Consider the following 54,581-nt stretch of genomic DNA (forward strand, 5'->3'; position numbering starts at 1 on the left):
ACAAATAGCAATGTAAAAATGAATAGTAAGTATGTTTTCAATAGTACTTTATTAGTTAATTTGTTCACTTGTTTTCCCAAACCGTCGTTCTCTTTTTTGATATTCAATAATTGCTTCATATAAATGTTCCTTTGTAAAATCTGGCCAAAGTACATTTGTAAAATACAATTCAGCATAAGCAATTTGCCATAATAGGAAGTTGCTTATTCGTTGTTCTCCGCTTGTTCGAATAAGCAAATCCACGTCATGTAAATTTTGCGTGTAAAGATGCTTATTAATAACCGATTCATCAATATTTTCGGGCGAAATTATATTATTTTTAACTTTAATGCTTATTTTTTTTATGGTATTTATTAATTCTTCCCTCGAACCATAACTTAAAGCCAAAGTTAAAATCATCCGATGATTGTCTTTGGTCTTGTCTATTACCTCGCTAAGTTCTTTAAATGCTTTTTTAGGGAGCTCATCTAAATTTCCAATGGCCATAAGCCTGATATCGTTGTCTTGAAGCGTTTTTATTTCCTTTTTTAAAGAGGACACCAAGAGCTTCATAAGGGTTTGCACCTCTAATTTTGGCCTGTTCCAGTTTTCTGTGGAAAAGGCGTAAAGTGTTAGGTTTTCTATACCTAGTTCGGCAGAAGCTTCAACAACTTTTCTTACGGCTTTGGAGCCATTTTCATGACCAAAAGCACGTAGCATGCCTTTTTGTTTTGCCCATCGACCGTTGCCATCCATTATAATAGCTAGATGTTTAGGGAGTTTACTGGTATTTATTTGCGATTTTAAGTCCATTTAAAAAACACAGTAGCAAGGTTTTCTACCAAAGGTATAAGTTAACGTAAGCCCAGTAAACATGTACCAGTCGTTATTGTTTTTATTTCCAAATGCCGTCGAGGCGTCGTTGTCGTAATCGGGAGCACTTCCATCAATCTCATCGCTAAATGTGTATCTAGCTCCAATCTCGGCCGCTAGAACAAAACTCTCCATAAACTTGGCTTTCACCCCAAAAACCATAGGAATACCGTAAGCAAAACTTGATGTGTTTTCTGATGTTAGTTGTCCATTTGGAAAAAAGTAATTGTCGTGATATGCAACAGTTATGCCCGAATAAAGGTATGGTGTGGCTTTGTTTTTGCCATCGTGTAAATTAAAATCGAAAAATGTAAATTCTAGGCCTACTGAGGCTTCTACAATGCTATTGTTAAGTTTATAGCCTCTTTCTTGACGCCTAGGGTCATCCGATTTTAAATCGTTCATTTCCAAATCGGTGTACATTAACGACGCTCTAAAGGAGTGTCTGGAACTTCTATTCCATTTATAAATTCCACCAATGGCTAGTTGGTTTGGAGCAATATAATCTGTTGCACCAACATCGCCTATAAAATTACTTCCGCCAAGAAAAACCCCGATTTCATGGGTTTGAGATTGGCTTAATTGAATAGTTAGTATGAAAAAAAATATAGTGGTTAAATACCTCATAAATGTTCAAAAGTTTGCAAATATAATAAATAAGATTTCCCTATAACAATTTGAATGGAATAGTATTAGGATTAAAACAGCTTTTCTTAAAAATTATTGTCTAATTGCGTCGATCTTCACCCCAAAGTAGTTTTTTCCTAAGGGTATCTATAAAGCTTTCTTGTAGTAATTCGATCATTTTTATTTTAAATGGCGCTTTTTTTATGGTCACAACCGTGTTGTTGCTAATGGTAGCAATTCTAGAATCCAAGGATATTAAATAATTATCTTCACGGCCGCTTACTTTTATTTGTATTTCGGTAGAATCTGGAATAATTAGAGGTCTGGCGCTTAAATTATGGGGAGCAATAGGAGTTAAAACAAAACTATTGGTATCTGGAGTTATAACAGGGCCACCGCAACTTAAAGAATATCCTGTAGAACCAGTTGGAGTGGCAATTATTAATCCATCGCTCCAATAAGATGTTAGGTATTCGCCATTTAGTCTTGTTTCCACGGTAATCATGGAGGTGGTGTTTTTTCTGCTTACGGCTATTTCGTTTAAAGCAAAATTTAAATCGTGAAAGTCGTCTTGTTCAGGATCTGTTTTTATAGTAAGCAAGCTGCGTTCGGAAATTTTATAATTCCCACATAAAATATCGTCTATGGCAGTTATTATGTGCTCATTTTGTATGGTAGCCAAAAACCCAAGTCTGCCTGTATTTATACCAACTATTGGAATATCTAAATCTTTCACTAAAGTGGCGCTTCTTAGCATGGTTCCATCGCCGCCAATACTTATCAATAAATCGAAACTTTTATCTAGGTGATGGAAGGTTTTAAAAACATTATAGTTTTTGTGATTTGTAAGCTGAAGGTTTATAGTCTTGTAAAACTGCTCTTCAATATAAACATTTGTATTTTTTTCGTAAAGATGATCTAAAAGTATCTCTACAGCTTCTTCAGCATTTTTATGATAGAATTGTCCGAAAATTGCGATTTTCACAGGTAATATTTTTAAAATTAACTATTGATAATTTAAAAGTAAATTTAAAATAAATTCCAAAAAAACTTTTATGAATGTTCTATTAAGTAGAGTGATTTACGAAAATCCATTTAAACCAATTCTTTATTTGAACTTTTTTAAGCTTAAATATCCAAATATTTTTTTAGATAGTCTGAACGTTCCTTTAGGTTTTCCATATAACTGTCTTCTTCGTGTCCAGAAATAACCTTGTAGCTGTATCGTCTAAATGTTTGCATGATGTCGTTTATTCCCGTGTTGCCAATTTTTAAGGTAATTTGAACCAAATCACTATCCATTTTCGATATAAAAGCACCAAGTAATTTTCCGTTATTGGATTCTACTATTTGGCTAAGCTCGCTAAAAGAGTAGTCCAACAGCCCTTTTTCTACAATTAAAATGCTTCCAGCTTCGGCAAAGAAAGGCGTTTCATTGAAAAGACCAATAACATCGTTTAGTTCGTAATAACCCAAATAGGTGTTTTGTTCGTTTAAAACAGGCATAATATTAGTGGAATTTTGCGCAAAAGCTTCCAGCACATCTAGCCAAACGCTTGTGTCTCTCACAAAAAAACCTTCAATAGCATGACTATATTCAGAGAGATTTTTTTTGCTGTCAAAACAATGTGCATCGGTTTCAGACATGCAGCCTAAATAAATATTGTCATTGTTTTTAATAGGAATATGTGAATAAGTTAACTGATTAAACAAAAGTTGGATGTCTCCAACCTTGTCATCTTTGTCAAGAGGATTAATATCGTTTATTATATAATCTGAAAGATTCATTGTTTCTATTAAAGTTACTGCAAATTAATCAAAAATTACTACAATAACCTTGATTGACTTCGTATTTTTGTAGGATTAAAAGCGAAAAAATGACAAAATTAAGTGTTAATATCAATAAGATTGCTACTCTAAGAAACTCTAGAGGAGGCGATTTTCCAAATGTGGTACAATTTGCTAAAGATGTTCAACGTGTTGGAGCACAAGGGGTCACCATTCATCCTAGACCAGATGAAAGACATATTAGATATCAAGATGCCTACGATTTAAAGTCGGAAGTCTACACGGAATATAATATTGAAGGTAATCCTGTTGATAGATTTATTAACATGGTTTTAGAATTAAAACCAACCCAAGTAACCTTAGTGCCCGATGCCGAAGATGCCATTACCAGTAATGCTGGCTGGGATACCATTAAACACAAAAACTTTTTAATAGAGGTTATTAAGGAGTTTAAAGACCATGGCATTAGAACAGCTATTTTTGTCGATCCGGATTTAAAACAAATAGAAGGGGCCAAAGCTACTGGAACCGATAGAATTGAGCTTTATACCGAAGCTTTTGCACATGAATTTGGTTTGGGAAACAAATTGGCTATTAAGCCATATACAGCTTGCGCCGAATTGGCAAATTCTATAGGTTTGGGCGTTAATGCTGGGCACGATTTGTCTTTAGATAATATTGCGTATTTTAAACAACATGTTCCAGAATTATTGGAAGTATCTATTGGACATGCCCTAATTTCAGAAAGTTTGTATTTAGGGATTGAGAATGTCATTCAAATGTATTTACAGAGACTAAAATAAACATCTGGTCTTTATCTGCAGAAACATTAGAAATATTTATAAATTTTTAGAAAATAAGGACAGACTATGGCGAAAACAGAAAAATTACATTCAAATATTATAGGTGAAGGACATCCCTTTGTTATTCTTCATGGCTTTTTAGGCATGGGCGATAATTGGAAAACCCTTGGCACCAAGTTTAGCAAGAAAAACTACGAAATGCATTTATTGGATCAGCGTAACCATGGAAGAAGTTTTCATAGCGATGATTTTAATTATGAATTGCTCGTTGAAGATTTAAAAACCTATTGTCAAACCCATAACTTAAAAAACATAGTTTTACTTGGACACTCCATGGGAGGAAAGGTGGCCATGCTTTTTGCTGCTACCTATCCCGAACTAGTTTCAAAACTAATGGTTGCCGATATTTCCCCAAGATATTATCCAGTACATCACGAGCTTATTTTGAATGGGTTAAGCAGTCTGGATTTTGATGTGTTGAAAAGTAGAGGAGAAGCAGACGATCAATTGGCAAAATATATTTCAAATTTAGGAATTCGTCAATTTCTGTTAAAAAACCTCTATTGGACAAAAAGTAAAAACCTGGCACTAAGAATTAATTTGGAAAGTCTAAAAAATAATATTGAAGAAATTGGCGAAGCACTTCCCATGCATGAACAATATCAAGGAGAGACGCTTTTTTTACGTGGAGATCGATCGGAATATATAGGAGCACAAGACGAAGCCCTGATTAAAAACCATTTTCCAAATTCTACAATTGTAACCATACCAAAGTCTGGGCATTGGATGCATGCCGAGAACCCAAAAGCATTTTACAACGAAGTCATGAAATTTTTAGGTTAGTAAAAGCCGGTTTCCTATCTTTAAATCTAACTAAAATAAAATTTATGAACTTAATTATTCGCATCTTATTAACAGCAGTAGCGGTTGTTTTGTTAGCTTACATCTTGCCAGGAGTTGATGTCTCCGGTTTTGGCGCTGCCATAATTGTAGCCGTTGTGCTGGGCCTGCTCAATATTTTTGTCAAGCCTATTTTGGTAATCTTAACCTTGCCAATAACGGTGGTAACCTTAGGTTTGTTTTTATTGGTTATTAATGCTTTAATCATTTTAATAGCAAATAGTTTTATTACTGGTTTTTCAGTAGATGGCTTCTGGATTGCCCTGTTATTTAGCTTGTTATTATCGGTTCTTCAGTCCATCTTGTTTTCTGTGTTGAAAGGAGATTAAAATAGACTGACATACAATACGTTAAAAACTTTGTTGGGTTGTAAAAAATATGTATTTTTGCAACCCAATTTTTATGTCAATATACAATGAATATTACAAGAGAAAACATCGATGCATTAAATGCTGTAGTAAGAGTAGATATCGCAAAAGACGATTATAGCGAGAAGGTTGATAAAATCTTAGCCGACTACAGGAAAACAGCTAACATTCCAGGTTTTAGAAAAGGTCATGTGCCTATGGGAATGGTTAAAAAGCAATACGGGAAAGCTGTATTGGTTGATGAGGTAAACAAATTATTACAAGAAGCTTTAAATAAGTATTTAACCGAAGAAAAGTTAGATGTTCTTGGACATCCAATCCCAAAACCACAAGACGACTTAGATTGGGACTCAGATAAATTATCGTTTGAATTCGAACTTGGTCTTGCTCCAGAATTTGAAGTAGATTTAAAAAGCAAAAAAACCATTACTCAATACCATATTGTTGCTGGAGATGAGATGATTAATGAGCAGATTGATAACATCCAAAAACAATACGGAAAATTAAAGCCGCAAACCGAAATCACGAAAGACAGTGAGGTTAGTGGAATTTACACTAACGAGGAAAAAGAAATTGAAAATTCAGTGACTTTAACTTTGGATAAGTTTAAAGCAAAAGCTACCGAAAAGAAGTTTATTGGCGCTAAAGTTGGAGATGTTATTACCTTAAAAACGAAAGGACTTTATAGCGACGATCACGAATTGATGCATGCCTTAAAATTAGGTCACGACGAGATTCACGATTTAGACATAGAAGTAACTTTTACTGTAACAGAAATTAACGAACGCGAATTAGCAGATTTAGACCAGGATTTATTCGATAAATTATTTGGTAAAGATGTGGTAAAATCGGTTACAGAATTAAAAGATAAAATTAAAGAAGATGCTGAAAAGCAATTCAAACAGCAAGCAGAACAGAAGTTGTTAAACGATGTTACCGAGCATCTTGTTGAAAACACCAAATTCGATTTACCATCAGAATTCTTGACGAAATGGATGCAGACAGCTGGTGAAAATCAGTTAACTGAAGATCAAGCGAAGGACGAATACGAGAAATCTGAAAAAAGCTTGCGTTACCAATTAATTGAAGGAAAATTAATTACAGACCATAAGATCCAGGTAACTTTAGATGATATTAAAGGTCACGCCAAACAAATGATTAAAGCTCAAATGGCACAGTTTGGTCAATTAAACCCTTCAGATAAAGAATTGGAAGATATTGCTGCACGTGTATTGTCTAACCAAGATGAAGCCCGTAGAATTTCAGAGCAAATTATCAGTCAAAAATTATTAGAGGTTTATAAAGAAAAAGCCAATCTTAAAATTAAAGAACTTACTTACGAAGCTTTTGTAAAAGAAGTTTACGGCGATAAGTAATTTTTAAATGAATGCTTCCGACTTCTGTCGATAGATTAGTATTTATTTAACTAAATAATCCTTATATTTAGGCGTTAAAATTGTATTTTTAACGCCTTTTTAATTCACTTTTAATAGACAAAATAAGACCTATGAATTACGCAAATGAATTTGAAAAATTCGCTATAAAAGACCAAGGAATAAGCAGTACATATTATGATAAAATTATCAGCCATATGTACCCATCTAGTTTAACACCAAACATTATTGAGGAGCGCCAAATGAATATAGCGATCTTCGACGTGTTTTCACGTTTAATGATGGATCGTATCATATTTTTGGGCACGGCTATTAACGACCAAGTGGCCAATATTATTCAAGCACAATTATTGTTTTTAGAGAGTACAGATTCTGCTAAGGACATTCAAATATATATCAACTCTCCAGGTGGAGGTGTTTATGCGGGCTTGGGTATTTACGATACCATGCAGTTTATTAAACCAGACGTAGCTACTATCTGTACAGGAATGGCTGCTTCTATGGGGGCTGTTTTATTGTGTGCAGGAGCAAAAGGAAAACGTAGTGGTTTAACCCACTCTCGTGTAATGATCCACCAACCTTTAGGTGGAGCTCAAGGACAAGCGAGTGATATAGAAATTACAGCTAGGGAAATTTTAACCCTAAAAGAAGAGCTTTATAAAATAATCAGTAAGCATTCTGGTCAGGATTACGACAAAGTATATGCAGATAGTGATAGAGATTATTGGATGAAATCCGATAAAGCTAAAGACTACGGAATGATCGATGAGATTTTAGTACGTGGATAATTTAAATGATGAATTGTTGGAGTGATTTTTTTAACTCATAACTCTTAACTCATAACTGAAAGATGGCAAAGGAAGATTTAGAATGTTCGTTTTGTGGTAGGAAAAAGCCAGAAACAAATTTATTAATAGCAGGATTGGATGCGCATATTTGCGATAGATGTATCGAGCAAGCTCATGGCATTGTTTTAGAAGAATCTAAACAAGGCGATAAAAACGAGCTTTCTGCAGAGCTTATGTTGCGAAAACCACAACAAATTAAGGACTTTCTTGACGAATACATTATTGGTCAAGATAGTACTAAGAAAGTAATGTCTGTGGCTGTTTACAACCATTACAAACGACTATTGCAACCTCCAAGTGATGATGATATTGAAATTCAAAAATCAAATATTATCATGGTTGGACAAACTGGAACAGGTAAAACCCTCATGGCAAAAACCATTGCTAAAATGCTGAATGTGCCTTTAGCTATTGTGGATGCCACAGTTTTAACCGAAGCTGGTTATGTAGGTGAAGATGTGGAAAGTATTTTAACCCGTTTGTTACAAGCAGCCGATTACCAATTGGATAAAGCTGAAAAAGGGATTGTATTTATTGACGAAATCGATAAAATTGCCCGTAAAAGCGACAATCCTTCCATTACTCGCGATGTGTCGGGTGAAGGTGTGCAACAAGCTTTATTGAAATTGCTGGAAGGAACCATTGTAAATGTTCCACCAAAAGGGGGACGTAAACATCCAGATCAAAAATTTATTGAAGTAGATACCGAAAACATTCTTTTTATTGCAGGAGGAGCTTTCGATGGTATTGATAAGGTTATCTCTAAACGTCTGAACATGCAGGCTGTTGGTTATGCCGCTTCCATGTCGGAAGAACGTATCGACCACAGTAACTTATTGCAATATATTATTCCAAAGGATTTAAAGGATTTTGGTCTGATTCCAGAAATTATCGGTCGTCTTCCTGTATTAACTTACATGGATCCGTTAGATGCCGAAACCTTAAGAGCTATTTTAACAGAGCCTAAAAACGCCATCATTAAACAATACAAAAAATTGTTTGCTATGGACGAAATTGACTTTAGTATTACTGATGGCGCTTTGGATTTTATTGTGGGTAAAGCTATAGAATACAAACTTGGAGCTCGTGGGTTACGTTCACTTTGTGAAGAAATCTTAACCGATGCCATGTTCGAGATGCCTAGTACCGATGAAAAGACCATTAGAGTAACTAAAGCATATGCTGAAGAGAAATTAACTAAAACAACTATTAAGAAACTGAAAGCTGTTTCTTAATTAAATAAAATTTTATTATAATTAAAAAGGTCATTTGTATTGTTTACGAATGACTTTTTTGTTTTTGGTGGAAAGTGAAATTTATCTTAAACAGAATTTTTTCCAGTTTGATGGTTCGTTTTTAAGCAGAATTTATAAAAAGTACGGAAAAACCGTAACAGCAACTATGCATTTCATTGAAAAGCGAGAAAATAGCGTAGTACTACGTATATAATACTTTGCTTTTTTATGTAGGTTTATAATTATTAATTCAGGCTATAAAAAAATATGCATAAAAAAGACAACATAAGTTTGTTCGGTCAAAAAAAATCAAGAAAGCCTAATTTAAGAAAAATAGCCTTGTTATTTTTCATGTCGTTAACATTAGGTAGTTGCAGTAATGATGACGATAACAACAGTAGCCAAAGCCTGCCACCAGAGACACAAACTGGAGCCAATACCGTAGGATGCCTAGTTAATGGAAAAGTGTTTTTGCCACACAAAGAGGGCATAAATGCACCTGTAAATTGCTTTTATCAATTTGTTGATGATGAATTTTACTTTACTATGGCTTTTTCTGACTTAAGAAATGGAGGTATAGAAACAGTAAATATCTTTACTACTGCAACTGAACTAGAACAGGACCAAACATATATTTTAAATCAAGGATATACTCCCATTTTAGGAGGAGGAGCAGAATATTACCTAAAATTATCTAACAAGTTTAGTACAAATACTACACAAACAGGAGAACTAACCATAACAAGAAACGACTTGTCAAACTCTATTATTTCTGGCATATTTTGGTTTGATGCCATCAATGAAGCTGGAGAGGTGGTTAAAATTAGAGAAGGTCGTTTTGACTGGAATTATTAACTTAAAACAAACATAGATGACCATATAAATTCTAAAAAAAGAAGGATTACTATTAGATAGCAACCCTTCACAGTTAACATAACTATCGCCAAATAATTAATAATTAACGAAACAAAAATATGAAATTTTTATACTACAATTTTTTAATTGCACTTATTTTTACAAGTTCAATATATGCACAACAGGTAAACAATACCCAGTTTAAAACCAAAACGTTACAAGTTTATCAAAATTTAGATAAAAACAAAGTACCACATGGTGTTTTACTCGATTTTGGTATGGAGTTTACTAATCTACAAGCGTTTAATGGCGCACTTACAGATAGTATCCATGTTGGCTCGCAAACACTTTCTGATATTTATAAAACTTTATTAATGAGTCGGGTTAGGCAAGTCAATACAGGTTTTATAACACCTGAAGAATATGCCACCGTTGGTAAATACAACGAAACCAAGGCACTATAACTTTAAGTGGCGCATACTTTAAATACAGTAAGTTTGCTGATAATGCCTACCCTTCAAAATTAAATTAAAGCAATAATCAGTTTTCAGATAAATATATAAACGGTGTTTGGCAAAACCCCTATCAAGAAAAAAAGCTATTTGCTATGGACGAAATAGACTTTAGTATTACAGATGACGCTTTAAATTTTATAGTAGAAAAAGCTGTAGAATACAAGCTTGGTGCTCGAGGACTTTGTTCTTTATGCGAAGAGATCTTAACAGATGCTAGGTTTGAGATGCCTGGGACAGACGATAAAGAAATTAGAGTAAACTAAAGCGTATGCTGAAGAAAAGCTGACTAAAACAACTATTAAAAAATTAAAAGCTGTTTCTTAAATAGATGATATTTTTATAATAATGAAACCATTTGCAAATCTCTAGCTAATGGCTTTTTTATGCTTTTTGTTTAAAGTAATTATAGAATTCTATATTCATAAAGATCATGAGCAAGCCATAAACAGAATCTTCAATTGGAATATTACTTATTCTAAGACCTAAGTTTTCAGAATCGTTGTACCAAACAATAGGTTCCACCAAAAAACTCCCTGTTAACACGCCATTACTTAAAATAAAGAAAGGCATTACAAAAAAATAGCTTAGGTAATGCAAGGATAAATCCACCTTTTTATAAACTAGAAAAATCAAATATAAACTGGTAGCAAAAAAAGTAACTGTAGTATATAATTTGTCGTAATTAAAAATGGCTGCAATTAAAAGAATAGAAATAAGCACATAAGATATGATCGCTTGCAATTTCTGTAATAGATTCGTTTTAAAAAAATACTGAAATGCAAAATAGCTAAACACACAGGCATAAGGAATACAGATAAAAAACAGGACTTCCTCCAACGGTAAATTGATGATATTAATACCAGTTAAATAAGTGTCGTTAAAACCCCAAATGCCAATTTCAGTAAATATGGAATCCCAAATCACAAATAATAAAGTGACAATAATATTGGCTTTAAAAAATGGTTTCCAATCCTTATAGAAAGCATGTTTCGGATAAAAACTAGCTATAAAAGGAATGGATAAACAAGCTAAATTAACCAATAAATAAGTGTAAGTTTCCATATGTTATTTATATTGTTTGTGGTATTTATTTGGAACAAACAGCATTCCAAAACACTCTCCTTCTTGTTTGTCCAAATGCTTATGGTGTACTTTATGCGCTTTACGTAAACCTAATAGAAATTTATTTTTTGTGTTTTTAAACCACTTAAAACGTTGATGTATCAAGACATCGTGAATTAAAAAATAGGTAAGTCCGTAGAAGAAAATTCCCAGCCCAATAAAAAACATAAAGTTTAGTTTTGGGATGGTTCCAAAATAAAACAACAAGATACTTGGAATAGCAAAAATGATAAAGAAAGCATCGTTCTTTTCAAATACATGTGGGTATTTAGGTTGATGATGATCTTCGTGTAAAACCCACAAAAATCCATGCATCACATATTTGTGCGTGAGCCAGGTAACTAATTCCATTAAGGAAAAAGTGCCAAGGGTTATAAAAATATATAATAGAATGCTCATAATAACAATTATTGATTTATAGATTAAAGAAAGTTCAACTTATATCGTAAATACGACTTGGTAAGAATAAAAACCTTTAAAGAGTTTGAGATTCTAATCCGTCCACTTAGAATTTTTTCTGAATCTGCTATTCGTAATTTTTTCAGTAATTTTAAATAATATCTATAGGCAATATATACTCCTAATTTGCTTTCTAATGGCAATTGAATGATGCCTTTATAAGCAGCTTCCATATCTTTGTCTATATCTTCAATAATCTCTTTTTTACTAAGATTGTTTAGGGCATTAAGAGATAAATTTGGAAAATACGATCGGCCCAAGTGTTCTACATCATCTTTAATGTCTCGTAGAAAATTTACTTTTTGAAAAGCAGAACCCAAATGTTTTGCCGATTCTTTTAGTTCGTTGAATTTAGTTTCATCATTGTTTACAAATACACGTAAACACATCAAGCCCACAACATCTGCCGAGCCATAGATATAGTTTTCGTAAGCTTCTTTTGTGGTATAATCTGACACATATAAATCGGCTTCCATACGTTTTAAAAAATCGTCTGCATAACGATGTAATTGGTATTTATGAACCACTTCTTGAAAGGCATTTATTATAGGGTTTAGACTAATCTTTCTTTCTAGGGCTTTTTTATAATCTTCAACAAAATCATTAAATAAGTCTTGTTGGTTGTATCCTTCAAAAGAATCTACAATTTCGTCTGCATAACGCACAAATCCGTAAATAGCATAAATATGTGGTCTTACAGAAGGCGCAAATAATTTAATGCCTAATGAAAAAGATGTGCTATACGCGTTGGTAACAATTTTACTGCACTTGAGGCTGGAGGAGTCAAATAACTGTTTCATTTTAATGGTATTTTGAAATTAGTTCACTCACAATTTTTCCGGAAATTAAGGAAGGAGGAACTCCAGGACCTGGAACGGTAAGTTGTCCACAGAAATAGAGATTGCTCACTTTTTTGCTTTTAAGTTTTGGTCTTAGCACATGAGTTTGCGTGAGTGTGTTTGCTAAGCCATACGCATTGCCTTTATAGGAATGATAGTCGTCTTTAAAATTATTTACGCAATAAGATTCTTGGAATAGAATGTGGTCTTTTATGGATGTTCCTGTTATACCTTCAACCCGATCAATAAGCTGCTTAAAATAATGTTCTCTAATTTCTGGAGTGTCTTCCACATCTGGTGCAATCGGGATTAAAAAAATGGCAGCTTCCTTTCCTTCTGGAGCAGTGGAAGCATCTGTTATACTTGGAAAACTTGCATAAAATAATGGTTTTTCGGCCCATTCTTTGGTATCGTAAATGGTTTTTGCATGAGCCTCAAAATCGGTGTCAAAAAATAAGGTGTGATGGGAAACGTTTTCAAGTTTTTTATCAAATCCCACATAAAACAAGAGAGCGGAAGGAGCAAATACTTTTTTGTCCCAATAGGCTTCAGAATATTGTCTTAATTCTTGAGGTAATAAAGTTTCTGTATGGTGGTAATCTGCACCACTCAATAAGATATCACATGGAAAGTAACCGGTATTTGTGCAAACTCCTGTAACTTTCTTGTTTTTTATTTCTATACTTTCAACTTCATTTTCAGACTTAATATTTACACCCCAACTTTGGGCTAACGTGGTCATGGCTTTTACAACTTCATACATACCACCTTCTGGATGCCAGGTGCCCAATTTGAAATCGGCATAATTCATGAAATTATAAAAAGAAGGTGTGTTGCTTGGTTTTGCTCCAAGAAACAGCACGGGAAATTCTAATATTTTTTGAAGCTTTTCGTTTTTAACATAACCTGACACTTGATTTTTTATGGTTAAAATAAATTCGTAAAGTTTTAGAAAAGTTTTATGGTTTATAATTTCAAAAACATGTTCTCCAGGTTTATAAACCAAATCTTTAATAGCAATGTTGTAGTTTATATGAGCTTTATCTATAAATTTCTGAAGCTTTTTACCACTGCCTTTTTCAATGCTTTCGAAAGTGTCTTTAATATCCTTAAAATTATCTGATATCGATACTGATTCTTTGGGTCCAAAATAAATCTGATACGCTGGATTAAGCTTGTTTAAAGTGTAATAGTTGGATGCCGATGTATTAAAGTCTTTAAAAAATCGTTCGAAAACATCAGGCATCCAATAGAATGTAGGGCCAATATCGAAAGTAAATCCATCTCTTTTTAATTGCCTAGCGCGTCCTCCAACAGTTTTGTTTTTTTCTAAAACGGTTACATCATATCCTTGACTAGCTAAGTAGCAAGAAGCAGAAAGGGATGAGAATCCAGAACCAATTATTACGATTTTTTTTGTTTTCATTTGTGTTTTTTAAAAAGCAAACCGACAACCAAAGGAGTTGCCGGCTTGCTACTAACTAACTAAAACCTATTCTTTTTCAAAGAAATTTTAACCAACAATCTAATTTTATAAACCTGGGATCATCACTTTGTTAATCACGTGAATCACGCCATTTCCAGCTTGCACATCTACGGCTATAATTCCAATATCTGTAGCGCCAGAACCGTCAGTAACATTAGCAATGTTGCCGTTAGTTCCAGGTAGAGTAATAGTTATATTAGTACCTTGTAAAGTAGCTGCAGTGGTGTTGCCAGGATTATTTAAATCTCCAGAAGTTACATTGGCTCCAGCAATAACATGGTATAATAATACTTGTGTCAACACGGCTTCAGCAGGTACAGATCCTAAATCGGCGAAGGCGTCGTTTGTTGGTGCAAAAACAGTGAAATCTGGATTTATACCATCGGCATTACCTCCTTCAGTACGTGATAAAATCGCTGCGAAATCGGTTGCAGGAGTTAAGGTTGTCAATGCTGAAACTAAAGTTGAGAAATTAGGATCTGCCGTTGCAAACGTAACAACTGTAGGAATGCCAATTACCGCATCTACAGCATGGATAATTCCGTTTGTTCCAACAACGTCTGCTTTGGCAACTGTCGAAATTCCATTGAATTTAACTCCATTGCTTGTATTGAAGTACAAACTCATAGCGTTTCCACCAGCTCCAATTGCTCCTGTGTTTGTATAGCCAGAACCAGCATCTATTAAAGTGCTAGAAACCACTGCTGAACCAACAATAACATGGTTTAATAATATTTGAGACAATGCTCCAGTATCTACATTTCCTAGAGGTGTTCCGTCTAAAAATGCGGCAAAGGCATTATTGTCTGGTGCTAAAACTGTAAATGGTCCATCACCTTTAAGTACATTTACTAAATTTCCATCTGCTGCTCCTAAGGCTGCTACTAAACTTGTAAAAGAAGGATTTGCTAAAGCGTGATCTACCACATCTGGTAATCCTAAAACACCATCAATTATATGAATGGTGCCATTAGAAGCATTTACATCTGCAGTTATAACAGAACCAGCATCATTAAATCTTACACCATTTGATGTATTGAAATAGATACTAATTTTTTGTCCTCCTGCTCCGGTAGCGCTTCCTGAAGCATATCCAGAACCTGCAGAGGTTAAATCGCCAGCCTTAACATCGGCCATAATAACATGGTTTAAAAGAATTTGCGATAACACATCGGTAGGAACTTGCTCTAAAGAACTAAAGCCATTTGCTGATAGAAACGCAGTAAAAGCGTCATTAGTTGGAGCAAGTACTGTAAATGGTCCAGTTCCACTTAATACGTTTACTAAATTTCCGTCTGCTCTGGAAAGAGCTGCTACTAAAGAACTCAATTCCGGAGTTCCTAAAGCTATCTCCACAATATTTTGTTCTTGAGGTTGAGGTACGGCACTATCATCATCATTACTACATGAAGTTATAACTAATGAGAGGCTAAATAATACGAGGTAAAAGATTTTTGTTTTCATTTTGTCTAATAGTTTTAATTAAATCTTAGACAAATATATATAAATATTTTTATTTGTCAAGCTTATTTTATAAAAAGTTAGACAAAAATATAATTGTTTTTTCTGCTCTTGCTTAATTTTTGTTTAACTTTGCTCAGTAAAACATTAGACATGAGTACATATTCAATGGCGCAAATAGTAGCCTTAACTGGCATTAAAGCTCATACCTTGCGTAAGTGGGAGACCAGATATAATTTTTTGGAACCTGAAAGAACAGATACCAATATTAGATACTATTCAGATACACAATTAAAAAAATTGATGAATATTGGGATACTTACCAGAAAGGGCTATCGGATTTCCAAGATTGATAAAATGTCTGATGAAGAAATCCATGAGCAAATTTCCAAAAGCTTATTGGATAGTTCAACAGAAGACGAAATCGGAGCCTTAATAATTAGTACACTCGAAATGGATGAAGTTACTTTTGATGAGGTTCTTAATGCTCATATTAAAAGTAAAGGCTTATTTGAAACAACAGCGCAACTTATTTATCCATTTTTAAATCAAGTGGGTGTCCTTTGGGGAATAAATAAAGTCATGCCAGCCCAAGAGCATTTTGTTTCCAATTTAATTAAGAAGAAAATGTTTGCTGCCATTGATGCCTTACCTAATCCTGAAAAAGATGCGCCTGTAATTTTAATGTTTTTAACTGAAAATGAACATCACGAAATAGGCTTGTTGCTTGCTTATTATCTGGCTAGAGACATGGGGTGGAAAGTATATTATTTGGGACAGAATGTGCCAATTGGAAATATTAAACAAGTAATTGCTGTTGTAAAACCTAAAATTATGTTGTCCATGTTTATTACACCAACCCAGGAGTCTATTCCGTTGAAAATAGATGCTATTTTTAAGCAAACAGATGTGCCTTTGTTGGTGTCAGGTAGCTCAGAAATTATACAAGACTTTATGGATGATAAACGAATAACTTATTTGTCGCATCCAGACGATTTAATAAAAGAGCTGAAACTTTTAGCTTAATGTCTCCAAATACAATTTAAAATTAGTTTCAAAAACTGCCATTTATAACAGTTTTCTTCAAAAATTATGGAAAAACTGTATACTGGCGAAACCATACAAATTCGTGATGGTAGATTCGATACTTTATTTACACAATAAAAAATAAGACGCGTTTTGCTGTAACAAAACAAGTCTATTAATTAAACACTAAAAATAATATTTAACCTTTCAATTTTACAGAATTTGAGAATAAAACAACTAAAAAGATATTGATAGAATAGGCTGTTAAGTTTATCACAAAAACAAAAAACCACTCAACTCGAGTGGTTTTTTGTTTAGGGTGTATGGATGTTAATTAATAATTTGACACTACATTTTTAAATACGCCTAAATACTGTAAGGAATATTGCTTTTGAATAACGACACCTATCTGGCATTTACTTGGTAGTTATAAACACCAGACAAATGATATCGTTTATAATTAATAGCAGAGTAAAACTAACATTTATATTGTAAGAAAAAAATGACTACTTCTATTTTTAGATAAAAATCAAAAAAAAATCGATGTACGTATTCTTTTTACTTTCTTTTTCGATAAAAGGCAGGCTATTTGTTTAACTCCAATAAAGCGTCCAAATAATCTCGAGAGTTAGAAAGTCTCGGAACCTTATGCTGTCCGCCAAGTTTGTTATTTTGTTTTAACCAATCGTAAAACAAGCGTTCTCTAGCTATATGTATGGTTGGTTTATTAAGGGTCATATTGTTGTATCGCTTAGCTTCGTAATCGGAATTTAAGGCTTTTAAAGCGTTGTCAAACAATTCGTTAAAATAGTCGATGTCTGCTGGAGGGGTTTTAAATTCTATCAGCCATTCGTGCGCACCTTTTTCTTTGCCTTGCATAAAAATAGGAGCAGCTGTATAATCAACAATTTCCGCTTTGGTTCTTTTGCATACCTTTTTTAAAGCATCTTCGGCATTTTCTATAATGAGTTCTTCGCCAAACGCATTCAAATGGTGTTTGGTTCTTCCAGAAACTTTAATCCTATAAGGATCTATAGAAGTAAATCTAACGGTATCCCCAATTTTATAACGCCAAAGCCCCGCATTTGTGGTAATGATTACCGCGTAATTTTTATCGATTTCCACTTCACTTAATGGAATGACTTTTTCGTTTTTTGTACCATAGCTGTCCATAGGAATAAATTCGTAGAAAATTCCATAATCCAACATAAGCAGTAATTCGCTTGAATTATTCTGATCTTGAATGGCGAAAAATCCTTCCGAAGCATTGTAAATTTCATAATATCTGAAATCTTTTTTGGGTAAAATGTTTTTGTATTGTTCTTTATAAGGCAGAAAACTCACGCCTCCATGAAAATAGACTTCTAGGTTGGGCCAAACATCAAATAAATTATTCTTTCCGGTAGTCTCTAAAACATTATTTAATAAAACCAACATCCATGATGGAACACCAGCCAAACTAGTCACATTTTCCTGAATGGTTTCGTCTACAATCGCCTGCATTTTTTCTTCCCAATTGCTCATTAAGGAAACTTTGCTGCTTGGCGTGCTGCTATATTCGGCCCAAAAAGGCATGTTGTCTATTAATATAGCCGAAAGATCGCCAAAAGAGGTTCCATTTTCCCTGTAAAGCTCTTTGCTGCCACCAAGGCGTAAACTTTTTCCGGTGAATAATTGCGAATTCTCATTGTTGTTTAAATACATGCAAAGCAAATCTTTACTGGCAGCATAGTGGCAATCTTCTAACGAGTCTTCACTAACAGGAATAAACTTACTTTTAGCATTTGTTGTTCCGCTCGATTTTGCAAACCATTTAATAGGCTGTGGCCAGAAAATATTATTTTCTCCTAAGCGAGAGCGTTCAATGTTGTTTTGGTATTCTTCATAAGTTGAAATAGGAACACGTTCAACAAATGTTTTATAATCCTTAATGGATTCAAAACCATATTGTTTCCCTATTTCCGTGTCTTTTGCTTTATTGGTAAGTTGTAAAAGCAATTCCTGTTGTACTTCATTTGGGTATTTTAAAAACAAATCTATTTGATGAAATCGTTTTTTTAAAAACCAGGAAGCAATAGAATTTACTATAGGAATTGACATATTTGCGTTATATTTAAAGAATAAAAATAATCTTTTTTTTTTGAAATGTGTGCCAAAATTTAGCAATTAGACGTTTCCCAAGAAATGCTTTAGGTGTTGCTTCAAAATCATACAATCGAAGGTTCTCGAATTCAAAGAATTAATAGATAATAATACAGACAAGTATAAAATTTTAAACAAATGACTTACCAAGGTGTTTTAAGAAAAATGACTACGGAGCTTTCCGATCCCATTCAATATTATCTTTTATTTGAAACGGATTTTATTCATATGAATCAGTTGTTGGAGAAGACCATTAACATCAAATTTGTAGGATATGAATGTTTAAATTGTGGGTTGAATAAAACAATTTTTAGACAAGGGTTTTGTAAGAGCTGTTTTTTCGATATTCCCCAGGCAGCCGACTGGATTATGAAACCAGAGTTAAGTACAGCACATTTGGACAAGGAGGATCGGGATTTGGAATATGAAAAACGCGTGCAATTACAACCACATATTGTGTATTTGGCCAATTCCAGTAATGTCAAGGTTGGAGTTACCAGAAAAAGTCAGGTGCCAACACGTTGGATTGATCAAGGTGCGCATGAAGCTATAGAGATTGTTGAAGTGCCAAACAGATATTTAGCAGGAATTACCGAAGTTGCTTTAAAAGAACACGTAGCCGATAAAACCAATTGGAGAACCATGTTGAAAAATGATATTGCAGATGAAGATTTGGTGACTTGGAGAGAAAAGTTAAAACAATACATTCCAGACGAAGCCAAAGAATATTATATTGCTTCTAATTCTGAAACAAATATTCACTTTCCTGTGTTGCATTATCCAACAAAACCTAAAAGTCTAAATTTAGATAAAACGCCAAATTATACTGGAAAATTAGTGGGAATAAAAGGGCAGTATCTTATTTTTGAAGACGATACCGTTTTTAATGTTCGTAGTAATGAAGGGTATGTCGTGGCTATTTCTATAGCCTAAAGGGAGTTTTTTTTAAGGCGCATTTCCAAATATTTATTGGTAAACCCTAGTTTTTCGTAGAGTTTTATAGCTGGATTGTTGGGTTCAACATGAAGGGCGATATCGCCTTCCGCTAAGGAAATGGCTTCCTGAACAAGTTTTTTGCCAATGCCTTTTCCTCTGGCATTTTCATGCACAGCAATATAAACCAGAATATTTTCAGGAATATAATCGGTCATTCCGGTTTTATTGATAATGGTAATGCCTTGAACAAGATTTTGTTCTTTTAAAACCAAAACAAAACCTCCAAAAGAAGAAACAGTATTTCTTACGGCATAATCCAAACATTTAGTGATAGCTTCTTTGGTATCGCTAAATTCCTGTAAGTGCGTATGTAAAAAATTTACAATGTTTTGTTTCTCTTCTTCTGAAGGTTTTGATTTATAGTTATATACTTTAAATGAAAGCATACAATTTTAGATATCTTCTTGGTCTCTTAAATTTTGAATATATGCAGCTTTTTGTAGTTGTCTTCTCTTCTTTACTGAGGGTTTTGTAAAGAACTGATTTTCTCTAATATTCTGCATGATTTTTACATTACGATGTTTCTTTTTGTAACGTTTTAGAGCTCTATCAATCTTTTCTCCGTCTTTTATTTCAATTCTTATCATCTGCTTATTTTAGTAGGGTTAAAGATAAATGTTTATTTAAGGCTATCCTAAATAAGTCCTTAGTATTTTGTTTTTGGACGTATGTCTAAGCCTTCTAATTCCTTTTTCTTTTATCTGTCTGACGCGCTCTCTGGTTAATCCAAAAGTTTCTCCAATCTCCTCAAGACTCATAGGTTGTTCGTTGTTAATTCCGTAGTACAATCTTACCACATCTGCTTCTCTTTGAGATAACGTATCTAAGGCACGATTTACTTCCAAGTTTAACGAAGCACTCATTAGGTCTTGATCTGGATTAGGCGATTCGCCATATGAAACTACATCATATAAATTAGAATCTTCACCCTCTTTTAAAGGTGCATCCATGGATAAGTGTCGGCCAGAAATTTTTAAAGACTGCTTCACGTCACTAATGGTCATTTCTAATTCGTTTGCAATTTCTTCAGGGCTTGGTGCGCGTTGATGGGCTTGCTCTAAATATGAATAGGCTTTATTGATTTTGTTAATAGAACCAATTTTGTTTAATGGTAAGCGCACAATTCTAGATTGCTCGGCCAAAGCCTGTAAGATAGCTTGTCTAATCCACCAAACAGCATAGGAAATAAATTTAAAACCTCTGGTTTCATCAAAACGTTTGGCAGCTTTTACCAAACCCGCATTTCCTTCGTTTATTAAATCTGGCAATGTCAACCCTTGATTTTGGTATTGTTTCGCTACAGAAACCACAAATCTTAGGTTGGAAGTGGTTAACTTATCTAAAGCAAGTTGGTCCCCTTCTCGAATACGCTGTGCTAATTCTACCTCTTCATCCGCCGTAATTAAAGGAATTTTACTAATGTCTTGCAAATATTTGTCTAAGGATTTAGACTCTCTATTTGTAACTTGCTTTGTAATTTTTAATTGCCTCATTCAGATTGTTTTATAAAGTGTTAATCTATCAATCTAACCTTTTTGTTGACAAATCCAAACAAATGCCAGTTTCTTTTTCAAATCAAGCATCTAAGTCATTGATAATCAGTAAAGTTTAACAAATTATTATGATTTGGAAGAACTTTATTGAATGGTATCTGTTTTTTTGGTTTTATCGGTTTTTGGATAATTAAATAGATCCTTAATAGATTTTGGTTTGGTAGTATTTGTGGAATCTTTTGGCTTGGTGCTGCCTCCCTTAATAATATCATCCAAGACGTTTTTTATTGGGCTCGTGGTTGGTTTCGTTGTGTCTGTCGAATCTTTTGGTTTGCTAGGTGTTTGATTGTTAGTCAGGCCACCAATTAAGTCTATAAGTTGATCCTTACCCTTATTTATTAATTTCTGTTTTTCAATTTCAATTAATTGTGTGGTTAAACTGGTAATGCCACTTGTTAAGTCGGTTTTAACATTAGGGTTGTTAAAGGTTCCTGTAATGTTTGCTGTTACAGGAATGGAAATATTGTTCACGGCTTTGTCGTCAATTTTTCCTATCAATCTATTAATGTCGCTGCCCAAGTATTTTGCTGGAACCTGAAAAACAGCACTGTAATTCATGTTATTTGTAAAACTATGAGAGCCGTCAATATTTATTGTTATGTCTTTATAATGTAAGTCGAAAGGCTTAATATTCACCATGCCATTTTCAAAAGTTAAGTTGGTTTTTAGATCTTTTAAATCCAATTTGCTAAAATCCACAAAACTTAAGGCGCCGCTTAAAGCGTTCATTAAGGCTTCGTTTTTTGGCTTGATTTCTGTGGTTTGAAGTTCGGCAAAAGCGGTTCCGTTTATGCTGTTTAAATCTGGGGTAAAATCATTTCCTAAATTACCAGAAAGTGCAATGGTGCTATTTAACTTTCCTTGAAGTGCGCTGGCAATAGGAGCTAGGCTTTGAAGCAGTTCCATGCCATTAAATGATTGTGCAATATCAAATTGGCTCATATCCAGATTCATTACAAAAGTTGGAGTTTTTGATGCCGTATCTACATAACCATCCATTAATAGTTTTCCATTAAAAATATTGGAACTCATATCTCTTAAAACAGCTTTTTCATCTTTTATGTACAGATTTCCTTTAACGTCTTTTAGAGTTAAATTATCATAATAAACGGTTTTGGCATCTGCTTGGATTTTACAATCCAAGAAAGCTGGTATTTTGAAAGCCTCAGTAGCACTTGCTGTTTTGTTTTTTGAATCTTCTGTGGTATCTTCAGTCATGAAGTCGCTTACATAAAACGCATTGGAGTTCACATTAAAATCACCTTCCAACTTTTTATTGCTGAACATAAAGCCAAGTAAATTATGTAAAGTTCCAGTGGCTTTAATATCACTTTTTCCAGTAGAGGCATTAAAAGTAGTTAGCCTAACAATTCCAGGATTAAACGCAATGGCAGCTTCCGAGATTTCTATAGGATTTACCAAATCTTCTGAAGCATATTTAAAGCCTTTAATATTTAAGGTTCCATCACTTTTAATACGTTCATAGGCATTGCTTTCTATAGCCTCCATATCAAAACTCGTATTTAGTTTTGCCATTAAAATTCCCGACAATCCACTATCTATATCTATAGGATAAGCCTGGCTTAAGTTTGCCAAGTTTAAAACGCCATCGACATGGGCATTTACTGTCATGTTTTTTGTGAGATTTCTAATAACTGCCGAAGATTTAAAAACATCTTGGTCAATTTTAAAATTCAAAGTTTGTAAGTCCACATAGGTGTCATCCATAAGTCCCGTTGTGTTTTTTACAGAAGCATTTATAGAAATATCATCCACACGTTTTGGTAACTCAGGATATTTAAACGACGCGTTATTGGAAACCATATTGATGTCTAAAGTGGGAATGGTTTCTTCGGTTAATTTCCCTTTAATAATTCCTTTGATTTTAAAATTCCCTGAAGTTTCTACCTTATCCAATTCTTTAGAATAGGCTTTCGGGATAACTGCTAAAAAGTCTTTGAAATCTGAACCTGGATTTTCAAAAGTAATATCTATTTCTTGGCCTTCTTCAAGCATTTGAACATAACCTTGAAATTCTAATGGCAATTGATTGATGTAGGCTTTGTTTTCTTTAAAAGTGTATTTGTCGTTGGTTAAATCCAAACCAATTAACGCATCTAATTTAATTTCGTTATTGCTTAGGTATTCTGTGCTATCAATTTTAAAACTCACTCTAGCACTTGTTTTTGTGTCCAATTCCGACACATCTCCAGAAAATGTTCCTTTTCCAGAATGGTTTAATTCGGTGATGTAAAATGTCATATTGGAACTTTCGTCCATATAAGTAAGCGCACTATTATCTATGGCATAATCCTTAATATCTAAAGTAAAACCGGTTGAAGCATCGTCCATATTGTTCGGTTTTTCTTCTTTTTCTTTGGTTATGTCGTAATTGGTTTGACCTCGTTTATTGGTTTTAAGACTAATAAGCGCTTCATTTAAATTTATTTCATTTATCACTATGGGACCTTCGTTTTCTTTTTTAAACAACTCCTTAATGGACATGCTTAAAGAAATAGATTTAGCAGTAGCTAAGGTTTCATCTTTAAAAGGTTCGAAATTTGTTATTACTAAATCGGAAACATTTACTTGAGCTTGAGGAAAACTTCTTATAAAACTTAAGCTAACATCGCTAAATTCTACATGTGCATTTAAGTTTTCGTTAATAGTTCGTTTTACAATCTCTTTTATTTTAGATTGAAATACAAAAGGAATGGCCAATAATAGTAACACTAAAACGAGCAAAGTGATTCCAGTAATCTTTAAAATTTTTTTCATGTGATGTAATAAGTTTGTGTAAGTATATACGTATATAATAAGTGCAAAGTTGCTATTTTCCAAAAGTTTAATAAAACTTTAATAATATAGCAAACTTAATTCTTCATTTGCTTTTAAGCTGAAACGATTTTTAAGTGAAAATTTCCTAAATAAAGTAAAGATGTATCTGAAAAGGAATTAAGGCGATAAAAAATAAGTAGCATCGTTCTCTCGCAAATTTTCTTTAAGCTCATAGTAAATTGTGAATAAATAGGTGCCACAAAGATAAACTATTAAACTTTCTTTTAGTTAATTTGTTTTTTCAATGGATACACGACAAAAAATTTATATTTCTTTAGGCAGCAATAAAGGCGACAGATTAAAACATCTGCAGGATGCCATTAATCTTATTTTTAAAAAAATAGGAAAAATAAACATCATCTCTAAAGTGTATAATACACCTGCTATTGGTTTTGAAGGTGACGATTTTTTGAATTGCTGTGTTATTTTGGAAACAGAAGTCTCTCCAGAAAAAGTTATGCAGCAATTGCTAGCTATTGAAACGTCTTTGGGAAGAATTAGAGGTGAGCAACTAGGCTATCAATCCAGAACCATCGATTTGGATATCTTGTTTGTGGATGAAGATATAATCAATACAGAAATTCTTCAGGTACCGCATCCAGAGCTTCATAAGCGAAAATTTGTATTAAAACCTTTGTTGGAGATTGCGCCTAAAATACACCATCCAAAGCTCCATAAATCTATAGCCGATTTATTGAACGAATGCGAAGATACAAGCGAGATAGAATCCATTAATATCTGGTTGAAAAACCCAAGTAAACAGTTCCAGTTTTCAAATTTTAACTACATAGCTATTGAAGGAAATATTGGCGCAGGAAAAACGAGTTTAGCAACTATAATTTCTAAAGATTTTAATGCAAAACTAATTTTAGAGCGTTTTGCGGAAAATCCGTTTTTGCCTAAATTCTATGAAGATGCCAAACGGTATGCCTTTACCTTGGAAATGTCATTTTTAGCAGATAGATATCAACAAATTAGTGACGATTTATCGCAACTCGATTTGTTTAAGGATTTTATTATTAGCGATTACGATATTTATAAGTCCTTGATATTTTCGAAGATAACTTTGCCCGAGGACGAGTTTAAACTCTATAGAAAATTGTTTTATTTAATGTATAAAGACATTGCAAAACCAGACTTATATGTGTATTTGTATCAAAACACAGAACGTTTGCAGGAAAACATTAAAAAAAGAGGACGGGATTACGAACAAAATATTGCCAACGACTATTTGGATAAAATAAATACTGGTTATTTGGAGTTTTTAAAAAATCAATCCGAATTGAATGTGAAAATTATAGACATTTCAGATCGGGATTTTGTAGAAAACCGAGAAGATTATTTGTGGATTTTAAGCGAAATATGTAAAGAGAAAAATCCAGATAAGTTCTAGCTTTTTAAAACCGATAATTTCGAAAACAGGTCCCAAATAACCACGCCTACACTTACCGAGATATTTAAGGAATGCTTGGTCCCAAATTGAGGGATTTCCAAAACCACATCGCTATTGCTAACAATATTTTGGGCCACGCCTTTTACTTCATTTCCAAAAACAAGGGCATATTTGGTTTTTGCTTGAGGCGCAAAGTTGTTGAGCATCGTGGCGTTTTCAGCTTGTTCGACCGCAATAATTTTAATGTTTTCTTTTTTTAGGGCTTCCACTAAATCCAAAGTGTTTTCAACATATTCCCAAGCTACGGTTTCGGTGCTTCCCAGAGCTGTTTTATGAATGTCTTTATGTGGAGGCGTTGCCGTAATGCCACAGAGGTAGATTTTTTCAATTAAAAAAGCATCGCTCGTTCTAAAAACGGAGCCAATATTGTTTAAGCTTCTAATATTATCAAGTATAATAATTAAGGGTGTTTTTTCAACTTCCTTGAAATCTTCAATACTTAATCTGTCTAATTCGCTGTTTTTTAATTTGCGCATATGTATCTTTCGTGAAAACGGAAGCCTTTTTTATTAAGTGGAAAATACTTTATTTTTTAACTGGGTATTCACGGATAGCTTTTAATAAAATTTTTCAAATACATTCGTGAATTCGTGGTAAGCCAAAACCATAATTATCAACAATTGTAAATAACTTCTATTGTTTAGGCTTTACAGCACATGAAATTATGGTTACTTTAGCAACTCTGCATTTAGCGCAAAAGTAATACATAAAAATCATTTATCCATTGGAGGAATTCCATCTTCGTGGAAATGGAAAAGACAAGATGACGAAAAAGATTAAAAAAGTAACGCCTTTAATGAAACAGTACAATGCAATTAAGGTTAAGTACCCGGATGCTTTGTTATTATTTCGCGTGGGAGATTTTTATGAGACTTTTGGCGAAGATGCTATCAAAACCGCTAGGATTTTAGATATTATTTTAACAAAACGAGGCGCAGGAAGCGACAGCGAAACGGAGTTGGCTGGATTTCCACATCATTCTTTAAATACCTATTTGCCCAAGTTGGTAAAAGCTGGGGAACGCGTTGCCATTTGCGATCAGCTGGAAGATCCTAAGCTTACCAAGGACATTGTAAAACGTGGTGTTACAGAATTGGTAACTCCTGGAGTGGCTTTTAATGATGAGGTTTTGAAATCTAAATCCAATAATTTTTTGTGCTCGGTTTACTTCGGAAAAATACATATAGGCATTTCATTTTTGGACATTACAACCGGAGAGTTTTTAACCTCTCAAGGCAATGAGGAATACATAGACAAGTTGCTTCAAAATTTTAAACCAAGTGAAGTGTTGGTCTCTAAACAAAAGCGCAACGATTTTAAGGCTGCTTTTGGAGACGATTTTTATACGTTCTATCTGGAAGATTGGGTGTATCAAATAGATTATTCTAACGAAACCTTAATTAAGCATTTCAATACAAAAACCTTAAAAGGGTTTGGAATTGAAGATTTACATGAGGGGATTATTGCATCTGGATCTATTTTGCATTATTTGGCAGAAACCCAACATAACAAACTTCAGCATATTACGGCTATTGGCAGAATTGCCGAGGACGATTATGTGTGGATGGACAAGTTTACCATTAGGAATTTGGAACTGTACTATTCTACCAATAACAATGCCGTTACGCTTATAAATGTTATCGACAAAACCATTTCTCCTATGGGAGGACGTTTATTAAAACGTTGGTTGGCGCTTCCTTTAAAAGATGTGAAGCAAATAAAACAACGTCATGAAGTTGTTGATTACTTGACTAAAAACACGCATGAGCTTCAAAAAATTCAAAACCACATCAAACATATTGGCGACATTGAACGCTTAATCTCGAAAGTAGCAACGGCTAAGGTGAGTCCGAGAGAGGTTATTCAACTTAAAAACTCCTTGGAGGCTATTGTTCCTATAAAAGCGTTGGCGTCCAACTGTAACAACGAATCTTTAAAAGTGATTGGAGACACCCTTCAAAGTTGCCAGGTACTTCGTGAAAAAATAAAAGAAACCTTAAATGAAGATGCGCCTGTAAACGTTTTAAAAGGATTTACTATTGCTGAAGGTTTTTCTTCAGAATTGGATGAGTTAAGAGGTTTGTCGCATTCCGGAAAAACCTATTTGGATCAAATGATCAAGCGTGAAAGTGAGCGCACAGGGATTTCATCTTTAAAAATAGGCTCAAACAATGTTTACGGTTATTATATTGAAGTTAGAAACACACATAAAGACAAGGTGCCTGACGAATGGATTAGAAAGCAAACCTTAGTAAATGCTGAACGTTATATTACTGAGGAACTTAAGGAATACGAATCTAAAATTCTTGGGGCCGAGGAACGTATTTTAGCAATCGAACAACAGTTGTTTTCTGAATTGATTGGCTGGATGATGCAATACATCAAGCCTGTACAACAAAACGCAAACCTTATTGGGCAATTGGATTGCTTGTGTGGCTTTGCGCAATTGGCAAACGACAATAATTATGTGTATCCAACTATTGATGAATCCACAGACTTGGATATTAAGGATGGAAGGCATCCTGTTATTGAAAAGCAATTGCCTGCAAGTGAAGCCTATATTGCCAATGATGTTTTCCTGAATCGGGAAAGTCAGCAAATCATCATGATTACCGGGCCAAATATGTCTGGTAAATCGGCTATTTTACGTCAAACAGCCTTAATTGTACTCTTGGCTCAAACAGGAAGTTTCGTGCCAGCACGAGAAGCGAGAATAGGCGTGGTTGACAAAATATTCACCAGAGTGGGAGCAAGTGATAATATTTCCATGGGAGAATCTACTTTTATGGTAGAAATGAACGAAACAGCTTCCATTCTAAATAATTTATCCGAAAGAAGTTTGGTTTTATTGGACGAAATTGGAAGAGGAACCAGTACTTATGATGGGATTTCGATAGCTTGGGCCATTAGCGAGTATTTACATGAACATCCCGCTAAATCGAAAACCTTGTTCGCCACACATTATCATGAATTAAATGAAATGACCGAAACCTTCGATCGGATTAAGAATTTTAATGTCTCGGTAAAAGAATTGAAGGATAATGTGCTTTTTCTAAGAAAGTTGGTTCCTGGAGGATCGGCCCATAGTTTTGGGATTCATGTGGCAAAAATGGCAGGAATGCCCCAACAGGTCTTACATCGTGCTAATAAAATATTAAAAAAATTAGAACAATCCCATTCCAGCGAAGAATTAACTGAAAAAGTTAAAACTCTGGATAACGACATGCAGTTAAGTTTTTTCAATTTAGACGATCCTTTGTTGGAAAACATTAAGGAAGAAATATTACATATTGATATTGATACACTTACGCCGGTAGAAGCACTTATGAAACTCAATGAAATTAAGCGCATGTTGGTGAAGAAAAAGATGGCTTAAAAATAAATTGCATAATTTTTCGAAAAAGGCTTTGCTATTCATATAAATATTATAAATTTGCAACCGCAATCGACAGATTGTTCACCCATTTTTGATGGGTACGTTCATTACAAACTGCGAAAGTAGCTCAGGGGTAGAGCATCACCTTGCCAAGGTGGAGGTCGCGGGTTCAAATCCCGTCTTTCGCTCTAATCTCTATTAAAAATATACCATGCTGAAGTGGTGGAATCGGTAGACACGTTGGACTTAAAATCCAATGTCCATTAGGACGTGCGGGTTCAAGTCCCGCCTTCAGTACTTAGACAATCCGTAACAACTTATTTATTAAGATGTTGCGGATTTCTTGTTTCTATGCTAGACCACATTTAGACAACATTTTTAAAATATGACGTTGAATTAAGATCGGGTATTGTGTTTTTTGGGAATCTTCCATACACTATCCATACACTGTCCATGGAGTATCTATGGAGTATCTATGGAGTATCTACGAGTGAACTATTTTGATTATACGTTGTAACCACGACATAAGCACGACATAAGCACGGCATAACCATGCTATATCTATTAATTAGTTAGCTAGTATTTATTGCTTTAGCTTTATGATGATATGGAAATAGAATCCCTAAAGAAGAGGCTGTCTGAAAAGTATGAGATTTTGTTGTTTTGAACACGATAGAAAGTTCCATGCTCTTGATTTTTAATGTATTTAGACTGCTCCTAATGTGACAGGTCCCTTTTAATTAAATGTTTTAGTTGGTATTAATAAATCAAGTGCCATTGTTGTGGTCGAATGGAAAAGGGACAGGTCGCGGCTTGTTCGCTTTGTAAAGTAATGAGGATTTTGTTGGGACAGGTCGCGACCTGTCCGTACTGTAAAGAAGGTTTCGTTAGGACAGGTCACGACCTGTCCGTACTAGAATAAGGGTTGGAGCTAAATATTGGTTTTTTTTGAATTATCCTTTGGTCTGGGTCATATTATCTGCCACAACAATAATATAATTAGCTATTTCAGCTTTTTCTTCTTTCGTCAATTCTTCCCATTCAGATTCCGTAACCGTAGTAATGGATTTAATGTTTAAACCTGGTTGGATTTTATTTATCCACCAAATAATGCCTTGGTTGTAATTGGAATGGTAGGAGCCTTCAAAATGAAACAGAAAATCTCCCGGATTAAAATTCTTAAGTGAAAAATGTGCCATCGTTGCATCTTTAGAAGCCTGCGAAATTTGAATATTTAACATGTTTGGAGGAATGTGTCCGCCCATATTATCGGCCATTTCTGCGTACGCTTTTTCTGTAGGATCGAAATAGGTTTCTAAATCTGGACCAATCATGGCACGTGCTTCTGGACTTAATTCCTTTAAAGCTTCCATGCCATTTTTATACAACATTGAAGCGTATCTTCTTGGGATGTTTGTGGCAATAAAACGCAAATTGTTTTCTTTTGCAAAATCCAATAAAGGCTTATAATCTGTTTTGTAATTGCTCCATAATTGTGTGATTTCTGGAAGCATTTTATCTTCCGGGTAAAAGTCTAGGAGATATTCGTTTAAAACCAATTGATTTCCATTTTCGAACATTTCCGACCCAAAAAACAATTTGTCACCTTTTACATCGAAGAAACTTTTGCTCATTTCCAATTGCAACCAATGCGAAATGGGATTGTTGTGATATTCTCCAAAAAACACCATATCACTTTGTGCCAAATCGGTGATCATTTTGTCGTAATTGGCGGCTTTACCATTGTTTTTAAAAAGCTGGTAAGCTGGTTTGTTTTGACCCATGGTTAAGCTTGCAAATGCGAAGCACATGAATGCTGTAAGTATGAATTGTTTCACGTAAGTTTGTTATTTTTTAGGCCTCTTTTTAGACTTCTCTTTGTTTTTCACATAAATTAATTTGTGTTTGCTTTTTGGAGTTTCTCTTTGTTCAATTTCAAAGCTTTCAGTGGATTTAATTAAAGGTGTTAGCTTTTCGAAACCGTAATTTCTAGAATCGAAATTGGGTTGTTTTTTCTGTAATAAACTTCCAACGTCTCCTAAAAATGCCCATCCATCTTCGTCTGATAAATCGTCAATAGTTGTAGAAATTAATTTAACAACTTGAGGCGTTATTTTATCGATACTGTCTTTGGCTTTATCTTTACCACTGCTGCTGCTTTCGTCTTTCTTTTCAGATTGTGTTCTTAATATTTCAACGTAAATAAATTTGTCGCAGGCTACAATAAAAGGGGTTGGTGTCTTTTTTTCGCCAATTCCAATTACCTGCATCCCAGCTTCTCTTAATCTGGTAGCTAATCGTGTAAAATCGCTATCGCTGGAAACCAAGCAAAAGCCGTTTACTTTATTGGAGTAAAGAATGTCCATGGCATCAATAATCATGGCAGAATCCGTAGCATTTTTTCCAGAAGTGTATGCGTATTGTTGAATGGGCGTAATGGCGTTTTGTAGTAAAAGATCTTTCCATTTAGAAAGGTGGGGTTTGGTCCAGTCGCCATAAATTCTTTTAATGGTTGGATTGCCATATTTTGCAATTTCCTCCATCATTTCCTTGACGTGTGCCGAAGGAATATTGTCGCCATCTATAAGAACTGCTAAGTTTGAATTCATATCATTTATTGTGTTTTTTAAGTTTTTTACAAGATATTGAATTATCTAGAAGTAATTTGTATTCTAGGTTATAAAATTAAAGCATCTTCTTAAAATACGTCTGAAGAGATACTCATTGATTTCTAGTATCAGTAACAGGATATCCTATCATGGAAAGGACATGTTTTGCTTTTTCAAAGTCTTTGGATGAATTATATTCAAAAGAAACTGTTTGACTTTCAATGTCTACAAAAACATTGGAAATATGGTTGATTTCGGAAAGTCTATTGGTTATGGTGGTTAAGCAGCCGCCACAATTAATATTTTGGATGTTTAATGTTGTTCTCATTTTAGATGATAATTTATCTAATTTAAGTGGTAATTATGGAATTAAAAATGACAACAATCAGTTCGAGATTTTATTTAAGTTTTTGGTTATATCAAAAGTTTTTAAAGCATCTATAGTTGTGTTGTATCCCGAGTCGAAAATATGTTTCAGGTTTTTTTTATCGAAAGTGCCATACTTATCTAAACCTTTTGGACAAACAAGTAGATCGCATTTTTTAAATTTCACATAATCCTCCTTTACGGATTTCAATTTAAATGCTCTTTCGGCTACATGATGAGAATGTTTTAATTCCTTGATGTCTATGGTGTCAAAGGCGTTTACATAAATACCAATAATTTTATCGCACTGTTTTTTTAAAAGCTCTACTGGAAAATTATTTAAGGTTCCACCATCTACATAATAGGAATTATTAATTTTTACAGGTGAAAATACGCCAGGAAAAGCAGCTGAGGCTAAAATGGGTTTAATAAGTTCTCCTTTATTAAAAACAACCAAATCGCCATTCAAAATATTGGTGGCCGTAATTTGAAGGTCCTTTTTTAGAATGCTAAAATTATCTTCAGGGAAATATTTTTTAAAACTATTATAAAACTTATCGGCATCTAAAAGGCCTGGCTTGCTAATAGCATATTTGGTAAAGTCTAAAACAGATGTCGATTTAAAAAACTTTAGGATATCATCCCATTTGTAACCAGATGCATAAAGGGCGCCAACAATTGCTCCGGCGCTTGTTCCAGCAACATGCGTTGGGTAAATACCATGTTCTTCAAGGGCTTTGATTGCTCCAATATGTGCAGCGCCTCTCATGCCACCTCCAGATAAAACCAAACCTATGTTCATTGTTTTGCTTTTGAGCATGCAAAAATACAATATTTTAAAATGACTTTAATTATTTTAGTTTCAAGGACTATCTTGTATCTTTGAGAGACTTACACAAGCAAGATATGCAGGAATCCAAGAGCGGTTTTAAATCTTTTTTTATAGAAGTTGGCGAGTTATCATACTTTGCCGGGCGGTTTTTTAAAGAGCTTTTTTCCAGACCTTTCGAGTTTAAAGAGCTTTTAAGGCAGTGTTATAGTATTGGAAATCGCTCAATTTTGTTAGTTGGGGTCACCGGATTTATTATTGGTTTGGTTTTAACCTTACAGACCCGACCTACTTTACAACAATTTGGCGCGGAATCCTGGATGCCTTCCATGGTTGGGATTTCCATAATTCGAGAAATTGGACCGGTTATTATTGCCCTAACATTTGCTGGAAGAATTGCCTCTGGTATTGGAGCCGAATTAGGTTCCATGCGTGTTACGGAACAGATTGATGCCATGGAAGTTTCTGGAACTAACCCCTTTAAATTTCTAGTGGTGACAAGAATTCTGGCTGCCACGCTTATGCTTCCTATTTTGGTTATTTTTGGAGATGCCGTTGCTCTTTTTGGATCTTATTTAATAGAAAATGCCAAGGGGAATGTGTCTTTTGTTTTGTATTTTAACAAGGTTTTTAGTGCTTTGGAATTTAGCGATCTTATTCCGGCAATCATTAAAACCTATTTCTTTGGATTTGCCATTGGGCTAGTGGGTTGCTTTAAAGGGTATACTTGTGAAAAGGGAACTGTTGGAGTTGGAAGGGCTGCTAATTCGGCTGTGGTATATGCTTCCATGCTTTTGTTTGTGCTGGATTTTATAGCTGTTTTTGTAACCGATATATTTTTTGAAATTTAAGAGATGAATCAAACCGAAAACCTAACAGGAAGTTCCAAAGAATTAGAATCCAGGAAGCTCATGCTTGAGATTGTGGATTTAAGAAAGTCCTTTGGTAAGAACCATGTATTAAACGGATTTAACCTAGAACTTTATGAAGGTGAAAACCTGGTCATCATGGGGAAATCTGGCTCTGGAAAATCGGTTATGATTAAATGCCTTGTGGGTTTACTACCGGCGGATTCTGGAAGTATTAAGGTTATGGGAAAAGATATTACCAAGTTGAGTCGTGTGGAGTTGGACGATATTCGTACAGAAATAGGTTTTCTGTTTCAAGGCAATGCCCTTTACGATTCCATGACTGTTAGGGAAAATCTGGAATTTCCATTGCGCAGACACAAAGAGAAATTTGGCGATCTAACGGATACCACAACTCTTGTTATGGAAGCCCTGGAAAGTGTAGGTCTTGCTCATACCATTAATTTAATGCCTTCTGAGCTTTCTGGAGGGATGCAAAAACGGATTGCTTTGGCAAGAGCACTTATTTTAAGGCCTAAAATTATTTTGTACGACGAGCCAACCAGTGGATTGGACCCAATTACGTCCAAAGAAATTATTGAATTGATGAGACGTGTACAAAAACAATATAAAACGTCGTCGTTAATCATTACACACGATGTAGATTGTGCTAGAGTGGTTAGCGAACGCATGATTTTATTGGTAGATGGCACTAATTATGCCGAAGGGACTTTTGCTGAACTGGCTTCATCGGAAGAAGAACAAGTAAAAGCGTTTTTTAAATAATTTAAAGATATTTCTATGAAAAAAACAAAAAAGGAGACATTTAATCTAGGGCTTTTTGTAGTTATTGGCATGGTTATTTTAATAACAGCCGTTTATTTTATTGGCGAGAAAAAAAATATGTTCGATAAAACCTTTACCATTAGCGCAAATTTTAATAATGTGAATGGTTTGATGCATGGAAATAACGTTCGTTACTCTGGAATTAATGTGGGAACGGTTAAAAATATTGATATGATAAACGACACGACCATTAATGTCGAGCTGCTTATCAACCAAAAAATGGTTCATCACATTAAAAAGGATGCCATTGCTACTATTGGCTCCGATGGTTTGGTTGGAAATATGATCGTAAATATTATTCCTGGGGTAGGATCTACAGAGTCTGTAAACCAGGGAGATATTATTTCAACTTATACGAAAATTGGAACAGGCGAAATGCTAAACACCTTGAACACTACCAATGAAAATGCTGCTTTATTAACTTCCAAGTTGTTGGATATTGTAAATAATATTACAAAAGGTAAAGGAACCTTAGGGATGCTAATTAACGATACCATTGCAGCAAACGACATCAAGAACACCTTGAATAATTTAAAACTTACCAGTCAAGAAGCCAACAAAACCATGTTGCAGCTTAACGCTCTAATAAACCAAATAGATTTAAAGGAAAGCGTTGCCGGGGTATTATTGAACGACACGGTTGAAGCAAATAAAGTAAGACGTATTATTTCCAACTTAGAAATTTCAAGTATAGAAATTCAATCCGTAATCACCAATTTAAACGAAACCATCACTAATTTAAAAGAGGGCGAAGGTGCTGTAAACTATTTATCCAACGATCCGGACTTTGTAAAACAAATTGAAGAATCCTTAAGGAATATTCATGAAGGCACAGAGAAGTTCGACGAGAATATGGAAGCTCTAAAACATAATTTCTTGACTCGAGGGTATTTTAGAAAGTTAGAAAAAGAAGAAAGAAAGGCTGAGAAGGAGAAGAACTAGTTTTAAACAGCTTGAATTTTAATTTAGTTTACGTTGATAATTTTGAGCTTTAGGAAATTTGAGATTCCAAACCTAAATTAGGTTAGTAATAAGAATTGGAAGCCTGCCAAAAAACTAGCTAGTTACAAAACAGCATCTTCCATAAATAGAAAGATGATATATTACCAATTTCCTTTTTCATATAAATCTAAAAATGAGGCAGCCGATAAATTAAAAAAGTCGACTAAAAAGTGAGCTAGTATCATCCATCTTAAACTATTTGTTTTCTTGAAAACGAGACCCCAAACGACACCCATTATAAACGTTGAAATAATTACTGTTAGGCCACTATTTAATTCTGAATTCACTCCAAAAACAGCGTGATTTAATGCGAATACGGAACTTGTAAAAAGTATTGCTGTCCAATTTGACCAGTTTTTCGTATAGTTTAGAAGTAGTCCACGCCAATAAAACTCCTCTAACCATGGATTTATAAGAGCCAATAAAATCCATGGCAACCAGACCTGCCAAACATCTAAAGTTTCATAATGCATTAAAAATAGCGGAAGTGGTAGGATGCCAATAATTAAGGCCAAAATGTTCCAACCTTTTGACCCTTTAGGTTTTTGCAGCCATTTTACCCTTGTCTCTTTATCTGTATATCTCAAAATGAAAAACAAAAAAAGGCACCATTCAATTAATATGATTGGTATAAAAGCCCATTTGCCAATAATATTTCCAAAAAAAAACGGCAATTCCGAAATTAATGGCAATAATCATAAATGGGGAAGCAAGAACAATTTTCTTATCGACTAATTTCATGATCTTTTATTTTTTGAATTGAAGGTGCTCCAACTGTTTCCCTGTCAATATTTTTTCTTCCATAACTTTAAATCCTAATTTTAAATATAGTTTTTTAGCATTTGGGTTGTCTTTGTCTACAAGTAAACCGATGGTTTTATTTCTTTTATAAACATATTCTTCAATTAAGAATTCAAATATTTTTGAACCAATTCCTTTGCCTTGTTGGTTTGGATTTACGCCAACGCAATCAATATAAAACTCTCCGTCTTGTGTTTCGTCTTCAGGGCTAAAATCTCTGTGAAACATGGATTTAATTATGGCCGCAACAGGAGTTCTAAGTTCCTGTAATTTGGCGCCGTCATAAATAGTTGCTGAAGCAATTATCTCATCTTCACTTTCCACTACCCAGCAATTTTCATAAGAATATTGATTGGCTTTTGTGCCAATTAGGGTTTCCAAAAAACAGATGGCTTTTTCTCTAGAATTATCTCCAATGAATTGAAAAACAATGTCTTCCATGGCTAACAACATAAATGGCGCAATTGCTTTTGCGTCTTCCGGTTTGGCTTTTCTAATGATCATATGTTCACTATTTGTTTTACGATTATGAAATTTCTACAGAACATGGTGTTCACCGTTTTTTAATGAAAAGTATGTGTATATGTCCTTAATTTCGTTGGACTATTACTCATCCTTTCCTAAATACATATCTAAATAATCCTTAATTTCTTGCTCTACGGCAAGTTCTAATAAACTTCTATTTACTTCGTAGGTAAGTGTTGAATTTAACGGAAAGGCAAAACCATAGTTCAATTTATAATATTCGGCTTTGGCCATGTGCAAATCTTCCTCGTTATGGCTATTTAAATAATATAAGAGTTGGGGCCTGTCGTACACAACAGCTTCTACTTCCTTCTTTTTTAATTTGGAAATGGCCTCTTCTAAGTGATTGACACGAACTATTTTGGTATTAAATTCTTTTAAAAACACTTCTGAAGGAGAGCCACCAACGGTTGCTACTTTTTTATTTTTTAGCTGTTCTATATTGGTTATTGTTGAGGTTCCAAGCGACTTGAGAGTTAAGGTGCTTGCTATTCCAGCCACCATGGATGTGGCGAAAATAATAGAAATAACCATCCAACTCCCTGCAATTATCCGACCCGCAACCGTTATGGGGGCTTTGTCTCCATATCCAGTCGTGCTCATAGTTACTATGGCTAACCACATGCCTGTGCCAATACCGTTTAACGGATCGCTAGGAAATTGGTCTGGAGACTCTTTGCGTTCAGCATACCAAAGTAACGTTCCAACAAATGCTAAAATGATTAAAAAAATTAGAACTGCCATTAATAATTTGGTACTAAAAAACGGCTTGATTTTTTGCCAAAGGTCAAGATTGTCATTTCGGGATGCTATGGTTAAACTGGAATTATAAAAGGGTTGTGAAAACTTGATCTTTTCTAAGCGTTTGGAAGTAATGCTAATGGGACCAACTACGAGATCCAATTCGTCTTTTTTTAAGGAAGTTAGAGCCTCATCTACCGTATTAAATGTTTTGTATTTGTAATTCCAATTTTCTCTGGAAGCTAAGTTTTCCCAAATATCATGAGCAATGCCTTTTCTGTCGGGATTGTTTTCAAAAACAAAAGGTTCGCTGCCTGCTACACCTACTATTAAGGTGTCTTTTATTGTTTGAGTTTGTGTTGGTTGTGCTTGTAATGGGAAGGTAAAACTTAGAATTGCATAAACTAAAAAGGCTAGTAGGTCTGGTTTGCATGTTTTTGCCATATAAATGTTTTTGTAATAATTGGAAATGGCACACATCACTTTAATGAAATTATCTGATAATAAAGCTGCTTTTTTTAGCTGTACCTGGTTGAACTTAATTTTGACATAAAATAAGAATTGTTTTTATTTTTTTTCATAAAAACGCAATTTATTATCGAGGTCTTTTATTTTTGCTTGTAAATGTTCCACTTTATCCAATAAGTTCGAAATGGCATGAATGCCTTCTATATTGATGTCCATTTCGTAATGAAACCTGATGAGTTTTTCGATGTTTTTTATTTGTGTCACGCGAACACACTGGGTGTTCTCTTGAGTTGTAATTTCAATTAATTCATATTCATATAAGGATGTGATAAATGTTTCAGGAACCTTATATAGCGAGCAAAACTCTTGAATCGATATTAAATTGTCTCTGTCCATAATCATCTTAATTTTGCTAATTCTGTAAATAATTCTTTTTCCTTATCTGTTAAATTTGTTGGTGTCTTTATGTTATAAGTAATATATAAATCGCCAAATTCGCCATCTTTTTTGTAAACAGGAAAACCTTTGCCTTTAAGTTTTACCTGAGTGCCATTTTGGGTTTCCGGCTTTACTTTTAACTTGACTTTTCCATCAAACGTGTTAACAGTAACATCTCCACCTAATAGTGCTTTATATAGGTCTAAATCGGCTGTTGTATATAAATTGCTTTTATCTCTTTTAAAGTTGGTGTTGTTTACAATTATAAATTTTATGTATAAGTCGCCGTTGGGACCTTTATTAACTCCTTTTCCACCATGACCTGCAATTTTTATTACTTGTCCATTTTCTATACCTGCAGGAATAGTAATTCGAATATTTTTATTATTGACAGTTAAGGTGCGTTTATTACTGGCATAGACATCTTTAAGTTCCAATTGCAGCTCGGCATTAAAATCCTGGCCACGAAACATGGTGCTGCTGCTTCTTTGTCTGGAGGCACCACCAAACATGGATTCGAAAAAATCGGAGAAATCACTTTCATCAAAACCACCGGAATACTGCTGTTGCCTGCCACCTTGATGCTGCTGTTGTTGCTGTCTGGCTTTTTCAAATTCTTCGGCGTGTTTCCAATCTTTTCCGTGTTCGTCGTATTTTTTACGATTTTCGGGATGACTTAAAACTTCATTTGCTTCGTTAATTTCCTTGAATTTTTTTTCAGCTTCTTTATCGTTGGGGTTTAAATCCGGATGGTATTTTCTAGCTAATTTTCTATAAGCCTTTTTGATATCTTTTTCCGAAGCACTTTTAGAAATCCCTAATATTTTATAATAATCTATATATGGCATGGTATATTTTTTATTGACTTCTTTTTTTACCTACCAGACTTTCAATTTTGATTAAAAAAATAAAAGCTGTTTCGTTGGTGTCTATTTTACTTGAAAATTCGCTAATAAAATTCACTTTTTGATATTCGGTGTCCGTAATTACATTTTTAACTCCCAAAGAAAACACATGGAGATAAGCTCTAGCTTCGTTACCAAAATACAGTTCGAAATTTCCATGGATTAATACAGATTTCCATTGATTTATAGAATGCACATCTGCTACTTGCAAGGATACTTTCTTGTTTTTTCGCATGGCCTGAATTTTGTGTCCTTCGGCAGAATAACAAATAATGTGATTCTCTTTTTTATCAAAAAAATAGGTGATGGGTACAACATATGGCTTGTTTTCTGAGATATATCCCAAATGTCCTATATAATTGTTTTCAAGGATAAACTGGCATTCTCTTTGGTCTAAATCTGTTATCATATTTCTGTTTTTGCTGTTTTCAATATGGTCTTTAATTTCTCGATAATTTGCTTGCTAACCTGGTCTATATCTTCCAAATTGGATTCTCCTGTTAGTGCATCTACATTTTTCATTTTATACGACCCGTCTCCAGAGGTTGTATATACAACGGTTTTCTTTCTAAGCTCCTTGTTGTTGTTTATAAATTTTTCAATTTCAGCAGGAGGCTTTGTGTTCTCCCAGGTATGAATTAAAAGTATGGAATTAAAGTCTTTAGCTTCCGTATTATTTAATTTTGAGACATCGATTACTTTTATAAAAATGGCTTCGTCCTTAAAGTAATTTACAATATTATTGGTTACTGCATTTTTAAAATCGCTTCCTTGTGTGGCAATTAATAGGCTAACGAGGTTTTCGGAAGAGTTCACTTCAAAAGATGGGGCCTCTTCCATAGAATGGGTGTATTTGTACCAGCCATAAAATAAAATAATAAGGACTATAAAGCTAATGAAAATATATGATATTTTTTTTGTGAGTGTCATAATATTAAAGTTATCAATGTCTACTAAATTACGCTGTTTTGTGTTTAACAGCTATGATATAGATCAGTTTGATAGAAGAAAGATGGTTTATAAGCTTAAATTTTAAATGTAAAAACTTGCATTATGATGTTTGTTTGGCTTTTTTATTTATAGAACTATCCGTTGTTTAAAATAATAAACCCAATAATTCCAGCTATGAAAACAAGCCCATAACCAAGTAATACATGCTTTTTGAGTTGTTTGCTGCCGAACCATAGAGTCAGGCCTATTTTAACCAAAGTATTGGTAAGTGTAGCCAAGAGAATGGCATTTTGAGCAGTAAGAAATTGCACACTGTTTCCGCCTAATTTAGACATGGAAATAGTTATGGCATTAATATCCGTTAAGGCACTAATGGCACTGGAAATATAAATTCCTCTATCGCCATAATTAGTACTTGCAAAACTAACTAGTACTAATATAGCCGTATAAATAAAACCAAAAAACACCGCGTCTCTAATATTTAAAGGTTCTCCTAAAGGAATTTTTTCAGTTTCAGATTGAATTAAATTATGTTTCTTATAAAAATAGAATGTGACGCCTATTGCCGTTAAAAGCATAATCAAAATGGGTAAAATCAAGCCATATAGCATTGAAGGATTGAAGATAAACACCCAAACCAAAACTCTACCAATCATAACCGTTGCAGAAGCAAAAATTGCAATGGCATAGCTGCTTGACAAATGGGGATGTTCTTTACTTCTTTTAGAAAAAACCCAAGAGACTATCGTGCTTGAAACCATACCTCCAAAGACTCCTGTTAACAGTAATCCTATTTTAGAGTCTAGAAATTTCATTAAAATATATCCAACAAACCCGATACCTGAAGTTAAAACAATGATCCAGCCTATTTCACTTGGATTAATTACGTTATAAGGTCCGAAATTTGTGTTTGGAAGAAAGGGTAGAATAAGAAGTGCAATAATCACGAAACGAATAAATGCAGAAAGCTCGGTTTGTGTTATTTGTCCAACTATAGATTTGAATCTTAATTTTAATGATAATAAAACAACTATAATTACTGTAAACGCTAGACTTAATTCAATATATCCCCAAAAAGTTAAACCTCCTAAGAGATACGTGAAAATAGAGGTGAACTCTGTTGTACTACCAATTTCTCCTTTATTGGCACTTACCCAATAAGATATTGAAACAAGTACAATAACGCTTAAAAACCCAAGACTAAAGAACCAGGGATTAATTATATGGTTTAATAAGGCACAAACAAAACCTAAAAGTGAAACAATGGAAAGTGTGCGTAATCCTGCAAAGATTTCATCTTTTTTTAAGCTTGAAAACTCTCTTTCCAACCCTAAAACCAGGCCAATGCCCAAGGCAACTAAAACCCGTTTTATAAAATCTAATTGTGTTAATTCAAAATTAGTGGTTTGTATGAGCAGTACGTCTTCCATGGATAAATATTAAAAGTTGAAAACACACGGTTTTTTTATTAAGTTACATAGTTCATACTCTTATATAGAGTTGTAAGATGTAATTTTTTGTTTTAAAATTAAAGGCTAACTTAAATTATTTTTGTTGGAATGGTTATGATGTATATCAGTTTCATGCTTTTTTAAACTCTATAAGCGTAATCTCGGGCCTCATGCCCAATCTTCCAGGAAAACCAAGCCAACCCAAACCTCTGTTTACATATAAATATTGCTGGTTATGATTGTATAAGCCGGCCCACTGTTTGTATTTATATTTTATTGGGCTCCATTCTTTGTTTTTTAATTTAAAGGCAGCTTGCATGCCATGCGTGTGCCCAGAAAGGGTTAGCGCAATATTGGTTTGGTCTGTTACTTGCGCGTTCCAATGGGACGGATCGTGGGAAAGTAGTATTTTAAACGGAATATCTTCGGTGTTTTGTAAAGCTTTTTGTAAATCGCCATATTGTTTAAAAGGAGGATGACCCCAATTTTCCACGCCAATTATGGCTATTTTTTGATTTTCTTTTTCGATGTTTTCAGACTCATTAAGTAGCAATTTGAAATTATTTTCTGCGTAAAATTGTTTAATGGCATTAAAGTTTTCTTGTTTATCTTTTTTGGACTTCCATTGGCTATAATCGCCATAATCGTGATTGCCCAAAATGGCATATTTTTTTATTTCGGGTGAAAAGTGTCTAAAAGCCTTTCGCCAACCCCGTAATTCCCAGGCATAATTATTAACAAGATCTCCCGTAAAGAAGAGCAAATCGGGTTCTAGTTGATTAATTCTTTTTATTGCACGTTCTAGAATATGAAAACGATGATTGAAACTTCCTAAGTGCAAATCGGAAATCTGAACCACTTTCAACCCATTAAAGGCTTCTGGCAAATGTGGAAAAGTAAGCTTAACCTCGTGCACTTTAAAATTATATCTGGCTTTAAAAATCCCGTAAACAATTACGAAAAAGGGTAGAAAGCCAGCGAACAAACCAATAAAAGAAATTATTACTAGCATGTCTTTTTTAGGAAACACAAAATTGGTAAAAATGGAAATAGCCATAACAACCACAAAAATAATCTTAGGAATAAAAGATGAAATGGTTAAGCCATACAAGGAAGAAATAAGCAACTGTTTTCTTTTGGGTTGAATGTCGTCCAATGTTATTTTTAAAGAGATAATAGCTCCAATAAGTCCTAAAGTAAAGAACCAAAATAAAATGTGGATGCTATTTCGTAAAATATTTGAAGGAATTAGACTTGTTATAGATTTTAACCCATAAAAGGCCAATAAATCGACTACAAAAATAGCCAAGCATAAAAGTATGATAGTAAATAGGGAGTAGCTTTTCATGAGTTGGAATAGGTTCTTTTACGTATTAATATCAACTTTAATTTCTGGGATTTTAATAAGCTCTATAGTTGCTGAAGCTAAGGTAACTTTACCATTTGTGGCTTCAAAAGCTTTTCTTATACTATTGTTTAATTCGCTTTTTGTAAACCTTCGTTTTTTATAATCTACTATATATCTTAAATTAAATTGGACCCAATTATCGGTCAAGCTAATGGCTAAAGTTGGTTCAACCTGCGCATCTTCAATTTAATATTTATTTACTACTTCTTTCCATTGAGCTTTAGAACTCACGGTATGTTCGGTTAATGCTTTGGAGGCAATTTCAATTACTAGAGACTTAGCTAATTCTATATCTGAACCATATTTTATGGGCAAATTAAATTCGTCCCAAATAAATGGAAAGTCTTGTGAGTAGTTGTAAATAGGGCCTTTAAATACAAAGGCATTGCTTAGTTTTACAATTCTTCCACTGTAATTATCGCTAGAAACCCACTGTCCAATTTCCATCATTGTGGTGTACATGCTATCAACATCTATAACGTCTCCCTTTATACCGTTGATTTCAATTCTATCTCCTGGTTTATACACATTAACAACATAAATATAGATGGAGCCCACAATGCTTAAAATTAATTCTTGGAGGGTAAAGGCAATACCTGCAGAAAACAAACCGATGGCTAAAGTAAGGTCTTTAATATTTCCTGTAAAATATGAAAAAGACAAAATAACCAACAATACATATCCAATAAATTCTACCGTTTTTTGAGACTTATAACGTGCAGTCGTGTTAGTGATATTGTTTTTTAAAAATCGTCGTAAAAATTGGATAAGCAGGATTAAAAAAGTAACAATCAAAGCAAATTTTGCAATGCTGTAAATAGTAGGGTTTTCAATAATCCAGTCTTTAAATTGGTCCATTTTTGTTTAGTGAATTATATGCTTTTTAATTCTATATCCAATCTTGCAAGTATTATTAGTTCTGATTTGTTTTTTCCTGAAAAACTAGCTGCAATGGCATGTGCTGTTTTTATTATCAATTTTTTAATGGCTGGTGTAAAAAAATGGCTTTGTTCGTTTTTGTAATTAACAAATTCCTTGTATAAGCTGTCGCTTTTCAAGTTGTTTTGAGCATCCAACCAATCGAAAACTACTTCAATTTGGTAGGCGGCGTCTGTTTGAAAATCATCTTCGGTCTCATCCACGGGCAACCATTCTTTTCTTACAATTTTTTTTAATTTGTTTACTTCGGAAAGCTCTACAACCCCATCTGCTGCAGCGACGGCGTAAAATAGTTTTCCTAAAACTTCATAAAATTTTACGTTTAGGTTCTTTTTGTTTTTCATAATACAGTGATATTGATTATTAAAACAATTTAAAGATAGATAAATAGATAGCAAATGATATTGCTCAGCCTTGTGTTTTAACTAAAATCTAACATTTGTTTCGGTTTAAATCCCTGCCATTTCTATAAAAATTAAGTAACTTTAAATTTTAATTCTTATTTCAAAACCCAATATGCTAAAAAGCAATCAAGATGTTTTTGAAATTCTTTCCGAAGCCATTTCCGAAGGAATTGTTATCGTCGATAAAAATCAAGATATAGTAGCGTTAAATTCCACAGCAGAAGGGGTTTTTGGATACCTAAAAGACGAGCTTTTAAACCGTCCATTAAACAGTTTGGTTCCAGTGCATTTTCATGAAAACCACTCAAAATATTCCAAGACATTTTTCAAGCATGGCGAAAAACGCTATATGGGTGGAGATCGGGTTCTGTATGGTCTTAAAAAGGATGGCAGCACGTTTCCTATAGAGGTGGGGCTCAATCCGTTTACAATTGAAGGTGAGGCTTATGTTATGGCTTTGATAATAGATATTTCTAACCGGATGGATATAGAAAAATCTTTACATATAAAAAGTCAGGCTTTACAGTTTGCAAGCAATGGGATTATAATTACGGATGCTTTGCAAAAAGACCATCCCATTATATACGCCAATGCAGCTTTCGAGAAACTTTCCGGCTATACCCAAGAGGAAATTTTAAACCAGAATAGCAGGTTTCTACAAGCTCATGATACCGATCAAAAAAGTATAGATAAAATAAGTGCTGCCTTAAAAAACGGAACTAATTGCCATGTTATTTTGCGCAATTACCGAAAGGATGGCACGTTGTTTTGGAATGAATTGCATATTACACCTATAAAAAATAAACTAGGAGTTGTAACACATTATGTTGGGATTCAGAACGATATTACCGAACGTAAGCTAGCGAAGGAAAATCAGGCGCATCTGGCAACTATTTTAGACGAATCTTTAAACGAGATTTATGTTTTCGACTCAAAAACCTTAAAGTTTTTAAATGCCAATTATGGTGCTTTGAAAAACTTGGATTATTCTTTGCAAGAATTAAAATCCATGACTCCGGTTGATATAAAACCGAACATTACTTTAAGTCAGTTTAAAAAACAAATAGCTGTTTTATTGAAACGAAAAGTTGAAAAACTTGAGTTTGAAACCACACATATTAGAAAAAATGGATCTATTTATCCAGTAGAAGTCCATTTGCAAATGTCCAATTTCGAAGATAAAGAGGTTTTTGTTGCAGTTATTTTGGATATCACTGAAAGGAAAAAACAAGAAGGTTTCAAATTGAAGCAGAATCATATTTTGGAATCTATAGTTTTGGATGTGCCTTTAGAAACCATTTTAAAAGATGTTGTTTGTTTAATTGAAGAACAATCCAAAGATGTTTTTATTTCATTATTGATCCTAAATCCAGACAAACAAAACTTACGGACTTTGATAGCCCCCAATTTGCCGGACAGTTATGTTAAAAGCATTAAAGCCATGTTGAATAGTGACTATGTAGATGCTGGTGAAGCCGTAAATTTTTTAAAAGAAGAAATTGTTGTTTCAGATATAGAGACCCATGATTTCTGGAAAAACTACAAACATATCGTTTTGCCCTTGGGTTTAAAATCGTGTTGGACCATCCCTATCGTATCTTCTAAAAACACTATTTTAGGTGTTTTTGCCATTTACCGAAAAGAGAAACAAGATTTTAGCGACTTAAACAAACAGGTTTTGGACGTAGGAAATAAGTTGGCTGGAATTGCCATAGAAAAACACCTAACCAACAGATATATTGAGAATACTCAAATACAGTTGGAAAACCATGCCAGAAACTTAAAAGAACAAGTAGAAGAACAAACCCAGGAATTACAAGAAGCACTTAAAAACGAAAAAGAACTTAACGAGTTGAAAACAAAGTTTTTATCTTTGGTTTCGCATGAGTTTAAAACCCCTTTAAGTGGCATATTAACATCGGCCATGTTATTGCAAAAATACACTTTGGTCGATCAACAAGACAAACGCGACAAACACATTAATACCATTACCAATATTGTAAATAATTTAAATAATATTTTAAACGATTTCCTTTCGGTTGAAAAACTGGAGGCCGGAAGAGTTCGGTATCATTTCAAAACCTTTAAGCTGAGTAAGGTATTAAACGAGGTGGTGTATAACGCGAACATGTTGCTAAAAGATGGTCAGAAAATAAAATACCCTGAAAATATAGACGAGATGTCTATGCATCAAGACGAGCGAGTTTTAGATCTTAGCTTGTCTAATATTATCCATAATGCCATTAAGTACTCTTCAGAAAATTCGAATATCTCAATAGAAATAACCCAAGATGACGATATAACCATTTTTAAAATTACAGATGAAGGTGTAGGAATTCCAGAAAACGATCAGAAAAATATTTTTAATCGTTATTTTAGAGCAGAAAATGTATTAACAATTCAAGGCACCGGAATTGGACTCAACATTGTAAAAAGCCATATTGAGAATTTGGGAGGAAACCTTTCGTTTATAAGTAAAGAACACGTAGGCAGCACATTTACCCTTAGCTTACCAAATAGAGCAAATGATGAAATCCTTATCAAGGATTTCTAAATAAATTTAAAAGAATAAAATCCTTAAATCGTAGTACAAACACTAAATAAAAATTCATGAAAACCATATTATTAATCGAAGACGATATTGTTTTAAGAGAAAACACTGCCGAGTTATTGGAGTTGTCTAATTACAAGGTTCTGGCGGCCCCAAATGGACATATTGGAGTAGTTGTTGCAAAGCAAAGTTTGCCCGATATTATTATTTGCGATATTATGATGCCGGAATTGGATGGATATGGTGTCTTGGAGGCGCTGTCCAAAGATCAAGAAACAAAAAACATTCCTTTTATTTATTTATCGGCAAAAACCGAACAACAAGATGTTAGGAAAGGTATGAATTTAGGTGCGGACGACTATTTGACCAAGCCGTACCATGAAACCGATTTAATAAGTGCTATTGAAAGCAGATTGGCAAAAGCTTCTATTTTAAGCGACATCGGCCAAAGCAACAAAATTCCAGAAACTCAAGAAGATGAATTAAAAACCTTAAACGATCTTAAAAATTTTCTGGACGATAATGGGGAAACCATTCATTTTTCTGAAGGAGAAAATATTTATAAGGAAGGAGCGCATTCCAATGCTGTTTATTTAATTAGTAAAGGCATTGTAAAATGTCATAAACTGGACGAAAAGGGCAAGGAACTTATTACCGCTCTTTATAAGGAAGACGATTTATTTGGTTACACCTCCTTTATTCAAAACAAGCCGTATCAAGAATCTGCTACAGCCCTAAAAGACACCACTTTGGTAAGTATTTCCAAAGTTGTTTTAAAGGAAGTTCTAATAAACAACCACCAAGTAACTTTAGAGCTTATTCAATTGCTTACCGACAATCTTTTTAATGTGAAGGAACAATTGCTGCAAATGGCTTATGGTTCTGTAAATCAAAAAACCGCCCAGACCATTATTAAATTTGCTGAAAAATTGAACAGAAACCCTGCCGACGCCATACGGATTTCCAGAAGCGACCTAGCTAGTGTTGCAGGCATTGCTACCGAAACTTTAATTAGAACCATGACTCATTTTAGAAAACAGGGACTTATTGAAATTGAAGGTAGAAACATAAGGATTTTGGATTTAGAACGATTAAAAGAAATTTACTAAAACAGTAATTTTTCGGCAATATGATGGATATCATTTTGTTTGGAGCTTCCTAGGCGTACATTTGAGTTTTAAGTAACTGTGAAATGAAGAATGTATTATTGCCAACAGATTTTTCTGAAAACTCGTGGAATGCTATTAAATATGCGATAGATTTCCACGAGGAAACTGCTTGTAATTTTTTTTTACTTCACGTCAATAGATTGAGCCACCTACTTTTAAACGAGGTACCTTATTTGCCTACCCAGGATGTTGTAGAAAGTGTTTACACCAAACCGTCTAAAACCGAACTGCTTAAACTGCAAAAACGAATTGCCAAACAAATTCCTTCCAGTAGTAAACATAGGTTCTATACCATTGCCGATCATAATTTTTTAGTGCAATCTGTTCGCGACCATGTTGAGAAGAAAAACATCGAACTTATTGTATTAGGTACCAAAGGAGCTTCTGGACTTAAAAAAGCCATTGTTGGCAGTAATACTGGAGATATTATAACTAAGGTGGCCTGTACTACTTTAATAGTGCCAGAAAATGCCACGTATAAAAAAATTAGGGAATTAGCCTTCCCAACAGATTTTGCGTTGCAGTACAACCTCAATACTTTAGAGCCTATTTTAAAGGTAATTCAGAAAAACGATGCCGCTCTAAGAGTGGTTCATATTAGTAAAAAAGCGGCTGAATTAAACAGCGATCAAATAAAAAACAAGGAATTATTAGAAGACTATTTTCAAGCGCATGCCCATAGCTTTCATTTTTTAACCAATAAAAATATAGAAGCAGCAGTGCAGTGTTTTGTGGATAGCAGAGACGTGGATATGATTACCATGGTTGCTAAAAACTTAAATTATTTTCAGCAAATTTTATTTCATTCAAAAGTAGAGGAAATAAGTTATCACATAAACATTCCATTTTTGGTCCTGCACAATTAGTGGAAACTAGATTTAACAATGGATTCCTTATCCTAAAATCTTGATTTTTAGCGATAAATTGCTCACTTCCTTGATAATTAGAAACTTAAGGTTTAAGTTCGATAAAATAAATAGTTTAAAAAATCATTCATTCATCTAAAAATAAATAATTTATGGATATGTCTATTTTCTTGGCCAAATTTTGGGGCTGGTACTTACTTGTGTTTTTTATAATACTAAGTTTTAATCCCAAACGCATCAAACAAATATTTGCACATTTACGAGACGAAAAGTTTTTAATTGTCACCTCGTTTATTGCCATAATTATTGGTTTACTCAATATTTTGGTTCATAATATTTGGGAACCCAATTGGAAATTGATTATTACCCTCATTGGTTATTTTGCCTTATTTATAGGTTTAGCGCTGTTTACCTTTCCAAAACAAACAGTTAAAAGAATTAATTTTATAAATGTAAAGTTTGTTCAGGTAATTTATATGTTGCTGTTTTTAATTGGAATTTTTCTATTGAACATTGCCTACAATGTGGTGCCGTATTAATATTTTGAAAATCAAAGACCTAAACTGATGGATATCATTTCAATACCCAATGAAACATAGTAAATTAGCAATAATAATAGTATGATAGTTTTTTGTTCATGATGTGTCAAAAGGTTGAAAGTTCATTCTTTTAAAGATGGCTTCAATAAGTTTAAAAATGAAAGAGGAATTATTTTTAAACAACATACTATTAATAAAGAAAAGCCAGGAAGTTTAACTTTTTGGCTTTTTTTAACTGATAAATATCATTTTATATACGTCATTAGTTGTGTAAGTTTGTAGTATAAATTTAGTGTTTATATAGTTAAAGGTTTAAGTGGTTATTTGTGTGGTAACAAATAACCGAAAGAAAGAATTCCTGGGTTGTAATTAATCGAATTTATAGGTCTTTTAGATTTAAAAGTCGGGTTAATATTTATAGAAGAGGTTAATTAAAGCTAGGGAGCTCTAAAAAAAGCGAGAAAGAAGATACTTTCTCGCTTTTGTTTTTTATAGGCTTGTTAATCTCTTGTTAATGTGATATATGTCATAGTTTAAATCTTGATAAATCTCTAAATTTAAATATTGAATCCAATACTGTAACTATGAGAAAGATATTGATCCCTACAGACTTTTCAGTCAATTCCATGAATGCTATAAAATATGCCTTAGAACTTTTTAAGTATGAGATTAGTCAGTTTTATATCATGCATACGTATCAAGAAGAAATTTATGCAACTCCGGTTATAGCCAATCGAGAAGAATTGGATGCGATAACTGAAATGATTCAAAAAAAATCTCTTGAAAATCTAGAGAAAATCCTTCAGGAAATACAGGAAATATCACCCAATCCAAGGCATGAATATCATATAGTTTCTTCGAAGAATTTGCTGGTTGAAGGTGCCGATGAAATTGTCGACAAAGAGAATATTGATATTATTGTTATGGGTACCCGAGGCGAAACAAACGACAAGAAATCAACCTTTGGAAGTCATACCTTACAGGTGTTGAAATATGTACAGTGTCCTGTTTTGGCCATTCCGGAAAATTATAGTTACACCCAGCCCAAGCACATTCTTTTTCCAACTAATTTTATGATTCCGTACAAACGACGTGAATTAAAGTTGCTTTGCGATATCGCTTCGCCTTACAGAGCAATAATAGACGTGTTATATGTTTCCAGAAGCGAGAAACTATCCTTGCGCCAAGAAGATAATTTAGCTTTTTTAAAAGGGACAGTTTGTAAAAACCAAATAGAATTAGTTGTAAAAAAGGAAATCGATATTTTAGAAACCATTAATAATTATGTAGAAACACAGGATGTGGATATGTTGGTTATGGTTAATTCCAGACATTCATTTTTGGAAAACATTTTATATCCGTCTACCATTTCGAAACTTAGTTTAAAACTTCATATCCCATTTTTAGCCTTACAAAATATAAAGCGAATTTAATTAACTTGTAACCACAACTGCATAGGCAGAAAACTATAAAACCTTTATACTATGAAAAAGATACTCTTACCAACAGATTTTTCGGAAAATTCGTGGAATGCCATTTCTTATGCGCTCCAATTGTTTAAAGACGAAGTGTGCACGTTCTATTTGCTAAACACCTATACACCCATTGTTTATCATGTGGAATACGTTATGCTAAGTCCTTCGCAAATAGGTTTGGAGGATGTTGTAAAACAACAGGCTTTAAAAGGTCTTGAGGATTTTGAAAAGAGGATCAAGAAACAGCATGATAATCCAAATCATACCATTAAGAGTCAGGCCGTATTTAATACCTTGACTTTAGAAATTTCAGAACAAGTAAAAGAACACCAAATAGACTATGTGGTTATGGGTACCAAAGGTGCCACGGGAGCAAAGGAAGTTTTATTTGGATCGAATACGGTTCATATTTTTAAACAGGCAAAATGCCCTGTTTTAGCGGTGCCAGATAGTTTTAATTTTGAAAAACCAAGTCAAATCTTGTTCCCAACCGACTACGAAATTGATTACAATAATCAACAGGTTAAACCGCTCGTAGAATTATCTAAAGATAATGAAGCCAAGATTCATATCTTAAACGTGTCTTATGGAAGGGAATTAACTGCAGATCAGAAAAAGAACAAAGCTACCTTGTCAACACTTTTTAAAGATTTAAAACATGAATTCTTTAGTGTTAGGAATCAAGAAATAACTCAGGCAATTAGCGATTTCCAAATGAAAGCCCAAACCGATTTATTAGTTATGATTAACAATAAACACTCGTTTTTTGAAAATTTATTTTTTAAATCTACCATAAATCAAATAGGGTTTCATTTAAATATTCCTTTTTTGGTTATTCCTGCAAAAACGAAAAAATAACCAAATAGAAATCGGAAACTTTTAATTTTTCTGATTAGTTTTAACTACAAGCTTATGGATCCTAACATAGAAATTATTAAGTCTTCGGGAGAAAAGGTCAGGTTTTCGTTAGAAAAATTACGTGCCTCTTTAAACCATTCTGGTGCAGATAAAGAATTGGTCGACCAGATAATTGATAGGGTTCGCGACGAATTATATCAAGGTATTTCAACCAAAGAAATTTACAATAGAGCTTTTGCTTTATTAAAAAAGAAGAGCAGTTTCTTTGCTTCTAAATACAAGTTGAAAAAGGCTATTTACGAACTTGGTCCAACTGGCTTCCCGTTTGAAAATTTTATAGCTGCTATTTTTAAATATTCTGGTTATCAAGTTCAGGTTGGAAAAATATTACAAGGCCATTGTGTTAGTCATGAAATTGATGTGGTAGCCATTAAAAATAATGAAATGTCTGTGGTTGAATGTAAATTTCATAGTGAAGAAGGCAGAAATTGCAACGTAAAAGTTCCTCTTTATATAGCTGCTAGATTTAAGGACGTTAAAACCCATTGGGATACCAAATCGCATAAAAATGATTTAAATGAAGGTTATGTTGTGACGAATACACGTTTTACAGAAGATGCTTTGCAATATGGAAATTGTATTGGTTTAAAATTGTTGAGTTGGGATTATCCAAAAGAAGATGGTTTAAAAGATAAAATAGACAGATTGGGTTTGTATCCAATTACGGTTTCAACCTTATTGACAAAAAGAGAAAAACAATTTCTATTAAGTAGAGATGTCGTTTTATGTAGAGATTTAATAGGCGATTCCTTTTTTCTGGATCATTTAGGTATTTCGGAAATTAGAAAAGAAAAAATCCTAAACGAGATTAATCAACTTTGTAATAATTAAGCCATGGAAAATTCTGTTAAAATTCATTTTTTAGGTGCAGCAGGTGTTGTAACAGGTTCTAAATATCTCTTGGAGACCGCTCAAAAAAACATTTTGATAGACTGTGGTATGTTTCAAGGTATCAAAGAATTGAGAGAGTTAAATTGGAATAATTTATCTGTTCATGTAGAGGATATCGATCTGGTTTTGTTAACCCATGGGCATTTAGATCATGTAGGTTATTTGCCAAGACTTGTAAAACAAGGGTTTCACGGTAAAATTATTGGAACGGCGCCAACCTTGGCCATTGCCGAGATTATCTTGGAAGATAGCGCTAAAATTCACGAAGAAGAGGCCAAAAAAGCCAACGAAGAAAAATATACAAAACACGCCCCAGCCTTGCCTTTTTACACCACTCGCGAAGCTGAAAGAACCATAGAAATGTTTCAAATGAAACCTGAAGGGAAATGGATAGAACTTACAGAAAACATCTCTTATAGATTTCAATACAATGGCCATATTATTGGCGCCACATTTATAGAACTTGATATTCATGGAAAACGCTTTGTATTCTCTGGAGACATAGGTCGAAACAATGATTATTTACTAGAAAATCCTAAAAAACCAGAATGGGCGGATGTTTTATTTATAGAAAGTACCTATGGAAATAAATTGCATCCAAAAGAAGACTTAGACGACATGTTATCTGAAATGATTACAGATATCATCCATAAAAAAGGCAATTTAATTATTCCAAGTTTTGCTGTAGAAAGACTTCAAACCTTAATGTATATTCTTTGGAAATTATATCAAAAAAACAAAATCCCAAACATTCCTATTTTTGTAGATAGTCCAATGGGAAACAATGTTTTGGAGGTGTTTAAGCACTTCCCAGAATGGCATAAACTTTCAATAGAGGAGTATCAAGCCATGTGCAACCATTTCAACATCATTCAATCTTATAAGGAAACCTGGGAAACCATAGACGATAAACGCGCAAAAATAGTTATTGCAGGAAGTGGTATGGTAACAGGAGGCCGGGTTTTAACCTATTTGCAACAACTTATAGACGAGCCATCTACAACTGTTTTGCTGGTTGGCTATCAGGCAGAAGGTACTCGTGGCAGACAGCTCTTGGAAGGTGCTCACGAAATTAGATTCTTCGGAAAATATTATCCTGTAAAGGCCACTGTAAAACATCTAGAGAGTTTATCGGCTCATGCAGACCAAAATGATTTATTGGATTGGATGGGCGATATAAAAAACATTCCAGAAAAGGTGTATTTAATTCATGGAGAACCTACAGCACTTGATGCATTTAGAGTTAAAATTAAAGATAGATATAACTGGAATGCTTGTATTCCAAAACTTTTGGATACAGAAACAATCGTACTATAATTTATAAGTATTTTATTATGAAAACACAACAAGAATATAAAACCTTTAATAACGAAAAAACCATAGCAGAGTTGCAATATAACATGCAGCGTTTTGGAGCTAACCTTCAATTTTTAAAAAAAGATCTAGACTTTTTGGGTTATTTGGTAAATTCCACTATTTATAAGGTAAATATGATGGATCTTTTTGAAAATCTAGAGCGTTTTAAAAAGGAAATCCTAAAAACCTCCAATAAATGCGATTTATTGATTATCGAAGCCAATTTTCAAGCCAATCAAATTACCCAAAAAATAGAATGTGACGAGCTAGCTTGCGATAATTATTTTATTTCAACCCAAAATAATCTTGAAAAGAACATTTACGACTTTAGTATCCAAAGTGCTTTATT

General features: G+C 33.7%; 56 protein-coding genes, 2 tRNA genes and 1 pseudogene. 27 read left to right on the top strand and 32 right to left on the bottom strand.

Annotated elements, in window-relative coordinates; all coding sequences use genetic code 11:
• Positions 1–51 precede the first annotated feature (51 nt).
• The 4 genes from VKY47_RS03470 to VKY47_RS03485 form a co-directional block, all read right to left on the bottom strand.
• Entirely contained in the window at positions 52–792 is a 741-nt protein-coding gene (locus VKY47_RS03470; protein ID WP_324310386.1) for an isoprenyl transferase, read from the bottom strand.
• A complete protein-coding gene (gene porG / locus VKY47_RS03475; protein ID WP_324310388.1) occupies positions 793–1,479 on the bottom strand; it encodes a type IX secretion system protein PorG in 687 nt (228 codons plus the stop codon). It abuts the gene before it with no gap.
• Positions 1,480–1,579: 100 nt separating this feature from the next.
• Positions 1,580–2,464 (bottom strand): NAD kinase, encoded by an 885-nt coding sequence (locus tag VKY47_RS03480; RefSeq protein ID WP_324310390.1) that lies wholly within the window; start codon positions 2,462–2,464, stop codon positions 1,580–1,582.
• Between the two features lie 143 nt (positions 2,465–2,607).
• Positions 2,608–3,267: a CBS domain-containing protein gene (locus tag VKY47_RS03485; RefSeq protein ID WP_324310391.1), complete on the bottom strand. Its 660-nt coding sequence runs from the start codon at positions 3,265–3,267 to the stop codon at positions 2,608–2,610.
• A gap of 89 nt (positions 3,268–3,356) precedes the next feature.
• Between VKY47_RS03485 and VKY47_RS03490 the strand changes: the two genes are divergently transcribed.
• From VKY47_RS03490 to VKY47_RS03530, 9 genes and pseudogenes are all read left to right on the top strand, one after another.
• Complete coding sequence (locus VKY47_RS03490) at positions 3,357–4,070, top strand: pyridoxine 5'-phosphate synthase (RefSeq protein ID WP_324310393.1); 714 nt, start codon at positions 3,357–3,359, stop codon at positions 4,068–4,070.
• 66 nt (positions 4,071–4,136) lie between these two features.
• Positions 4,137–4,913 carry an alpha/beta fold hydrolase gene (locus VKY47_RS03495; protein ID WP_324310395.1) on the top strand — a complete coding sequence of 259 codons (777 nt, stop codon included), beginning with the start codon at positions 4,137–4,139 and terminating at the stop codon, positions 4,911–4,913.
• A 44-nt stretch (positions 4,914–4,957) separates the two neighbouring features.
• The gene (locus VKY47_RS03500; RefSeq protein ID WP_324310397.1) at positions 4,958–5,299 is read left to right on the top strand and encodes a phage holin family protein; all 342 of its coding nucleotides are present in this window, start codon (positions 4,958–4,960) and stop codon (positions 5,297–5,299) included.
• A gap of 86 nt (positions 5,300–5,385) precedes the next feature.
• Positions 5,386–6,714 (top strand): trigger factor, encoded by a 1,329-nt coding sequence (tig, locus tag VKY47_RS03505; RefSeq protein ID WP_324310398.1) that lies wholly within the window; start codon positions 5,386–5,388, stop codon positions 6,712–6,714.
• A gap of 131 nt (positions 6,715–6,845) precedes the next feature.
• Positions 6,846–7,520, top strand: a complete 675-nt coding sequence (clpP, locus tag VKY47_RS03510) for an ATP-dependent Clp endopeptidase proteolytic subunit ClpP (protein WP_324310400.1) — start codon at positions 6,846–6,848, stop codon at positions 7,518–7,520.
• A gap of 62 nt (positions 7,521–7,582) precedes the next feature.
• Positions 7,583–8,815 carry an ATP-dependent Clp protease ATP-binding subunit ClpX gene (clpX, locus tag VKY47_RS03515; RefSeq protein ID WP_324310402.1) on the top strand — a complete coding sequence of 411 codons (1,233 nt, stop codon included), beginning with the start codon at positions 7,583–7,585 and terminating at the stop codon, positions 8,813–8,815.
• Between the two features lie 267 nt (positions 8,816–9,082).
• Positions 9,083–9,670, top strand: coding sequence for a Riean_0653 family protein (locus VKY47_RS03520; protein WP_473964600.1), 588 nt, complete (start codon positions 9,083–9,085; stop codon positions 9,668–9,670).
• 119 nt (positions 9,671–9,789) lie between these two features.
• A complete protein-coding gene (locus VKY47_RS03525; protein ID WP_324310406.1) occupies positions 9,790–10,134 on the top strand; it encodes a hypothetical protein in 345 nt (114 codons plus the stop codon).
• Between the two features lie 122 nt (positions 10,135–10,256).
• A pseudogene (locus tag VKY47_RS03530) lies at positions 10,257–10,509 on the top strand (ATP-dependent Clp protease ATP-binding subunit ClpX); the annotation flags it as partial.
• A gap of 57 nt (positions 10,510–10,566) precedes the next feature.
• On the opposite strand, the gene VKY47_RS03535 reads toward VKY47_RS03530, so the two are convergent.
• From VKY47_RS03535 to VKY47_RS03555, 5 genes are all read right to left on the bottom strand, one after another.
• Complete coding sequence (locus VKY47_RS03535) at positions 10,567–11,247, bottom strand: lycopene cyclase domain-containing protein (protein ID WP_324310408.1); 681 nt, start codon at positions 11,245–11,247, stop codon at positions 10,567–10,569.
• Between the two features lie 3 nt (positions 11,248–11,250).
• Positions 11,251–11,706, bottom strand: a complete 456-nt coding sequence (locus VKY47_RS03540; protein WP_324310410.1) for a sterol desaturase family protein — start codon at positions 11,704–11,706, stop codon at positions 11,251–11,253.
• A 23-nt stretch (positions 11,707–11,729) separates the two neighbouring features.
• Positions 11,730–12,566 carry a phytoene/squalene synthase family protein gene (locus VKY47_RS03545; protein WP_324310412.1) on the bottom strand — a complete coding sequence of 279 codons (837 nt, stop codon included), beginning with the start codon at positions 12,564–12,566 and terminating at the stop codon, positions 11,730–11,732.
• Position 12,567: 1 nt separating this feature from the next.
• Positions 12,568–14,031 (bottom strand): phytoene desaturase family protein, encoded by a 1,464-nt coding sequence (locus tag VKY47_RS03550; RefSeq protein ID WP_324310413.1) that lies wholly within the window; start codon positions 14,029–14,031, stop codon positions 12,568–12,570.
• Between the two features lie 105 nt (positions 14,032–14,136).
• Positions 14,137–15,555 carry a fasciclin domain-containing protein gene (locus tag VKY47_RS03555; RefSeq protein ID WP_324310415.1) on the bottom strand — a complete coding sequence of 473 codons (1,419 nt, stop codon included), beginning with the start codon at positions 15,553–15,555 and terminating at the stop codon, positions 14,137–14,139.
• A 150-nt stretch (positions 15,556–15,705) separates the two neighbouring features.
• Between VKY47_RS03555 and VKY47_RS03560 the strand changes: the two genes are divergently transcribed.
• The gene (locus VKY47_RS03560; RefSeq protein ID WP_324310417.1) at positions 15,706–16,578 is read left to right on the top strand and encodes a MerR family transcriptional regulator; all 873 of its coding nucleotides are present in this window, start codon (positions 15,706–15,708) and stop codon (positions 16,576–16,578) included.
• A gap of 585 nt (positions 16,579–17,163) precedes the next feature.
• Here VKY47_RS03560 and VKY47_RS03565 read toward each other — a convergent pair.
• Positions 17,164–18,678 carry a GH3 auxin-responsive promoter family protein gene (locus VKY47_RS03565; RefSeq protein WP_324310419.1) on the bottom strand — a complete coding sequence of 505 codons (1,515 nt, stop codon included), beginning with the start codon at positions 18,676–18,678 and terminating at the stop codon, positions 17,164–17,166.
• A gap of 180 nt (positions 18,679–18,858) precedes the next feature.
• Between VKY47_RS03565 and VKY47_RS03570 the strand changes: the two genes are divergently transcribed.
• Positions 18,859–19,653, top strand: a complete 795-nt coding sequence (locus VKY47_RS03570; protein ID WP_324310420.1) for a DUF2797 domain-containing protein — start codon at positions 18,859–18,861, stop codon at positions 19,651–19,653.
• On the opposite strand, the gene VKY47_RS03575 is transcribed toward VKY47_RS03570, so the two are convergent.
• The 4 genes from VKY47_RS03575 to VKY47_RS03590 form a co-directional block, all read right to left on the bottom strand.
• The gene (locus VKY47_RS03575; protein ID WP_324310421.1) at positions 19,650–20,102 is read right to left on the bottom strand and encodes a GNAT family N-acetyltransferase; all 453 of its coding nucleotides are present in this window, start codon (positions 20,100–20,102) and stop codon (positions 19,650–19,652) included. The two genes, VKY47_RS03570 and VKY47_RS03575, sit on opposite strands and share 4 nt — an antisense overlap.
• 6 nt (positions 20,103–20,108) lie before the next feature.
• On the bottom strand, positions 20,109–20,303 hold the full coding sequence (gene rpsU / locus VKY47_RS03580) for a 30S ribosomal protein S21 (RefSeq protein WP_324310423.1): 195 nt from the start codon (positions 20,301–20,303) through the stop codon (positions 20,109–20,111).
• Between the two features lie 42 nt (positions 20,304–20,345).
• The gene (locus tag VKY47_RS03585; protein ID WP_324310425.1) at positions 20,346–21,209 is read right to left on the bottom strand and encodes a sigma-70 family RNA polymerase sigma factor; all 864 of its coding nucleotides are present in this window, start codon (positions 21,207–21,209) and stop codon (positions 20,346–20,348) included.
• Positions 21,210–21,353: 144 nt separating this feature from the next.
• The gene (locus VKY47_RS03590) at positions 21,354–24,047 is read right to left on the bottom strand and encodes an AsmA-like C-terminal region-containing protein (RefSeq protein WP_324310427.1); all 2,694 of its coding nucleotides are present in this window, start codon (positions 24,045–24,047) and stop codon (positions 21,354–21,356) included.
• Between the two features lie 304 nt (positions 24,048–24,351).
• Here VKY47_RS03590 and folK point away from each other — a divergent pair, with 304 nt between their 5' ends.
• Entirely contained in the window at positions 24,352–25,500 is a 1,149-nt protein-coding gene (folK, locus tag VKY47_RS03595; protein ID WP_324310429.1) for a 2-amino-4-hydroxy-6-hydroxymethyldihydropteridine diphosphokinase, read from the top strand.
• Here folK and VKY47_RS03600 read toward each other — a convergent pair.
• On the bottom strand, positions 25,497–26,036 hold the full coding sequence (locus tag VKY47_RS03600; RefSeq protein WP_324310430.1) for an RNA methyltransferase: 540 nt from the start codon (positions 26,034–26,036) through the stop codon (positions 25,497–25,499). The two genes, folK and VKY47_RS03600, sit on opposite strands and share 4 nt — an antisense overlap.
• Before the next feature lie 287 nt (positions 26,037–26,323).
• Here VKY47_RS03600 and mutS point away from each other — a divergent pair, with 287 nt between their 5' ends.
• The 3 genes from mutS to VKY47_RS03615 all read left to right on the top strand — a co-directional run bounded on the left by mutS (position 26,324) and on the right by VKY47_RS03615 (position 29,233).
• A complete protein-coding gene (gene mutS, locus VKY47_RS03605) occupies positions 26,324–28,936 on the top strand; it encodes a DNA mismatch repair protein MutS (RefSeq protein ID WP_324310432.1) in 2,613 nt (870 codons plus the stop codon).
• 116 nt (positions 28,937–29,052) lie between these two features.
• Positions 29,053–29,124, top strand: a tRNA-Gly gene (locus tag VKY47_RS03610).
• Between the two features lie 25 nt (positions 29,125–29,149).
• A tRNA-Leu gene (locus tag VKY47_RS03615) sits at positions 29,150–29,233 on the top strand.
• A gap of 656 nt (positions 29,234–29,889) precedes the next feature.
• Here the strand turns inward: VKY47_RS03615 and VKY47_RS03620 are convergent.
• From VKY47_RS03620 to VKY47_RS03635, 4 genes are all read right to left on the bottom strand, one after another.
• Complete coding sequence (locus tag VKY47_RS03620; RefSeq protein ID WP_324310433.1) at positions 29,890–30,774, bottom strand: ChaN family lipoprotein; 885 nt, start codon at positions 30,772–30,774, stop codon at positions 29,890–29,892.
• Positions 30,775–30,783: 9 nt separating this feature from the next.
• Positions 30,784–31,545, bottom strand: coding sequence for an NYN domain-containing protein (locus VKY47_RS03625; protein ID WP_324310434.1), 762 nt, complete (start codon positions 31,543–31,545; stop codon positions 30,784–30,786).
• Positions 31,546–31,657: 112 nt separating this feature from the next.
• Entirely contained in the window at positions 31,658–31,873 is a 216-nt protein-coding gene (locus VKY47_RS03630) for a heavy-metal-associated domain-containing protein (protein WP_324310436.1), read from the bottom strand.
• A 57-nt stretch (positions 31,874–31,930) separates the two neighbouring features.
• Entirely contained in the window at positions 31,931–32,731 is an 801-nt protein-coding gene (locus VKY47_RS03635) for a patatin-like phospholipase family protein (RefSeq protein WP_324310438.1), read from the bottom strand.
• 86 nt (positions 32,732–32,817) lie between these two features.
• On the opposite strand from VKY47_RS03635, the gene VKY47_RS03640 reads away from it, so the two are divergent.
• Genes VKY47_RS03640 through VKY47_RS03650 form a run of 3 tightly spaced genes read left to right on the top strand, consistent with a single transcriptional unit; the run spans position 32,818 to position 35,376 of the window.
• Entirely contained in the window at positions 32,818–33,591 is a 774-nt protein-coding gene (locus VKY47_RS03640) for an MlaE family ABC transporter permease (protein WP_324310440.1), read from the top strand.
• A gap of 3 nt (positions 33,592–33,594) precedes the next feature.
• Positions 33,595–34,374, top strand: coding sequence for an ABC transporter ATP-binding protein (locus VKY47_RS03645; protein ID WP_324310442.1), 780 nt, complete (start codon positions 33,595–33,597; stop codon positions 34,372–34,374).
• A gap of 15 nt (positions 34,375–34,389) precedes the next feature.
• Positions 34,390–35,376, top strand: coding sequence for an MlaD family protein (locus VKY47_RS03650; RefSeq protein WP_324310444.1), 987 nt, complete (start codon positions 34,390–34,392; stop codon positions 35,374–35,376).
• Positions 35,377–35,537: 161 nt separating this feature from the next.
• Here VKY47_RS03650 and VKY47_RS03655 read toward each other — a convergent pair whose 3' ends face one another.
• The 13 genes from VKY47_RS03655 to VKY47_RS03715 all read right to left on the bottom strand — a co-directional run bounded on the left by VKY47_RS03655 (position 35,538) and on the right by VKY47_RS03715 (position 44,407).
• Positions 35,538–35,951, bottom strand: a complete 414-nt coding sequence (locus tag VKY47_RS03655; protein ID WP_324310445.1) for a CPBP family intramembrane glutamic endopeptidase — start codon at positions 35,949–35,951, stop codon at positions 35,538–35,540.
• 97 nt (positions 35,952–36,048) lie between these two features.
• Positions 36,049–36,177, bottom strand: a complete 129-nt coding sequence (locus tag VKY47_RS03660) for a hypothetical protein (protein ID WP_324310446.1) — start codon at positions 36,175–36,177, stop codon at positions 36,049–36,051.
• 6 nt (positions 36,178–36,183) lie between these two features.
• Positions 36,184–36,741, bottom strand: coding sequence for a GNAT family N-acetyltransferase (locus VKY47_RS03665; RefSeq protein WP_324310448.1), 558 nt, complete (start codon positions 36,739–36,741; stop codon positions 36,184–36,186).
• 102 nt (positions 36,742–36,843) lie between these two features.
• On the bottom strand, positions 36,844–37,947 hold the full coding sequence (locus VKY47_RS03670) for a transporter substrate-binding domain-containing protein (RefSeq protein ID WP_324310450.1): 1,104 nt from the start codon (positions 37,945–37,947) through the stop codon (positions 36,844–36,846).
• A gap of 123 nt (positions 37,948–38,070) precedes the next feature.
• Complete coding sequence (locus VKY47_RS03675; protein WP_324310452.1) at positions 38,071–38,367, bottom strand: chaperone modulator CbpM; 297 nt, start codon at positions 38,365–38,367, stop codon at positions 38,071–38,073.
• Between the two features lie 2 nt (positions 38,368–38,369).
• Positions 38,370–39,257: a J domain-containing protein gene (locus VKY47_RS03680; RefSeq protein WP_324310454.1), complete on the bottom strand. Its 888-nt coding sequence runs from the start codon at positions 39,255–39,257 to the stop codon at positions 38,370–38,372.
• 10 nt (positions 39,258–39,267) lie between these two features.
• Positions 39,268–39,723 (bottom strand): pyridoxamine 5'-phosphate oxidase family protein, encoded by a 456-nt coding sequence (locus VKY47_RS03685; protein WP_324310456.1) that lies wholly within the window; start codon positions 39,721–39,723, stop codon positions 39,268–39,270.
• Complete coding sequence (locus VKY47_RS03690; protein ID WP_324310457.1) at positions 39,720–40,244, bottom strand: hypothetical protein; 525 nt, start codon at positions 40,242–40,244, stop codon at positions 39,720–39,722. Before VKY47_RS03690 ends, VKY47_RS03685 begins: the two co-directional genes overlap by 4 nt.
• A gap of 155 nt (positions 40,245–40,399) precedes the next feature.
• Positions 40,400–41,695, bottom strand: coding sequence for an MgtC/SapB family protein (locus VKY47_RS03695; protein WP_324310458.1), 1,296 nt, complete (start codon positions 41,693–41,695; stop codon positions 40,400–40,402).
• 151 nt (positions 41,696–41,846) lie between these two features.
• Positions 41,847–43,064, bottom strand: a complete 1,218-nt coding sequence (locus VKY47_RS03700) for a metallophosphoesterase (RefSeq protein ID WP_324310460.1) — start codon at positions 43,062–43,064, stop codon at positions 41,847–41,849.
• 18 nt (positions 43,065–43,082) lie between these two features.
• Positions 43,083–43,271 (bottom strand): hypothetical protein, encoded by a 189-nt coding sequence (locus VKY47_RS03705; protein ID WP_324310462.1) that lies wholly within the window; start codon positions 43,269–43,271, stop codon positions 43,083–43,085.
• A gap of 39 nt (positions 43,272–43,310) precedes the next feature.
• Positions 43,311–43,982, bottom strand: a complete 672-nt coding sequence (locus VKY47_RS03710; RefSeq protein ID WP_324310464.1) for a mechanosensitive ion channel family protein — start codon at positions 43,980–43,982, stop codon at positions 43,311–43,313.
• Between the two features lie 14 nt (positions 43,983–43,996).
• Positions 43,997–44,407, bottom strand: coding sequence for a hypothetical protein (locus tag VKY47_RS03715; protein WP_324310465.1), 411 nt, complete (start codon positions 44,405–44,407; stop codon positions 43,997–43,999).
• A gap of 172 nt (positions 44,408–44,579) precedes the next feature.
• Between VKY47_RS03715 and VKY47_RS03720 the strand changes: the two genes are divergently transcribed.
• The 9 genes from VKY47_RS03720 to VKY47_RS03760 form a co-directional block, all read left to right on the top strand.
• A complete protein-coding gene (locus VKY47_RS03720; protein ID WP_324310467.1) occupies positions 44,580–47,021 on the top strand; it encodes a PAS domain S-box protein in 2,442 nt (813 codons plus the stop codon).
• Between the two features lie 56 nt (positions 47,022–47,077).
• Positions 47,078–48,127: a response regulator gene (locus tag VKY47_RS03725; protein WP_324310468.1), complete on the top strand. Its 1,050-nt coding sequence runs from the start codon at positions 47,078–47,080 to the stop codon at positions 48,125–48,127.
• An 83-nt stretch (positions 48,128–48,210) separates the two neighbouring features.
• Positions 48,211–49,053, top strand: a complete 843-nt coding sequence (locus tag VKY47_RS03730; RefSeq protein WP_324310470.1) for a universal stress protein — start codon at positions 48,211–48,213, stop codon at positions 49,051–49,053.
• 152 nt (positions 49,054–49,205) lie between these two features.
• A complete protein-coding gene (locus VKY47_RS03735; RefSeq protein WP_324310472.1) occupies positions 49,206–49,592 on the top strand; it encodes a hypothetical protein in 387 nt (128 codons plus the stop codon).
• A 584-nt stretch (positions 49,593–50,176) separates the two neighbouring features.
• Positions 50,177–51,025 carry a universal stress protein gene (locus tag VKY47_RS03740; RefSeq protein ID WP_324310474.1) on the top strand — a complete coding sequence of 283 codons (849 nt, stop codon included), beginning with the start codon at positions 50,177–50,179 and terminating at the stop codon, positions 51,023–51,025.
• Between the two features lie 51 nt (positions 51,026–51,076).
• A complete protein-coding gene (locus VKY47_RS03745) occupies positions 51,077–51,925 on the top strand; it encodes a universal stress protein (protein ID WP_324310476.1) in 849 nt (282 codons plus the stop codon).
• 54 nt (positions 51,926–51,979) lie between these two features.
• The gene (locus tag VKY47_RS03750) at positions 51,980–52,816 is read left to right on the top strand and encodes an ATP cone domain-containing protein (protein ID WP_324310478.1); all 837 of its coding nucleotides are present in this window, start codon (positions 51,980–51,982) and stop codon (positions 52,814–52,816) included.
• Positions 52,817–52,819: 3 nt separating this feature from the next.
• Complete coding sequence (locus VKY47_RS03755) at positions 52,820–54,193, top strand: MBL fold metallo-hydrolase (RefSeq protein WP_324310480.1); 1,374 nt, start codon at positions 52,820–52,822, stop codon at positions 54,191–54,193.
• A gap of 17 nt (positions 54,194–54,210) precedes the next feature.
• Positions 54,211–54,581 (top strand): hypothetical protein (locus VKY47_RS03760; protein WP_324310482.1); only part of this gene is annotated, 371 nt, incomplete at its 3' end.

Source organism: Xanthomarina sp., assembly GCF_035306705.1.
In the GTDB taxonomy this organism is placed as follows: Bacteria; Bacteroidota; Bacteroidia; order Flavobacteriales; family Flavobacteriaceae; genus Xanthomarina.

Excerpts from the sequence above, each read along its gene's own strand:
- VKY47_RS03585 (WP_324310425.1), bottom strand. The coding sequence starts at position 21,209 with ATGAGGCAATTAAAAATTACAAAGCAAGTTACAAATAGAGAGTCTAAA.
- VKY47_RS03625 (WP_324310434.1), bottom strand. The coding sequence starts at position 31,545 with ATGAATTCAAACTTAGCAGTTCTTATAGATGGCGACAATATTCCTTCG.
- VKY47_RS03750 (WP_324310478.1), top strand. The coding sequence starts at position 51,980 with ATGGATCCTAACATAGAAATTATTAAGTCTTCGGGAGAAAAGGTCAGG.
- VKY47_RS03485 (WP_324310391.1), bottom strand. The coding sequence starts at position 3,267 with ATGAATCTTTCAGATTATATAATAAACGATATTAATCCTCTTGACAAA.
- VKY47_RS03755 (WP_324310480.1), top strand. The coding sequence starts at position 52,820 with ATGGAAAATTCTGTTAAAATTCATTTTTTAGGTGCAGCAGGTGTTGTA.
- VKY47_RS03575 (WP_324310421.1), bottom strand. The coding sequence starts at position 20,102 with ATGCTTTCATTTAAAGTATATAACTATAAATCAAAACCTTCAGAAGAA.
- VKY47_RS03555 (WP_324310415.1), bottom strand. The coding sequence starts at position 15,555 with ATGAAAACAAAAATCTTTTACCTCGTATTATTTAGCCTCTCATTAGTT.
- mutS (WP_324310432.1), top strand. The coding sequence starts at position 26,324 with ATGACGAAAAAGATTAAAAAAGTAACGCCTTTAATGAAACAGTACAAT.
- VKY47_RS03740 (WP_324310474.1), top strand. The coding sequence starts at position 50,177 with ATGAGAAAGATATTGATCCCTACAGACTTTTCAGTCAATTCCATGAAT.
- VKY47_RS03745 (WP_324310476.1), top strand. The coding sequence starts at position 51,077 with ATGAAAAAGATACTCTTACCAACAGATTTTTCGGAAAATTCGTGGAAT.
- VKY47_RS03680 (WP_324310454.1), bottom strand. The coding sequence starts at position 39,257 with ATGCCATATATAGATTATTATAAAATATTAGGGATTTCTAAAAGTGCT.
- rpsU (WP_324310423.1), bottom strand. The coding sequence starts at position 20,303 with ATGATAAGAATTGAAATAAAAGACGGAGAAAAGATTGATAGAGCTCTA.
- VKY47_RS03545 (WP_324310412.1), bottom strand. The coding sequence starts at position 12,566 with ATGAAACAGTTATTTGACTCCTCCAGCCTCAAGTGCAGTAAAATTGTT.
- VKY47_RS03735 (WP_324310472.1), top strand. The coding sequence starts at position 49,206 with ATGGATATGTCTATTTTCTTGGCCAAATTTTGGGGCTGGTACTTACTT.
- VKY47_RS03590 (WP_324310427.1), bottom strand. The coding sequence starts at position 24,047 with ATGAAAAAAATTTTAAAGATTACTGGAATCACTTTGCTCGTTTTAGTG.
- VKY47_RS03645 (WP_324310442.1), top strand. The coding sequence starts at position 33,595 with ATGAATCAAACCGAAAACCTAACAGGAAGTTCCAAAGAATTAGAATCC.
- VKY47_RS03700 (WP_324310460.1), bottom strand. The coding sequence starts at position 43,064 with ATGAAAAGCTACTCCCTATTTACTATCATACTTTTATGCTTGGCTATT.
- VKY47_RS03640 (WP_324310440.1), top strand. The coding sequence starts at position 32,818 with ATGCAGGAATCCAAGAGCGGTTTTAAATCTTTTTTTATAGAAGTTGGC.
- VKY47_RS03520 (WP_473964600.1), top strand. The coding sequence starts at position 9,083 with ATGCATAAAAAAGACAACATAAGTTTGTTCGGTCAAAAAAAATCAAGA.
- folK (WP_324310429.1), top strand. The coding sequence starts at position 24,352 with ATGGATACACGACAAAAAATTTATATTTCTTTAGGCAGCAATAAAGGC.
- VKY47_RS03525 (WP_324310406.1), top strand. The coding sequence starts at position 9,790 with ATGAAATTTTTATACTACAATTTTTTAATTGCACTTATTTTTACAAGT.
- VKY47_RS03660 (WP_324310446.1), bottom strand. The coding sequence starts at position 36,177 with ATGAAATTAGTCGATAAGAAAATTGTTCTTGCTTCCCCATTTATGATT.
- VKY47_RS03725 (WP_324310468.1), top strand. The coding sequence starts at position 47,078 with ATGAAAACCATATTATTAATCGAAGACGATATTGTTTTAAGAGAAAAC.
- tig (WP_324310398.1), top strand. The coding sequence starts at position 5,386 with ATGAATATTACAAGAGAAAACATCGATGCATTAAATGCTGTAGTAAGA.
- VKY47_RS03470 (WP_324310386.1), bottom strand. The coding sequence starts at position 792 with ATGGACTTAAAATCGCAAATAAATACCAGTAAACTCCCTAAACATCTA.
- VKY47_RS03570 (WP_324310420.1), top strand. The coding sequence starts at position 18,859 with ATGACTTACCAAGGTGTTTTAAGAAAAATGACTACGGAGCTTTCCGAT.
- VKY47_RS03690 (WP_324310457.1), bottom strand. The coding sequence starts at position 40,244 with ATGACACTCACAAAAAAAATATCATATATTTTCATTAGCTTTATAGTC.
- VKY47_RS03670 (WP_324310450.1), bottom strand. The coding sequence starts at position 37,947 with ATGGCAAAAACATGCAAACCAGACCTACTAGCCTTTTTAGTTTATGCA.
- VKY47_RS03540 (WP_324310410.1), bottom strand. The coding sequence starts at position 11,706 with ATGAGCATTCTATTATATATTTTTATAACCCTTGGCACTTTTTCCTTA.
- VKY47_RS03635 (WP_324310438.1), bottom strand. The coding sequence starts at position 32,731 with ATGCTCAAAAGCAAAACAATGAACATAGGTTTGGTTTTATCTGGAGGT.
- VKY47_RS03550 (WP_324310413.1), bottom strand. The coding sequence starts at position 14,031 with ATGAAAACAAAAAAAATCGTAATAATTGGTTCTGGATTCTCATCCCTT.
- VKY47_RS03665 (WP_324310448.1), bottom strand. The coding sequence starts at position 36,741 with ATGATCATTAGAAAAGCCAAACCGGAAGACGCAAAAGCAATTGCGCCA.
- VKY47_RS03650 (WP_324310444.1), top strand. The coding sequence starts at position 34,390 with ATGAAAAAAACAAAAAAGGAGACATTTAATCTAGGGCTTTTTGTAGTT.
- VKY47_RS03685 (WP_324310456.1), bottom strand. The coding sequence starts at position 39,723 with ATGATAACAGATTTAGACCAAAGAGAATGCCAGTTTATCCTTGAAAAC.
- clpX (WP_324310402.1), top strand. The coding sequence starts at position 7,583 with ATGGCAAAGGAAGATTTAGAATGTTCGTTTTGTGGTAGGAAAAAGCCA.
- VKY47_RS03490 (WP_324310393.1), top strand. The coding sequence starts at position 3,357 with ATGACAAAATTAAGTGTTAATATCAATAAGATTGCTACTCTAAGAAAC.
- clpP (WP_324310400.1), top strand. The coding sequence starts at position 6,846 with ATGAATTACGCAAATGAATTTGAAAAATTCGCTATAAAAGACCAAGGA.
- VKY47_RS03630 (WP_324310436.1), bottom strand. The coding sequence starts at position 31,873 with ATGAGAACAACATTAAACATCCAAAATATTAATTGTGGCGGCTGCTTA.
- VKY47_RS03730 (WP_324310470.1), top strand. The coding sequence starts at position 48,211 with ATGAAGAATGTATTATTGCCAACAGATTTTTCTGAAAACTCGTGGAAT.
- VKY47_RS03500 (WP_324310397.1), top strand. The coding sequence starts at position 4,958 with ATGAACTTAATTATTCGCATCTTATTAACAGCAGTAGCGGTTGTTTTG.
- VKY47_RS03720 (WP_324310467.1), top strand. The coding sequence starts at position 44,580 with ATGCTAAAAAGCAATCAAGATGTTTTTGAAATTCTTTCCGAAGCCATT.
- VKY47_RS03535 (WP_324310408.1), bottom strand. The coding sequence starts at position 11,247 with ATGGAAACTTACACTTATTTATTGGTTAATTTAGCTTGTTTATCCATT.
- VKY47_RS03675 (WP_324310452.1), bottom strand. The coding sequence starts at position 38,367 with ATGGACAGAGACAATTTAATATCGATTCAAGAGTTTTGCTCGCTATAT.
- VKY47_RS03565 (WP_324310419.1), bottom strand. The coding sequence starts at position 18,678 with ATGTCAATTCCTATAGTAAATTCTATTGCTTCCTGGTTTTTAAAAAAA.
- VKY47_RS03695 (WP_324310458.1), bottom strand. The coding sequence starts at position 41,695 with ATGGAAGACGTACTGCTCATACAAACCACTAATTTTGAATTAACACAA.
- VKY47_RS03560 (WP_324310417.1), top strand. The coding sequence starts at position 15,706 with ATGAGTACATATTCAATGGCGCAAATAGTAGCCTTAACTGGCATTAAA.
- VKY47_RS03715 (WP_324310465.1), bottom strand. The coding sequence starts at position 44,407 with ATGAAAAACAAAAAGAACCTAAACGTAAAATTTTATGAAGTTTTAGGA.
- VKY47_RS03600 (WP_324310430.1), bottom strand. The coding sequence starts at position 26,036 with ATGCGCAAATTAAAAAACAGCGAATTAGACAGATTAAGTATTGAAGAT.
- VKY47_RS03710 (WP_324310464.1), bottom strand. The coding sequence starts at position 43,982 with ATGGACCAATTTAAAGACTGGATTATTGAAAACCCTACTATTTACAGC.
- VKY47_RS03495 (WP_324310395.1), top strand. The coding sequence starts at position 4,137 with ATGGCGAAAACAGAAAAATTACATTCAAATATTATAGGTGAAGGACAT.
- porG (WP_324310388.1), bottom strand. The coding sequence starts at position 1,479 with ATGAGGTATTTAACCACTATATTTTTTTTCATACTAACTATTCAATTA.